Raw genomic sequence first — 55718 nt, 5'->3', positions numbered from 1 at the left:
ACTTCGCCGCCGCCCTGTGGATTGGCATGGATGACCGTGGCGCTCGCCGAAGAGTTCCCCGGAGCGCTGTCGGTGGCTAGCGCGATGCCGGCATCTCCAGGCGTAGTATAACCACCAATCGTAACGGTGCCTGGCCCCGTGAAGCGATCGACCACCGTGCGGCTGGAGCCCCCAACCGTGGTAAAGCCAGACAGCCCGACGCCTGCATCGTAACTGCCGAAAGCGCCCAAGCTCAGCCCGCCACTGAGGCCTAGATTGGCGCCCACGCCGCTGCCACTCACCTGCGGGGAAAAACTCCCCGATCCATTCGTCCCTGTGCCGGTGTCGATTCCAGGCAACTGGAAAAAGCTCGACCCCAGTGTCAGTCCGAAGGCCTTGCTCGGTGCTTCTTGCGCGCTCACGACACTGGTAAAGAGAACGCCCGACAACAACGCCGCGTAATATTTTGCTTTCATGACCCTCGAACCGACCCAACTTATGGTTAACAGACCATGGACCAGTTTGGTTAAACAGTATTTAAGGATGCTTAGACTTGTGAGTCAGCAGCGCACCAAGTCCAGACGCCTGATCGGCAGTCCAGCAAGTTGCCTTATCGCGGTCCTCCACGATCGCCGCCCACGCGGCCCTAAGGAATTCGCCGGCCTGAACGGAGCAGCAGAACCCGGCCCCAATTCGCTGACCGTGCTGGCCGTATCGCCGTTTGCCGGGCTTTGCTCTCCTTCGGCCTCTAGCGGCAAAGGGGAAAAAGTTCCCGAACCAGGCTCTCAGATTTTTGTGACCAGCAAACCGCACAACATGACGCCGTTAACCAAACGGCTTACCGCGCTATTAAGACTCTCTGCGCAATTTGCAGGGACATCTTTATACGAGGTTTATCATGAAGCATGCAGCGATCATCTTGGGCGGAGCGCTTCTGCTGACGGGTACGGCCAACGCCGCCGACCTGTCCTGGAACAGTGGCGCGGCCGCGACGCCGTTCTATTCGTCATCCTCCGCCTTCAACTGGTCCGGCTTTTATGCCGGCGTGAACGGCGGCTACGGCTTTGGCGAAACCACGCAGGAAGCATCCGGCGGCGGCCCCGAGATCGACACCAATACCGATGGCTGGTCGCTCGGCGCCCAGGTCGGCTACAACATGGACATGGGCAGCGGCTTCATCGTCGGTGTGGAAGCGGACGGCCAGTGGTCCTCGATCGGCTATGAAGAAGATATCGGCCCAGGCACCACTTTCGAATCGGGCATCGATGCCTATGGCACGCTGCGTGGCCGCGCCGGCATGGCGCTGGATCGCGTGATGCCATATGTCACCGCCGGTGTCGCCGTCGGCAAGGGCTCGATGAGCACCACGGACGCGGCCAATGTCGTGACCTCGCAGTCCACCACCCATCTGGGCTGGACCGTGGGCGCGGGCCTCGAAGCTGCCGCCACCGACAACCTGACCCTCAAGGCCGAATATCTCTATGTGGACCTGGGCACCCAGACCTATTCCGGCCTGCCCGGCGGCTCGGTCGACTCCACGCAGCGCTTCAGCGTGGTGCGCGCCGGCATGAACTACAAGTTCTAGTCCAGCGGCAATGTCCCAACCATGACCATCAGGACCGGAACGGCAGGCTGGGTGTTCGAGCCTTGGCGCGGCACGTTCTATCCTGATGGTTTGGTGCAGAAGCGGGAGCTTGCCTATAGCAGCTCCCGGCTCGGCACCATCGAGATCAATGCGACCTTCCGGGCCAACCAGAACCCCGCGAGCTTTGCCAAATGGGCCGCCGAAACCCGCGATGGGTTCGTGTTTGCGGTCAAGGGCCCCCAACTCGTCACCCATATCCGCCGCCTCAAGAACTGCCGGCCGGAACTCGCCAATTTCTTGGCCTCAGGTCCCCTGGCACTCGGCCCCAAGCTCGGCCCCTTTGTCTGGCAGCTGCCCCCCAACCTGGCGCTGGACCTCGGCGTGCTGGAAGGCTTCCTCGCTCTCCTGCCCCGCACGGCGGACGACTACCTTGCCCTCGCCGCGCAAGCCGATGAGCGCCTCAAAACCCCGCCCTTCCTTGATGCCACCGGGGTGAGCGCCATCCGCCACGCCATCGAAGCGCGCCACCCCAGCTGGGATGACCCTGCCGCCCGCGATCTGCTCGCGCAACACAACACCGCCCTCGTGATCAGCGACACCGTCCAGCAGCCCGCCCGCGTCCTCACCGCCGATTTTGCTTATTGCCGCCTGCAGGGCCCTGCCCGCCCCGATGCCGCCGGCTACACTCCCGACGACATCGCCGATTGGGCCAGCCAGATCCGCGATTGGGACGCCGCGGGTCACGATGTTTTTGCCCTTTTTGTGCATGAGGACAAGCTGCACGCCCCCGCCAATGCCATCGCCCTGCGCCAGGCCCTCGGGATCAGCCTGCCCGGCGATTAGCATCAAATCGCCGTTCCGCTCTGGTTTTTACCGGCTTGTGCGGCTATCCCACCCGCACCCACAAGCGTCACTCCGGAACCCGCCCATGGCCGCCTCGCTTCGCTCTCCGCTCGACAAGATCAGTGCGGCCCTTGCTTTTGCGCTCGGCCTGCTGGCGATTACGCTCGCCTGGGCGTCCGAGCTGATCGGCGGTCTCGTGCCATGCGATCTCTGCCTTGAGCAGCGCCTCGCCTATTATTTCGGCCTGCCTATCCTGTTCCTGGTGCTGCTGTTCTGGAACCGCATGCCGCTGGCGCTCTGGTACCTCGCCATGGCCGTGGCCACCGCCATCTTCGCCTGGGGCGCCTATATGGGCATCTACCATGCCGGGGTGGAATGGGGTTTCTGGCCCGGCCCCACCGCCTGCACCGGGGTAGGCGCCGGCGTGAGCTTTGATGCGCTGAGCGATCTCAACGCCGCCCATGTCGTGGGCTGCGACGTCGTGCAGTTCCGCTTCCTTGGCCTGTCACTGGCGGGCATGAATGCCTTGGTCAGCCTGGCTATTGTCGCGCTGCTGCTGGTCTCGATTGTCGCCCAGCGGCGCAACAATCCGCGCCTCGCCTAGGGCTCGAGCTCGATATCCCAGTAGAGATAGTCGAGCCAGCTCTGGTGCAAATGGTTGGGCGGGAACGCCCGGCCATTATTGTGCAGGTCATAGACCGTGGGCGGATAAGGCGACTGGCGCGGGAACATCTTGATTTCCGAAGGCATCCGATTGGCCTTGCGCAGATTGCAGGGCGCGCAGGCCGCAACCACATTTTCCCAGGTGGTCTGCCCGCCTTTGGAGCGCGGGATCACATGATCAAAGGTCAGATCATCCTTGCAGCCGCAATATTGGCACTGGAAGTGATCGCGCAAAAACACGTTGAAGCGCGTAAAGGCGGGATGGCGCGCCGGCTTCACATAATCCTTGAGCGACACCACGCTGGGCAGTCGCATCTCGAAGCTCGGTGAATGCACCACCATGTCGTAGTGCGAGACGATATTGACGCGCTCCAGGCACACCGCCTTGATGGCGTCCTGCCAGGACCATAGCGACAGGGGATAGTAACTGAGCGGCCGGAAGTCGGCGTTCAGAACCAGGGCGGGACAGGCCTCAGGCGACACGTGGATCGTCACTTGAGTCTCCCGAAACGGGAATCGAAGGAGTCCATATCCTCCTTATACTAAGCCCTTTGTATCAGTCCTGTGAAGGCTGCTCGTGCAGAACTGCGTTCCCGTTGTTTTGATTGATCCTGCGGATGAATTGATCAACAAACGCCACCCCGTCGGGCGCAATACCATGCGCTACCCCGGGCGAGACATGGTAGTGCACCTCGATCCCGGCTTCCTTAAGCTTCCGCGCGGCTTCGGCGCTGAAGCGCGGCTCCACCACCCCGTCGCGATCCCCATGCACGAGGCATACCGGCGGCGTGCCCAGCTTGCCCTCGCCAAATCCCGGCGGCGGCGCCAAGGCTCCGGCAATGGCGACAATGCCCATCAGCCGCTCGGGAATGGACAGCCCGGCATGCAGCGCCACCATCGCCCCCTGGCTGAAGCCGGCCAGCAGCGTGTTCTCGGGCGCAATCCCGGTTTCGTCCCATAGCTCGCGCAAATAGCGCACCATCGTTTCGCGCGCCTCGGTCGCCCCGCTCCAGCTCACCTCGCCCCCTCCGAAGTAGATGGGGAACCACTGGTAACCCGGCGAGCCCGGGCAGGGCTGGGGCGCATTGGGCGCAATGAACAGCGCCTCGGGCAAGCCATCCTGCCAATAAGGGGCCAGCCCGATCAGGTCGGCCCCATCCGAGCCATAGCCATGCAGCAACACGACCAGCTGGCGGGGTGCCGCCCCGCTCTTGGGGGGCACACTGGGGCCGGTGAGAATACTCAAAGCGCAATTCCTTCCTTGTCGCGGATCGCCGCGAAATACCGCCAGAACAACAGCGCCGCCGCCGAGCGATGCGGCGCCCAGCCTGAAGCAATGGCTTCCATCTGCTTGATGGTGGGCCGCACCTCAAGCTCGAGCCCCCAATGCACCGCCTTGAGCAGCGCCAGGTCCCCCGCAGGAAACACATCGGGATGGCCCGCGCAGAACATCAGGTAAACCTGCGCCGTCCAGGGGCCGATCCCCTTATGTGCCGTGAGATAATCCACCGCCGCCTCGGCGGGCAATGTTTCGAGATGGGAAAAATCGAGCGTCCCCGCCACCACCGCTTCGGCGATCACCCGCACGGTGCGATATTTGCCGCCCGAAAAGCCGGTGGCCCGCACCTCCGCTTCACTGAGGGTGAGATAAGCGCGAGGATCATGCGCCCCCCGCAGTTGGGCAAAGCGGCTCCAGATTGCATTGGCGCTGGCGACGGACAATTGCTGGCCACAGATCACCCGCGCAATGCCGGCAAATCCCGCCTCCGTGATCCGCGGCCGCACAATGCCCGCGCGCTCGCGCACCGGGGCCAGGCGCGGATCGAGCCGCACCAGGGCGTCCAGATGGGCGTCCACCGCCGCTTGCGTATCGAGGCGCGGTGACGTCAGCGCGTCGTTCATGTATTGTGCCGTCGTGTCGAAGTCACCCAACCGTCCCCTGCTGCGTTTTGCCCCTAGCCCTAACGGGCTCTTGCATCTGGGCCACGCCTTTTCCGCCCTTTACACCTGGGCTGCGGCTGCCGCCTTGCGCGGCACCGTCCTTTTACGGATCGAAGACATCGACTTCGAGCGGTGTAAACCCGAATTTACCGACGCCATCTTTCGCGACCTGCACTGGCTGGGCCTCGATTGGCCCACGCCCGTCATGCAGCAATCCACGCGGCTTGAGCATTATGCCGCCGCCGGCGAGCGCCTGCGTGACCTCGATCTGCTGTATCCCTGCTTTTGCTCGCGCAGCGAGATCGCCGCCAAAGCGAGCGGCACCGATCCCGACGGCGCCCCGCTTTACCCCGGCACCTGCCGCCACTTGAGCGCCGCCGAACAGATCGAGCGGCTCGAGCGCGGCGATCCCGTGCAGTTCCGCCTGCGCAATGATCGCGCCCGCGCCATGACCGGCCCGCTGACCTTTACCCTTGTCAGCCCGCTTATCACCGATCGCCCCCAGATCCGCTATGCGCGGCCCGAACGCTGGGCCGATGTGGTGCTCCAGCGCAAGGGCACCCCCACCAGCTATCACCTGAGCGTCGTCGTCGATGACGCGGCCCAGGGGATCACCCATGTGACGCGTGGTCGCGACATGGAAGCCTCGACCGATATCCATGTTCTCCTGCAGTTCCTTCTCGGCCTGCCCTCGCCCATCTACAATTTCCACCGCCTGATCCTTGACGGAGAGGGCAACAAGCTCAGCAAATCGCGGAACTCGCAATCCCTGGCGGCGCTGCGGCAGGCCGGCTGGAGCCCCGACGATGTCAGGCGCGAACTCGGCTTTGCGCCGCGCCAGCTCAATTGAGGCTCAAGCGCATGAGCCAGCTTGGATGCCGGGAAAGCACCCCGGCTGTTCACCTGCAGCAAGATTTGTGGCATCCAGGCCCCGCTTGCCGCTGCCGTTTGCATCCCGTCAGCGGCTCGCCCATTTAGGGATCATCATCCCCGGCAGGAACTCATGGAAAACCTTCTCAATATTGTCACTGCCCTGGTCATGCTGTTTGTGGTCGGGGTGCTCCTGCTGGGCTTTTGGAACATGCTCAAGGGCGGCTCGGGCAATACCAGCCAGCGCCTGATGCGCCTGCGCGTGATTGGCCAGGCGGTCGCATTGCTGCTGCTGCTGGCCGCATTGTTCTTCTTTGGCGGATCGAGGGGCTGAACCATGGTCAAACTGAATTCCATCTATACCCGCACCGGCGATGACGGCAGCACCGGCCTCGTGCGCGGGCCGCGCCGTCCCAAATATGATTTGCGGGTTGAGGCTTATGGCACGGTCGATGAAGCCAACAGCTTTATCGGCCTCGCGCGGCTGCAAACCGGCTCCATGCCCAAGATCGACACCATGCTCGCCCGCATCCAGAACGATCTCTTCGATGTCGGCTCGGATCTCGCCACCCCCGGGCAAGACGCGCCCGATGCCGAGCACCCCTCCCTGCGCATCACTGCCGCCCAGACCACTTGGATCGAAAAGCAGATCGACAGCTACAATGCCGATCTCGCCCCCCTCAAAAGCTTTGTCCTCCCCGGCGGTACGCCCTTGTCCGCGGCCTTTCACGTGGCACGTACGGTGACTCGCCGTGCCGAGCGGCTGGTGGTGGAACTGGCCGCGGCCGAGCCCGACACCAATCCCGAAGCTGTTCGCTACCTCAATCGCCTGTCAGACCTGTTCTTTGTGCTGGCGCGGGTTGCCAACAACCAAGGCGCCAAGGACGTGCTCTGGGTGCCGGGCGGTTACGGGGACGCCCGCAGGGGCAGCTGAACGGGGGCGGATCGGCATGTTCCTGCCCCTGCATGACACCAACCCGATCCGCCACATTGCCTTTCCCTGGGTCACTTATGGCCTGATGGCGTTCACCGCCCTTGTTTTTGCAGCCCAGTCGCTTCTGCCGCCGATCGGATTTCTCCAGGCCGCGATCCAATGGGGCATGATCCCGGTGGTGGTGCGCGACATCTATCCCCAGCCCCTCCCCTGGCTGCCCGATTGGGCGACGCTCTTTACCTATGCCTTCCTGCATGCCGACTGGCTGCATCTGGGCACCAATATGCTGTTTCTCTGGGTGTTCGGCGACAACATCGAAGATGCCCTGGGGCATTTCCGGTTCGTGTTGTTTTACCTCGGCTGCGCTGCTGGCGCGGCGCTCCTCCACCTGCTGCTCGATCCCAACAGCACCACGCCGCTGATCGGCGCTTCGGGCGCCGTCGCCGGGGTGATGGGGGCGTATTGCCTGCTTTATCCCCATGCCCGGGTTTATGTGCTGGCGCGCATCGTCATTCCCATTCCGCTGCCGGTGCCGGCCTTCTGGATGCTGGGTGTCTGGATTGCCGTCCAGATCTTCAATGTGGTGATGGGCTCGCTGGAGCCCGTGTCATGGTGGGCCCATCTTGGTGGCTTTGCCACCGGCATGGTGCTGGCTGCCATCGGCAAGCGCTCGCAGGTGGCGCTGCTCGGGGGCCGCTAGCGTTTTGTTTACCCGCGCCTCTCTATGATCCCCGCCTTCGAACCGGAGCGCGCGATGAACACCGATCTTGCCATGCAGATGGTCACCACCCGCGCCGCCGCCACTCAGCAAAGCGTGCAACTGGCCGTGCTCAAGAAATCCCATGAGATGGAAGCCAGCCTCATCAACATGGTCGCCCAAGCCGTGCAGGCCGCGCCACCACCCGGTCAGGGCCTCGTGATCGACAAGCGCGCCTGAAACGTCAGGCGCCAAGCCCGAGCAGCGCTTCCACCACCCCGTGCCCGTCCGGCGTATTCCATTCCGCCGGCCCCTGCAGCACGCCCAGTTCGCACCCGTTCTCGTCCAGCACCAGCGTCACCGGCAGCCCTACCGCGACCGCTTCGCGCTTGAGCCGCTCGAACGCGGCGAAAGTCGGATCCGCGAACAGCGGAAGATTGGCGAACTGCCCTTCGGCCAAAAACGCGCGCGCCTTGCCGAGCCCATCCTCGCCGATATCGAGATTGATCGGCAGCACCGCAAACTCGTCGGAATTATATTTGCTCGCCACCGCATCGAGTGCCGGCATTTCTTCCCGGCACGGCACGCACCAGCTGGCCCAGAAATTGACCAGCAATTTCTTGCCCTTGAAGCTCGTAATGCTCATCGGCGCGCCCGCATCGTCCTGGAAGGCAAGCGTCGAATAGCCCCGCCCTTCCCCCGTGCCATTCAGCGCAGCGAGTTCCCCCACTGCGGCAAAGTCGATCGCCTCGGCCGCCTCGGCTTGCACCGGGCATTCGCGTGCCTGCCCGGCATTGCCCAGCCACGCCCACGCCGTTATAGAAAGCGCCACCACACCAACTCCAAGTCCCAGCAGCAACCGGAACCGATGGCGAGCTTCGGGGCGGGCGGGGCTGGATTGAGTCATGGGATCTCCGGAGAGCAGCAATGAGCAACAAGATGTGGGGCGGCCGGTTTGCATCGGGCCCCGACGCCATCATGGAAGAAATCAACGCCTCGATCGGCTTCGATCAGCGTCTTTTCCCCCAGGATATTGCCGGCTCGATAGCCCATGCCCGCATGCTTGCTGCAACCGGCATTCTGACGCAGGCCGATGCCGACAGCATCACGGCCGGTTTAACCGAGGTGCTGGGCGAGATCGAGAACGGCACCTTCACGTTCTCGCGTTCGCTGGAAGACATCCACATGAATGTGGAATCGCGCTTGCGCGAAAAAATCGGCGATGCCGCCGGGCGCCTTCACACCGCCCGCTCGCGCAATGACCAGGTCGCCACCGATTTCCGCCTTTATGTGCGCGACACCATCGATACGCTCCTCGTCCAGATCCGCGGCCTGCAGCTTGCCCTCGTCACCAAGGCCGAGGACGAAGCCGAAACCATCATGCCCGGCTTTACCCATCTGCAAAACGCCCAGCCGGTGACCTTTGGCCACCATCTCCTGGCCTATGTGGAAATGCTCGGGCGCGATGCCGGCCGGCTCGAAGACGCCCGCAAGCGCCTCAATGAAAACCCACTAGGCTCGGCGGCGCTGGCCGGCACGCCTTATCCCATCGACCGGGACATGACCGCGCAGGCGCTCGGCTTTGATCGCCCCACCGCCAATTCGCTCGATGCCGTGTCCGACCGCGATTTCATCCTCGAAACCCTCGCGGCCGCCGCGATCTGCGCCATGCACCTTTCCCGCTTTGCCGAGGAACTGGTGATCTGGAGCTCGGCCCAGTTCGGCTTCATCAAGCTGTCCGACAAATGGACCACCGGCTCGTCCATCATGCCGCAAAAGCGCAACCCCGATGCCGCCGAACTGGTGCGCGCCAAGGTCGGGCGCATCATCGGCGCCCTGTCCAGCCTTCTCGTTGTCATGAAGGGCCTGCCGCTGGCCTATTCCAAGGACATGCAGGAAGACAAGGAAGTCGCCTTCGACGCCCTCGATGCCCTCTCGCTGTCCCTCGCCGCCATGACCGGCATGGTGGGCGATCTCACCGCCAATCGCGAGCGCATGCACGCGTCGGCCAGCGCCGGCTTTTCCACCGCGACCGACGTCGCCGACTGGCTGGTGCGTCAGGCCAATATCCCCTTCCGCGACGCCCACCACATCACCGGCCAGATTGTCGCCCTCGCCGAAGCCAAGGGCTGCGGCCTTGAAGGCCTCACCATCGAGGACTTCAAATCGGTCGACGAGCGCATGGATAGCCGCATCCACAAGGTCGTGACCGTTGAAGCCTCCGTTGCCGCCCGCAGCAGCTATGGCGGCACCGCGCCAGGCAATGTGGTAACGCAAGCCGCCCGCTGGAAAACCCTCCTCACCGGCCAGCCCGCCGAGCCGCGGGCCCTTGCCAAGAAGAAGGCGCATGGCGGCCATGGCGATGGCGGGGTTGAATAGCAGGGTAAACTGAACCAGTCTTTTACCATCTGAGCCGTTTTCCCGGTCTTGCCCCATCATGATGGGCGAGCCGGGGAAACCGGCAGGTGAAAGGACCTGGAATGCCCCAAAAACTCCGGCAGATGCGCCTGACCGAGCGCCATGTCGGTTATCTGCAGCCCCCTGAAGTCACCGACATCCTGCCGCCCCCGCCCGAGGGCATGTGGGAAGCCACCCCGGAAGACCACCGCGCCACCCTCGAGCGTCTCCTTGCCGAGCGCGAGGACACCGACGAAATCTGGTTCTTTGCCTATGGCTCGCTGATCTGGCGCCCGGCCTGCGACTTCGTGGAAATGCGCAAGGGCCTGGTGCGCGGCTGGCACCGGTCCTTTTGCCTCGGCTGGAACAATCGCCATCGCGGCAGCCCGGAAAATCCCGGCCTCATGCTGGCGCTCGATCGCGGCGGCTCATGCAATGGCGTGCTGTATCGCCTGCCCCCCGATGCGGTTGAGGCCAATCTCATCAAGTTGCTCGAGCGCGAAATGGCCTGGCTGCCCTCCGCCTTCCCGCCCCGCTGGGTGCGCGCCAAGAGCGGCGAGCGTACGATCACTGCGCTGACCTTTTGCATCGATCGCCATTCCGGCCGCTATGTCAGCGGCCTCTCGGACGAGGCCATTGCCGATGTGCTGGCGCGCGCCGTCGGCACCCGCGGCTCCATGGCCGAATATCTCTTTGCCACCGTCCGGCACCTCGAGGACATGGGCATCCACGACCCCCATCTCTGGCGCCTGCAACACCTCGTCGCCGACCGGATCGAAGCGGTGTACGAAAGCAACGGCTAGGCGCCTTTAGCCCTCGAGCGCCAGCAGCTCCTGCACGCTCTGGCGGCGCCGGATGACACGCAGCGCCCCATCATCGAGCAGCATTTCCGGGGCGAGCGGACGCGTATTGTAGTTCGACGACATGCTCGCGCCATAAGCGCCCGTATCCCGGATGATCGCAAAGTCCCCCACCGATGGCAGGGCCATGTCGCGGAACTCCACATAGCCGCCATCGGACTGGGTGAAGACATCCCCTGATTCGCAAAGCGGCCCAGCCACCGCCGCCGCCCCCGCTTCCCCGGTGACGAGGCTGCCGTCGCGCCTGACAAAAACGATGTCGTGGTGGCTGCCATACATTGCCGGCCGCGCCAGGTCGCTGAACCCCGCATCGATCAGCACGAAATGGTTGTTGGCGACCTTTTTCACGGCCCGCACTTCGGCAACCAGCACCCCGGCATTGGCGACCAGAAACCGCCCCGGCTCCAGTTCCAGCCGCAGCTTGCTGCCGGTGATGGCCTCGGCTTGCTCGCGCGCCTTGTCCCAGGACGCGTAATATTCGGCGATATCGATCTCCGGCTCCCCGGCACGATAGGGCACGGACAACCCGCCGCCGGCGGAAATCGCCTGCAGCGGCCGGTTGGCGCGGCGCACCGCATCGACCATGCTGTCGCACACCCGGTGCAGATGCTGGTAGTCGACCCCCGAGCCGATATGCATGTGCAAGCCCACGAGCTTGAGCTCATATTGGTCGACCAGCCGCAGGCAGGCTTCGAGTTCGTCATGCCAGATGCCATGCTTGCTCGACGGCCCGCCGGTATTGGTCTTGCGGCTATGGCCGTGCCCGAACCCAGGATTGAGGCGCAACCAGATAGGGTGCCCGGGGCTGGCCTCCCCCACCTGCGCGATCATGTCGGGCGAGCCGCAATTGACCGGAATGCGCAGCTCGATCACCCGCGCCAAGGTGGCGGCATCAATGATATCGGCGGTGAAGACGATTTCCTCGGCTTGGGTGCCCGGCTCAAAGCCTGCATGCAGCGCCCGCTCGATCTCGCCGAGCGAAACGGCATCCACCATCACGCCCTCGCTGCGCAGCAGGCGCAGGATATGGGTATTGCTGTTGGCCTTCTGGGCAAACCGGATGGTGTCGAATGCCCGCAACTGGGCAACCCGCTGCCGGATCATCTCGGCCTCATAGAGCCAGACCGGGGTGCCCACCTCCTCAGCCGAACGGATGGCAGCCGCGATCAGCTGGGGCGGCAAAGTGTCAGGTCTGGTCACGTGAGGTCTTCCATCTGGCGGGATGGAGCCTGTCTAAACCACGAATGCAGCGCGCGAAAGGGCCCGCCTGCCTTGTCGCTAGCCCACGATCCCGCGGCGGGCGATGCTGACCACTTCCACCGGCTTGCCCGCCAGCGCGTCATCGACCTTGGCCAACAGATCGGCCAGCGAAAACGGCTTGGTAATCACGTCATAGATCAGCGCGTCGAGCCCATGGGCCCGTTCGCGTTGATCGGCAAAGCCGGTCATCAAGACGATGATGACCTGCGGATATTGCGCCGCCACCTGCAGCGCCAGCGCGATCCCGTCCATGATCGGCATCTTGATGTCGGACAAAAGGAGGTCGAACCGCCCCCCTTCTTCTTCCATCGTCTCGATCGCCAAACCCCCATCTTCGGCCGCGACCACGTCATGCCCCTTGATCTCGAGGGCACTAACCACAAAAGCGCGCACCGAAGGATCGTCTTCAGCAACCAGGATTCGGGCCATCAATGCTGCTCCACTTCATGTGCCGGCTCGGCGGCTGCTGCCGGCTCGGCGGCCGCCGCCACCGGGCGCGCATCGTCGCCATCGGCCCGGCCGCTGGCAAAGCTCAGCCGGACGCGCTCCGCTTCTGCCGGCGGCACGGTTAACAAGGTTTCCACCAGCGTTTGCTCGCCGGCCTTGAGCATGGGCGCATTTGCCGCCACGCTCCACTCATAAATGCCCGCGCCCGCCCCATTCAGCAGGGTAACCACCAAAGGCGGCACCGGGACCGCGCGATCGCTGGTGCCGGCAATCTGGGCTGAAACCAGCAACACTTCCTTGCCCCCTTGCAGGGTGCGCAGGGTTTTGACCTCACCAAATTCGAGACCAACCACATTCACCGGCAGCCCGGCGGCGCTATAAACCCCGGCGAGCGACGGATAGCGCTTGACGATTTCGACGCGCCCCCAAACGGCAAACACCGCCAGCCCTGCCAGCGTCAGCACGCCCAGCACCCGCACCGCCCGACGCAGCCGGGCCAGGGGCAATTGCGCGTTGACCGCACTTTGCCGCTGGGTGAAATCGCGCTGCCTTTGCCGGATCACGGCGGGATCCACCGCGCCCACCGGCTCCGACCCCGGCCACTTCCGCCGCTTGGCGCCAGCGGGCATGGGGCTCGCCTCGCGCTCTTCGGCTTCTATGGCCTCGTCGAGCCCGTCTTCGGTCAGGGGGTCGATCGCCACCGGTTCGGGCTCGGGGGACGGCGCCTGGAGCGGCACCTGCCGCCAGGCCTGCTGGCACTGGGCGCACTGCACCTTGCGGCCGGTCGAGCCAATGGCCTCGTAGGTCACCTGGTATTTGGTCTGGCAATGGGGACAGGTGATGATCATGCGGCCGTGATTCTACGGGCAGGACGCCCGCCCCCAACCTAGAAGACGGGGGTTAAGAACCCTCAAACCTTCCACAGGCCCGCCTCCCTTCACATTTGCGCCGCTTTCCTGCCGGCAAAACCCTCCTCGTCTGCGCCATCATGGGGTTAGCCCTGTTATGGTGCGCTAACAGCTGATTCGGCGCGCGCGCCAAAGCCACAGCATTTTTGAACGGTGGGAGCCTGCCGACTTGATCGAGTTTTCCGATGTTGGACTGCGCTACGGCAATGGTCCGGAAATCCTCAAGGACCTCACCTTTTCCATCGAGCCGGGCTCGTTCCATTTCCTGACCGGCCCTTCGGGCGCGGGCAAGACCTCGTTGCTGCGCCTGCTGCTGTTGTCGCTCAAGCCCTCGCGTGGCCGCGTTACCATGTTCGATCAGGACGTGTCAGACTTGACGCAGGATCGCCTGCTGCAGATGCGCCGCCATATCGGCATCGTCTTTCAGGAGTTCCGGCTGCTCGACCACCTCACCACCTATGAAAATGTCGCGCTCCCCCTGCGCGTCCTGGGTCAGGCCGAAAGCGAATACCGGCCCAATGTCACCGAACTGCTCGAATGGGTGGGGCTGGGCGAGCGCATGGACGCGCCCCCCTCGCTCCTCTCGGGTGGTGAAAAGCAGCGGGCCGCCATTGCCCGCGCCGTGATCGCCCGCCCCAAGGTCCTCCTCGCCGACGAGCCCACCGGCAATGTCGATCCCGAGCTCTCGAGCCGGCTGGTGCACCTGTTTGCCGAGCTCAACCGCACCCTTGGTACCACCATTATCCTGGCGACCCACGAACTGCCCCTGCTCGACCAGTTCCCTTATCCCCGCATGCTGCTCTCCAAGGGTGAGTTGGTGATCCATGATTGAGCGCGTCCTGGCCTTCCTGCCCCGCCGCGTTCGTGTCGGTGCCGCCCCCATTGTGCCCGAACGCAGCGTCGCCGGCCGCACGCTGCTGCTCCTCATCACCATCATGAGCTTTTTGTCCGCCGTCACCCTGGGCGGCGTGGTGCTCGTGCAAAAATCGGCCATCGCCTGGTCATCCGATGTGGGCCGCGAAGTCACCATCCAGATCCGCCCGGTCGAGGGCGAGGTGATGGAAAGCAATCTGCGCACCGCCGTATCCCTCGCCCAGGCCACGCCAGGCGTATCCAGCGCCCGCGCCCTCACGCTTGAGGAAAGCCAGAAGCTGCTCGAGCCCTGGCTCGGCGCCGGCCTTGACCTGACCGCCATCGAAGTGCCGCGCCTCGTTGTCGTGCAGCTGGCCGACCCCGTCGATGCCGATGTCGAAAAGCTCGCCCGCGACTTGCAGGCGATCAAGGGCGCGAGCCTTGATACCCATGCCGCTTGGCGCCAGCAGCTCAACACCATGGCCGGCACGATCGTTTTTTCCGGCCTGATGATCCTGACGCTGATCGGCGTTGCCACCGTGCTCGCCATCATCTTTGCCACCCGCGGCGCTATGGCAACCAATCGCGAAATCGTCGATGTGCTCCATTATATTGGCGCCTCCAACCGTTTCATCGCCGGCGAATTCCAGGGGCGTTTTTTGTCCATCGGCCTGCAGGGCGGCCTTTTGGGTGCCGTCGCCGCAGTGCTGTTTTTCCTGCTGATCGGCACCGCGGCGGGCAATATGATGTCCAACCAGGCCAGCGCGCAGTTCGGCGTTTTGTTCGGGCGCTTTGCCCTGGGCTGGGACGGCATCATCTTCATCATGCTCGTCGTGCCCGTTATTGCCGCGCTGACCGCGGTCACTTCGCGCCACACAGTGCGGCGCTATCTGAGCCAAACCTCCTGATCCCCGCCGCCGCTGCCTAGCGCAGCGGCCGGGATGGACTAGGGGCAATGGAGGCCCCTTTCGCATGGTTATCATCCAGGCACTTCGTTCGGCGCTGTTCTACCTGCTGTTTATCGGGCAAACCGTCCTCGTCGCCATCAGCATCGGCACCATCGCGCTGTTCAACGGGCTCAAGCGCACCCCCGCTGGCTGGGCGCTCGCCAAATACTGGTGCCGCTCCAATCTCGCCATGCTGCGCTGGATCGTCGGGGTCAAAACCGAGGTCACGGGCGCCGAACACATTCCGGCCGGCGGCTGCATCATCGCCGCCAAGCACCAGAGCGACTGGGATGTGTTTGCCATTTTCCCCTATACCGGCCGGCCCGCTTATATCGTCAAGAAGGAGCTGATGCGCATCCCCTTCTTCGGTTGGGCTGCCCGCTCGCTCGATTGCATTGAAGTCGATCGCAAGCGCGGCGCCGAAGCTATTCCTCTGATGATGGCGCAGGCCCACGCCGCTGTCGGCCGCGGCTGCCGCATCGTCATCTTCCCCGAAGGCACGCGCCGCGCTCCCCTCGATCCCGCGCAATATCGCCAGGGCGTCGTACGGCTCTACAACGAGCTCAAGGTTCCGGTGGTACCCGTGGCGCTCAATTCAGGCCTGTTCTGGCCGCGCAACAGCTTCCTGATCTGGCCCGGCACTGCCCAGGCCCGTTTTCTGCCGCCCATTGAAGCGGGACTACCGCCCGCTGAATTCATGGAGCGACTCAAAATAGCCATCGAGACCGATTCAGATGAACTGATTCTCACGGCGGTCGATCAAGGACTGTCCCGTCCGATCGATCCAGAACTGCGCCGCCGCGTCAATGCGCGCAAACCGGAAAAATCCTGAAGGAACCCCAGATATGGGGCCTTTCAGCGTGACAGGACTATATCTAGAACCGATGTTGCGAGAGCATTGACTTGACTAAAGTTTTGTTCTAATTTTGTTCTTGTCGCAGCTAAGGACATCGTCCACATGGCCCCGTCCGCCGAAATCACTGTTCTGGGTGCAGGCTTTGGCCGCGCCACTTACTGGCAAGGCCGCTCGGGCCGGGTTTACGACCTGCTGAGCGAAAATCTCGAGCATTTTTCGGTGGCCGACGACGACCTGTTTTTGGTCGCCAAGGGCGGTCACGCCCTTTGGGTTGGCTCCAGCGAAGACCTCGTCAATGACCCGATGAGCCGTACGCGGTTCCGCCTCGCGCTCGATTGTGCCGATCGCGCCTTCCGCGTGCGCAGCTCGGGCGCCGCAAATGAACGGCTCAGCACGGTTTGGGACCTCGAAGGCGCCGCTCCGCTCCAGACCCGCTCGGCCGCTTAACTCTGCTCCGGCGCGTCCTCGCGCGCCAGCAATTCGGCCAGCGCCATCACCTGCCGGTCCTTGATCCCCAGTTCCGCCAGATGCCGGGCAGTATTGAGCACGTAATCGATATTGCGCCCGGATATTCCTGAACTGCGCCGTACCATTTCGAGCTGCCGCTCCAGTGGCAGCCTGCCGGCATATTGCGCATGCCGCTCATCCACCACAAATGCCAGCGCCTGCACCACGCGGCCATCCTCGAGCCGCACCGGCCGGAACACGTCGCGATAAACGCTGGTGACCTGTTCGCGCTCATGCAGATAGGCGCGCACACCGGCCCAGTCCGCCTGCGCAACCTCAAACACCATGCCCCGGCACGAACCACCCCGCGCCAGCCCGAACACCAGTCCCGGCTGTTCGGGCGTGCCGCGATGGTGAAAAGAGTAAATCGACAGCGCCCGATGCGCGCCCCCCAACAGCCCGCCCTGGCTAGACACAAACGGGAAACCCGGGTTCCAGATCAGCGAGCCATAGCCAAAAACCCATTGGGTCGGGGAAGCATTGTCCATGCCCATCCGATTGCACCCGCCTTGCGGCGCAGTCAACGCCCCTCGCGCAAAACCGAGAACTTCGCTTGGGCCTTTACCGGACCGGAGCTAGAAAGGCTCCTATGAGCAAGCGAATCAAAATTCTTCTGGTGGTTGTGGTCGCCGTTCTCCTGATCTGGAGCGTCGCCTGGTACATTATTGCCGGCCAGGTGCGCACCCAGGTCGCCGCCCTCGCCCAGGCCGATGGGGTCACGAGCCCGCGCGTCGTTTGCGAAAACCTCAACGTCACCGGCTACCCTTTCCGCTTCGATGTGGATTGCAGCCCCGCCCGCATCACGATCGAGGATGTGAGCGCCGATATCGCCGGCATTCGCGCCAGTGTCCTCGTTTATCGCCCCACCCATGTCCTCGCCTCCGCGCTTGGCCCCCTCAGCGTCAGCGATGCCTTTACCGGCTCGCGCAATGCGTTGGATTGGTCAGACCTCGAAGCGAGCCTGCGGCTCGATGACTGGCGCATTTCGCGCCTCTCGGTCTCGGCCCATGACCTGGTTTGGACCAATCCCCTCATGGGTGAAGCGCCGGTCGCCACCGCTACGCTCAGCGAACTGCACCTGCTCGACATTCCCGAGCAGCACGATCCCGATCGCCATCTGGCCTCGCTCGCCGGTTATGCCCGCACGCAGAACCTCGTCTACCCCGCCCTCACCCTTACCGACACCAACAGCGAAATCCGGCTGGAGCTGACGGGCCTGCCCGATGATGTCCGGATCTGGAACGATCCGCTGCTCTTGCGCACCATGCAGGCGGTGGACGCAACCTTGCGCATCGTGTCGGCCCGCGCCACGGACGGCGCCTCGACCCTGACGGCGGAAGGCGAAATCCAGCTCGATCCGCAGGGCCAGCTCGAAGGCCAGATCAGCATCAATTCCACTGGTGTCGCCGAACGGGTCGGCCCCTATCTGCAGGAGCCCATCCGCACCCTCGTCCTCGGCACCCCGGCGGCCGATGGCAGCCACACCAATATTCTCAGTTTCCGTGCCGGCGGCGTGTTCTCGGGCCTGATACCGATCGGGGCCGTGCCGCCCCTCTTCTGATCAGGCCTTCTCGTCGCCCTCTGCCGCTGGCGGCGCCTCATGGGGCCGCCCGAAATCGGGCGCAGCCGTTTCCTGCCCTGCCGAAATGATCGAGCGCCGGATGGCGCGGGTGCGCGTGAACATGGCTTCGAGCGCCGGCCCGTCCCCGGTGCGCACCGCCCGCTGCAACACGGCCAGATCCTCGAGAAAGCGCCCCAGCATTTCCAGCACGCCATCGCGATTGGTCAAGAACACGTCGCGCCACATCACCGGATCGGAAGCGGCAATGCGGGTGAAGTCGCGGAAACCGGAGGCCGAGAACTTGATCACTTCCGATTGGGTATCGGCTTCGAGGTCCGCGACTGTCCCCACGATATTGTAGGCGATGAGATGCGGCACGTGGCTGGTGATCGCCAGCACCATGTCATGATGCGCCGCATCCATGCACTCGACCTGGCTGCCCATGGCGCGCCAGAATGCCGAGAGTTTTTCCACGGCGGCCGGGCCCACTTCGGGCCCCGGCGTCAATACGCACCAGCGCCCGGCAAAGAGCTCGGGGAACCCCGCCGAGGGGCCGGAATGCTCGGTGCCGGCAATCGGGTGCCCCGGGATCAGCTGCACCCCTTCGGGCACGAGGGGCTGAAGCACCTTGACCACATGTTCCTTGACCGAGCCGACATCGGAAAGAATAGCGCCGGGCGCCAGCGCCGGCGCAATCGCCTCCATCACGCTTTTGTAGGCGCCGACCGGCGTGCAAAGGATTACGAGATCGGCGTCGCGCACCGCTTCGGCGGGATCGAGCGTATAGCTGTCGCCCAGACCGAGCGCTTCGGCTTCTGCCAGGGTCTCAGGCTTGCGGGTGGAAATGGCGATGTGATCGACCAGCCCCTGCCGCCGCGCTGCCAGCGCAATGGACGAGCCGATGAGGCCAATGCCGATCAGGGCGAGTTTCTTGAACTTCACGCTCATTGCGCCGCTCCCGATTTTAGCACTTCGGCCACGTCGCGCATCGCCTGCTCCGAACCAATGGAAATGCGCAGGCCATTCTCGATGCCATAGGAGGCGCCGACCTCGCGTACGATATAGCCGGCCGCCGCCAGCCGCTCGAAACCGCTGGCCGCTTCGGCCGGCGTTTCAAAGAGGACGAGGATGAAATTGGCCTGGCTCGGCACCACCCGCATGGCATTGCCGGTCAGCTGGGCGCTGAGCCACTCGCGCCACTGGGCATTGTGCTCGCGCAGGCGCTGGGTGAACTCCACATCGCGCGTGGCTGCCGCCGCCGCCGCCTGCCCCGGCAGGTTCACATTGAACGGCCCGCGAATGCGGTTGATCGCGTCAATCACATGCTCGGGCCCCACCATCCAGCCGACCCGCACGGCCGCCAGTCCCATCTTGGAGAATGTGCGCACCATCACGACATTTTCGTGTGCCGCCACGAGATCCATCCCGACCGAATAATCCGCCGCCGTCACATATTCCGCATAGGCGCTGTCGATCACGAGCAGGATGTCGGGGCGCAGGCCGGCATGCAGCCGCGCCACCTCGGCTGAATTGAGATAGGTGCCGGTGGGATTGTTGGGATTGGCCAGCCAGACGATCTTGGTGCGCGGCGTAACGGCCGCGAGGATCGCGTCCACATCGGCGCGGTACTCGGGCTCGTCAACAAGGACGATCCGCGCCCCCGCGGCCCGGGTGATGATGGGATAAACCGAAAAGCCATAGCGGTTCATCACCGCCTCGTCGCCCTCACCCAGATAGATTTGCGCCAGCAGATGCAGCAGATCGTCCGAGCCATTGCCGCACACAATGCGCGCGGGGTCGATGCCATGCACGTCCCCCAGCGCTTCGCGCAACAGGCGCGACGAGCCTTCGGGATAGATCTCGGGATGGCTCACCGCCTCGCGCAGCGCTGCCACCGCCTTGGGGCTCGCGCCCAGCGGCGATTCATTGGCGGAAAGCTTGATGGCCTTGCTGCCCGGCGCGCCGGATTTTCCCGGCAGATAAGGCGCAATCTCGAGAATGCCGGCTTGCGGCGTGGGACGGATGGGATCGGGCATGATTTCGTCTTGGCTGAATTGGGCCGGACCATATGCCCTCGGGCCCCAAAGGCAAAGGGGGCATTGCACCCCAGGCCGAACCTGCCCGCTATTGCGAACGGGCCGTGGCGGGATTGAGCACCGGCACCTTGACAAAGCGTTCCTCGCGCTTGCGCCGCGGCACGGCGGGAAACGCCTCCTTGCGCGCCCGCACGCAGATCACCCCCGACATCGCCGGTCCCAAAAGCCGTCCTGCCCCCTCAAAGAACCGGGTGGATTTGAGCACCAGCGAGGATTGAATGGGCGGCAAGAACAGCCCGTCGCGCCACGCTTCAGGCACGAAGCTGTGGTCGCGCAGCAGCTTTTCGAGCTGGCTGCCGGAATAGGGATTGCCCGTGCCAAACGGGGTGGTGTCGCGCTGCGCCCAAATCCCGCGCCGCCGTGGCACGACCAGGATCAATTCGCCATTGGGGGCGGTGATGCGCCAGAGCTCGCGCATCAGCTCTTCGGCATCGGCAATATGCTCGAGCGCATGCACGGCAATGGTCAGATCGATCGCCGCATCGGTCAGCGGCATTTCCAGCGGATCGCACAGCACTGTGCAGCTCGGCCCTTCGCGCGGCCAGGCCGAAGCCCCCTGCCGCGCCGGCATGAAGGCCAGCACGCGCTCGGCCCGCTCCAGCGCAAAGCGCAGATAAGGGGTAGCGAACCCCAGCCCCAGCACCCGCTTGCGCTCCACCTGCCCCGCCAGCGCAACGACATGTTCGCGCACCAGCGTCCGCGAAATGCGGCCAAGCGGGGATTTGTAATATTCGATCAGGCGCACAACATCGCTGGTCATGGGCCCAACTGTGCCAAACCCCGGTGGACTTGTCTAATCGGAGGTTGCCTTCACCAGCGCGGCTTCCTAGCTAAGGGCACCAGCAACAAGGAGCGGCACCATGGGTTTGATTGTCGAGGTATTTCCGGCACGCGACGACAATTACGGCTATCTGGCCCATGACACGGCGACCGGCCGCACTGCCGCCATCGATGCGCCCGAGGCCGGCCCGATCAAGATGGCGCTGGCTCGCCGCGGCTGGACCTTGTCCGATATCTTCATCACCCACCACCATATCGACCATGTGGAAGCCATTCCCGAGCTCAAGGCGGAGTTTCACCCCCGGGTCGTCGGTCCGCGCGCCGAAGCGGGCAAGATCGAAGGGCTCGACGAGCTGGTCGAAGCCGGCGACACGGTAACGCTTGGCGAAACCCGGTTCGACGTTTACGCCGCGCCCGGCCATACGCTCGGGCATATCGTCTTTCACGATGCCAAGAACGGTCACCTGTTCAGCGGCGATGCGCTGTTTTCGCTGGGCGTCGGGCGCATGTTCGAAGGCACGCCCGGGCCGATGTGGGAAGGGGTCAAGGCGCTGCGCGACCTGCCCGCCGACACCCTCGTTTATTGCGGCCATGAATATACCGCGAGCAATGCCCGCTTCGCCCTCTCGATTGACCCCGACAACGAAGCCCTCAAGGCCCGCGCTGCCGAAGTGACGCGCCTGCGCGAAGCGGGCCTGCCCACCATCCCCTCGCGCCTGGGCGACGAGCGGCTGGCCAATCCGTTCCTGCGCGCCGACGAGCCGGTGCTCGCGCGCTTTTATGGGCTCGAAGGCGCCAGCCCCGGCGAAGTCTTTGCGGCCATCCGCAAGGGCAAGGACAACTTCTAAACGGCCCTGGACTTAACCAAGCCGAGGAAAACCTTCCCTCGCCTGTTAAGAATTTGTTTACCTATGCTCCGGGCTCTGCGACTTTATTGCCGCAGGGTCGTTGTCCTTCTTGAGCAGAGGACGACCCCAAGCGGGAGGCGCGCAATGGCACTGGGCGAGGACAGCGACAGCACTTTCGAGATTGCCCCGGGCATGCCGGTCCTGATCGGCCCGCCCGCGCCCCGGCCCTCGCTCGAGCGCACCGCCACCACTGCCGCCTTTGTCAGCCAGCTCCTTGCCGAACGGCACCATCTGCCGCCCCAGCGCTCGCGTCGGCGCGGCTCGGTGGAAGGGGCGCTCCACGCCTATGCCGACAGCGCCCGCATGGCCGTGCGCCGCTTGCCCCAGGGCTACCGCAAGACCCTTGTGGTGTAAAACCGCCGAATCCGCAGGGTTCTGGCGCCCGCCGAGCCCCGCCGAGACTGCGCAGCAGTCTCTGGCGATGCTGGTCTTCCGGTTCCTTACTTCTTGAGCTGGATGGGCCCGACCATGCTTTCGGGCTTCACTTCCGCGTCGAACTCTTCGGGGGTCAACAGCCCCAGCAACACCGCCGACTCCTTGAGGGTCGTGCCGGTCTTGTGCGCGTTCTTGGCGATCTTGGCGGCATTGTCATAGCCGATCTTGCGGTTGAGCGCGGTCACCAGCATCAGCGAATTGTTGAGATGCTCGTTGATGCGCTTGCGATCAGGCTCGATGCCGATGGCGCAATTGTCGTTGAACGAGCGCGCCGCATCGGCCAGCAGCCGCACCGATTGCAGGAAATTGTAGGCGATCACGGGCTTGAACACATTGAGCTCGAAATTGCCCTGCGAGGCGGCAAAGCCGATCGCCGCGTCATTGCCCATCACCTGCACCGCTACCATGGTCATGGCTTCCGACTGCGTCGGATTGACTTTGCCCGGCATGATCGAGGAGCCCGGCTCGTTTTCGGGAATGGTCAGCTCCCCAAGGCCCGACCGGGGGCCGGAAGCCAGCCAGCGCACGTCATTGGCCACCTTCATCAGTGCCGCCGCCAGCTGCTTGAGCGCGCCCGATGTGCCCACAAAGGCGTCGTGCCCGGCCATCACGGCATATTTGTTGGGGGCGGTGACAAAGGGCTGCCCCGTCAGCGACGCGATCTCGCCCGCGACCGTTTCGGCATATTCGGGATGGGCATTGAGCCCGGTGCCCACGGCCGTGCCGCCCAGCGCCAGCTCATAAAGCTGGGGGAGCGTCGCGCGAATGGCCTTGAGCGCGAGGTCGATCTGGGCGACCCAGCCGCTCATCTCCTGCCCCAGGGTCAGCGGGGTGGCATCCTGCAGATGGGTGCGGCCGATCTTGACCACATCCATGAACTCTTCGGACTTGGAGGCCAGCGTATTGCGCAGCACTTCCACTCGCGGAAACAGATAGTTCTCGAGCGCCTCGACCGCCGCGATATGCATCGCCGTCGGATAGGTGTCGTTGCTCGACTGGCTCATATTGACGTGGTCATTGGGGTGCACCGGCTTTTTGGAGCCCATGGTCCCACCCGCCAGCTCGATGCCGCGATTGGAGATCACCTCGTTGACATTCATGTTGCTCTGCGTGCCCGAGCCGGTCTGCCACACCACCAGCGGGAAGTGCTCGTCGAGCTTGCCCGCGATCACCTCGTCAGCGGCCGCGACGATCAGGTCGCGCGTTGCCTCGTCGAGGAGCCCGAGCTTGTGGTTGGCCAGCGCCGCCGCCTTTTTGAGGATACCGAAGGCGACCACGATCTCCTTGGGCATTTTTTCCGCGCCAATATCGAAATTGGCCAGACTGCGTGCCGTCTGCGCGCCGTAATACTTGTCGCCGGGCACATTGATGGTGCCCATGGAATCCGATTCAACGCGCATGCTCATTGGGAAAACTCCGGTGGTCCTTGGTGCCGCCTTCGCGGCCACTGCAAACGAAAAACGGCCGATCCCCGGAGGAATCGGCCGCAAAAACTCTCAGACAAGCCAGCGCAAGGCGCCGCTCGCCGTTACTTCTTGACGTCGAGGATCTGCCGGCCGCGATACATGCCGGTCTTGAGATCAACGTGGTGCGGACGGCGCAGCTCACCCGAGTCCTTGTCTTCGACATAGGCGGGTGCGGCCAGCGCATCGGCCGAACGGCGGAAGCCACGCTTCATCGGCGAGGTCTTTCGTTTTGGCACTGCCATGGCAAAAACTCCAATATTCGATATCGTTGCGCCGCCAGAAGCGGCCCAGAGACGTGTTGCTCTCTGCGGGATTGACGGGCTCTATAAAGCAAGTCCGCGGGCTTGCCTAGCCTTTTTCGCAAGCCCGCTGGCGCATTCCGCGCTCACAACGCCAGCTGCCCGCCCTCCCCCACACAGGCCGCCCGCTCGCCAAATTGTTGCGCCCGCTGCTGCACGATCCCGGCAATGCGCACCATGCCCCGGGAGGGCTTGCCGGGCTGGCGCAGCATGGGGTTGGGCAGTGCCGCGGCGAGCAGTGTCGCCGTGCGCCAATCCAGGTTCTGCGGTGCCCGGCCAAAGGCGCGCTCCGCCCCCGCCGCCACCCCGAACTGCCCTTCGGGCCCCCATTCGGCAATATTGAGATAAATTTCCATGATCCGCTTTTTGGGCAGCACCAGGTCGAGATACAGCGCCAGCGGAATTTCCAGCACTTTGCGCACTGGGTCGGGGTCGTTCCATAAAAACAGGTTCCGCGCCACCTGCATGGACAGGGTGGACGCGCCCCGCGCCGGCTTGCCGTCAAGGAAATTGTCGACTTCGGCCCGCAGCGCGCTCACATCCACGCCCAAGTGCCGGCAGAACTGCCCGTCTTCCGACAGGATCACCGCGGCCTTGAGCCGGTCCGAGATGTCGTCGATCGGCCGCCATTGCCGCACCACCGGCCGCCCGGTGAGATAACGCTCCAGCATCGGCACCGATACGGGATCGATGAACCGATAGGCCGGCGTCAGCAGCAGCGGAATGGCCACGAGCACGGCGAGCGCCGCGCCTCCCAAGCGCAGCACTCGCCGCCAGCCTTTTGCTTTGCGCGCACTTGCCATAAACCCTGCCTTACCCAAGACAGGGCCGTGGGCAAAGCCTTTGCGGCCTGGGCGCGGCTATTTGGCCTTCTGCGCCTTGCCGGCGCGGTAGTAGTAATTGGCGTCCTTGCCGAGCACCACCGAGCGCACCAGCTTGCGAATAGCCTCGCTCTTGCGGAAGGGCGACACCACCGCATTGACCGTGCCGAACACCGCGAGCTTGGCGGCATCGAGCGCCGGCTGCTTGCCGGGCGCCTGTTGCGGCAGGCCGCGACCGCGCAGCATGGAATTGAATATGTAAAGATCGTTGCGGCGCTTCACCTCGGCGGTCTTCCAGGTGATCGCCACCGAAATGGAATAGCTGTCCTTGGTGCGCACCCAGTGCGGCCAGAGATAGGGCACGAACACGCCTTCGCCGGGCTTGAGCGCATTGAGCATTTCCTTGCCCACGAACCGCTCCTCGAATTTGAGGTTGCGGTGCTTGGTGATGCAATGCTCGATCTGGTCCTCGCTCGCAATGGAGCGATCCTCGTTGTCGTAGACGGCAAATTCCTTGTCGCCATGGATCTGCACAAAGAAATTGTCTTCGCTGTCGAGATGGAAGGGCGTCGTCGAATTGGGCGAGGACACGAACAAGAAGCCCTGAATGTCCGAAAAGCCGGCATCGGCAAGGCTCTTGTGCCCCTGCGCTGATGCCACCGACATCAGCGCGTCTTCGAGCAGCGCCTTATAGGTGGGGTGATGCTCGATGCGCTTGAGCACCATCCAGGCGCCTGCGGTTTCGATCTGGCTGATCACTTCCTCGGGGTCGAGCTCCACCAGCGGGGTGGTGGACGGATCCTGGCTCACCGCCGCCTTGCCCGAATTATACTCGATCCGGTCGCGCGGCAGCGCTTTGACGAGTTCGAGGATCGCCGGCAGCGTCAGCCGCGGATCGCCCACAAGGCCATGGGTAATGCGAAAGGGTTTCAGCGGAAACAGCGATTGGAAGGCAGAGTTAGGCGCAGTCAAAAGGCTGGTCATAAGCGTTTTTCCTTGCGGTTTCGAAGAGACAACAGAAGCGATTTGGCCTGCTCGCGCGCGCGACGCCGCGCTTTGATGAGCCGGACAATGGCAGCGGCCACGGGATCGCCCGCGCGGGTCGGGATCAGCAGGTCCCCCACGGCGAGGCGTTCGCGCCAGATATGGTCGATCATCGGATGGCCAGCGGCGGCGGTGGAGTCGACAAAACTGATCTCGGAGTTCTCGGCAAAGCGCCGCGTCATCTCGAGCGTCAGCTGCACGCCCGGCGACACCCGCCCCATGGTTTCGTCATAAGCAATCTTGAAAAACAGCGCTTGGCCCGCGCCCTTGAGCACCAGCCCTGCCGCGATCGTGCGTCCATCGAGCTGCAGTTCCGCCACTTCAAAGCCACCGCGCGCACCCATATCCAGCGCCGCCAGTTCGACAAAGCGCGCATCGCCCTGCGCTTGCGCGAGGCCGGTGCCCTGCTTGCCCTTCCAGCCGCTGGCTTCAAGCGCAAGAAAGCGCTGCACCGCCGGGGCAATGGTGTCGGGCCGGTCGGCAACGGTGAACGCTACCGCGCCTTCATCGTCCAGCCGGTGGCGCAACCGGCGCATTTCCTTGAGCCGCTTGGCCCCCATGCCGCCGCGCAGATAGCTCTCGACGTCGCCCGTCGCTGCATAGGCGGCGCGCTCATGGGCATTGTCGACCTCAGCCGGCGCAATGCCCCGCCGCGCCAAGGCCTCGGCGATCGCGTCCCCCGTCGGTCCTTGCAGCCGGGCGAAAGGCAACACCAGCAGATGGGCGCCCGCCCCTGCCGCACCATCGATCAGCGCCCCGGCGGCTTCCACCGCCCGCTCAGGATCAAGCAGCGGGCTCGACAAAACTGTATAGGGTTGCCGGGCCACCAGCGCCGGCACCGGCAGGCGCAACGCCGCCCAGGCGCTCACCACCGGCAGGAAAGCCAGCATCCGCCCCTGACCGACGCCATCAAACGCCACCAGCGCATCATTGCCCCGCCCGTTCCAGGCATGGCGCGATGCCGCCTGGGCAAAACCAGGATCGAAAAATCCATTGGGCTCAAGGCTGCGGCCGCCAAGCGCCTCCCAGGGCGCGCGCGGCACCTGCGCCACCGGCAGGCGCAGCACATGCTGGGCATGGCTGTGCCGCCGGGCACCGGCGCGCGTGAGCAGTTCGGGCGCCATTGCTCGCCCGCTCACTCCAGCTCTCCCTGGCAGTTAACCATCGCGCCTGCTCACCATCCGCCAAACGGCTTAGTTCCGACGCCCGCCTTTTATCGCAAAAGGGTGAGCGTGACGCGCTTTGGCTGCTTGCTTGGTTAAGCCGATCTTGCGGTAAACCCTTTTAAATCCAATCTTAATTGTAATAATCGGCCCTCAGGCCACCTCCATTGCCCGCCCTGGTCCGGACATGGCGCCGCACTGGCAATTTGCCGCCCGATCCGCCATATAGGGCCCTGCAACAACACTGGGCAGCGAGGCCGAACGTGGACGGCGTGCCGTTTTGGAAAATGAATGCGCTGGGCAACCAGATCATCGTGGCCGATTTGCGCGGCCGCGCCGGCCGCATCACGCCCGAAGCGGCCATTGCCATCAACGCCACGCCCGGCACTCGCTTTGATCAGATCATGGCCCTCCATGATCCCCGCATCCCCGGCACCGCGGCGCTGGTCGACATCATCAATTCCGATGGCTCGCGCGCCCAGGCCTGCGGCAACGGCATGCGCTGCGTCGTCCAGGCGCTCTCCGCCCAGACCGGCACCACGAGTTTCGTGTTCGAAACCGTCGCGGGCCTGCTCACCGGCGACGAACATCCCGATGGCTCGATCACCGTCGATATGGGCACACCCAAGCTCGCCTGGTACGAAATCCCCTTGGCCGAGGAATTTGCCGATACCCGCAAGATCGAGCTGCAGATCGGCCCGATCGATGCGCCCGTGCTCCATTCCCCTTCGGTCGCGTCCATGGGCAATCCGCATGCGACCTTCTGGGTGCACACCGATGTCTGGGGCTTTGCGCTCGACCGCTTCGGCCCCATGCTCGAAAACCACCCCATTTTCCCTGAGCGCTGCAACATCTCCATTGCCCAGGTCCTCGCGCCCGATCGCATCGTGCTGCGCACCTGGGAACGCGGCGCTGGGTTGACCGAAGCCTGCGGTACCGCCGCCTGCGCTGCCGTGGTCAATGGCGCCCGCACCCGCCGCACCGCCCGCAAGGCGACCGTCACCCTGCCCGGCGGCGATCTCGTCATCGAATGGCGCGGGGACGATCATGTGGTGCTGACCGGCCCTGCCGAAACCGAATGGGCCGGCACCCTCGATCCCGCCACCGGCGCCTGGACGCGCAGCGAGGCCGCCGCCTGATGGCAGTTCAAACCCTCACATTTGGCTGCCGCCTCAACGCCTTTGAAGCCGAGGTGATGAAGACCGAAGCGCAAAAGGCCGGGCTCGACAACGCCGTTATCGTCAACACTTGCGCCGTCACCGCCGAAGCCGTCCGCCAGGCCAAGCAGGCCGTGCGCAAGGCGCGGCGCGACAATCCCGAGGCGCGCATCATCGTCACCGGCTGCGCCGCCCAGACCGAAGCGCGCTCGTTCGGCGACATGCCCGAGGTCGATCTCGTGATCGGCAATGCCGACAAGCTCGAGGCCAAAAGCTACGCGCCCATGGTCTTTGGCACCCCGCTCAACGACAAGGTCCAGGTCAACGACATCATGAGCGTGCGGGAAACCGCGGGCCATCTGATCGAGGGCATGGATGGGCGCGCTCGCGCCTTCGTGCAGGTCCAGAACGGGTGCGACCACCGCTGCACCTTCTGCATCATCCCCTTTGGCCGCGGCCCTTCCCGTTCAGTTCCCATGGGCCTCGTCGTCGATCAGTGCAAAAAACTCGTCGCCAATGGCTACAAGGAAGTGGTGCTGACCGGGGTCGACATCACCTCCTATGGCGGCGACCTGCCCGGCACCCCGACGCTGGGCAAGCTGGCCCAGGCGATTTTGCGCCATGTGCCCGACCTGCCGCGCCTGCGCATCTCCTCCATCGATTCCATCGAGGCTGACGAGGCACTATATGACGTGGTCGCGGGCGATCGCCGCCTGATGCCCCATCTGCATCTGTCGCTGCAGTCGGGCGATGACATGATCCTCAAGCGCATGAAGCGCCGCCACAGCCGCGCCGATGCGCTCGCCATCGTCGACAAGCTGCGCAGCCTGCGGCCCGACATGGTGTTTGGCGCCGATATCATCGCGGGCTTCCCCACCGAAGACGACGCCATGTTCGCCAATACGCTGGCCATCGTGGCCGACGCGGGGCTGACTTATCTCCACGTCTTTCCCTATTCCCCGCGCCCCGGCACCCCCGCCGCGCGCATGCCCCAGGTGAGCAAAGCCGTGGCGCGCGAACGCGCGGCCCTCCTGCGCGCCGCCGGCGACCGGCAATGGGCCGAGTTGGCCGCAGCGCGGGTCGGCCAGATCGAGCATGTGCTGGTCGAGCGCGAGGGCCTCGGACGCACCGAGCAGTTCATGCCCATCGCCGTCCCTGGCACGCAACCGGGCGACCTGCTCGCCGTTCGCATCACGGGCACCACGCCCGAAGGTCTGGTTGGCGAGGCGCTGCAGGCCGCTGCCTGAGCGCCAGACGCACTCGCCTGCCCCCGCATCCTGCGCCTGTCGCAGCATGCTGCCGCACAAGAAAAAGCTTGAGGAGCAACAACAATGGCACAAGAAAAACCCGGCTTCTTCAAGCGCCTGTGGGGCGAAATCATCGGCGAGGAACCCAAGCCCGCCCCCGCCGAGCCGATCCCCGCGCCGCCCGAAACCCTGCCCGAGGACGCTCAGCCCACGCCCGAGCCCGAACTCGAGGCCCCAGCACCCGAACCGGTGCCGCCCACGCCCGAGCCGGAAACCGACGAGACCGCGCCCGACGAGCTCCTTCCCGGCCCGCCCGAAACTACACCCGCCTATGTGGAGGAGCTCGAAGAGGAAGCCGAAGCCGCCACCGCTGCCCATCTGGCCGAGGGCGTGCCCGAAGCCGTTCCCGTCATACCCGCGCCCGCCACCGCCGAGCCCGTGCGCTTGGGCTGGTTCCAGCGCCTGTCCACCGGCCTCAAGCGCTCCTCGGACCAGCTCACCACCTCCATCACCGGGGTGTTTACCAAGCGCAAGCTCGATGCCGCCACGCTCGATGAACTCGAAGACGTGCTGATCCAGGCCGATCTGGGCATCGACACCGCCACCGCCATCACCGATACGCTGCGCCGCGACCGCTTCAACCGCGAGGTCAGCGGCGATGATGTGCGCGCCGTGCTCGCCGCCGAAGTGGAAAAGGTCCTCGCCCCCGTCGCCGTGCCCCTCCACATCGATCCCACTCACAAGCCCTTTGTGGTGCTGATGGTGGGCGTCAACGGCTCGGGCAAGACCACCACCATCGGCAAACTCGCACAAAAGTGGACGAGCGAAGGCCGCTCCGTGCTCCTGGCCGCGGGCGACACCTTCCGCGCCGCCGCCATCGAGCAGCTCCAGGTCTGGGGCCAGCGCACCGGCTCGCCCGTCGTGTCGCGCCCCGCAGGCTCGGACGCCTCGGGTCTGGCCTTTGATGCGGTCACGCAAGCCAAGGCTGAAGGGCGCGACATCCTCATCATCGATACCGCCGGGCGCCTGCAGAACCGCGACGAGCTGATGAACGAGCTCGAAAAGATCATCCGCGTGATCAAGAAGGTCGACCCCACCGCCCCGCACGCCACGCTCCTGACGCTCGATGCCACCACCGGCCAGAATGCCCTCAAACAGGCCGAGATCTTTGGCACCCGTGCCGGCATCACCGGCATCGTCATGACCAAGCTCGATGGCACTGCCCGCGGCGGCATTCTCGTCGCCATCGCCAAGCGTTTCGGCCTGCCCGTCCACTTTATCGGCGTGGGCGAAGGGGTCGATGATCTCGAGCCTTTTGCCGCCGCCGATTTCGCGCGCGCCATCGCGGGCCGGGAATAATCCGGCCCTCAGCCTAATTATCACCATGCTTAGGTCCTAGTGATCCCTTGCCGTTTCGGGCAACTCACCCCAGACTGCTGCGCAAGTAACAAGAGTTATGCAACAATGCCCAACCAAGCCGAACCCGAGATCGCCTGGGACGAACTTCGGCCTCAGATGATCAAGCTCGGTCTCGAACTGGGGCCGCTGGTCGTTTTCTTTATCGTCAACAGCCGCGCCGATATCTTTGCCGCCACCGCCTGGTTCATGGGAGCCATGGTCGTTTCGCTCCTTGCCTCCTGGCTGATCCTGCGCAAGATCGCGGTCATGCCACTGGTCACGGGCGTGGTCGTCTTGGTGTTTGGCGGCCTGACGCTCTGGTTGCAGGACGAGACCTTCATCAAGATGAAGCCCACCATCACCAATGGCCTGTTCGCCGCGGTGCTGCTGGGCGGCCTGCTCTTTGGCCAGTCCCTGCTCAAATACGTCTTTGGCGACGTCTACAAGCTGCGCCCCGAAGGCTGGAGCAAGCTGACCCTCAACTGGGGCTTGTTCTTCCTCGTCCTTGCCGTCATCAACGAAGTGCTCTGGCGCAATTTCTCCACCGACTTCTGGGTCACCTTCAAGGTCTGGGGCGTGATGCCACTGACTGTGCTGTTCTCCCTCAGCCAGCTCAGCCTCCTCAACAAATACGCCCCCCCGAGCGAGCCCACGCACGTCCCCCCGGTGGTCGTCGAAACCTGACTTTTGGTCACTGGGCGCCGGTGCTTGGCGTAGCGCCAGCGCCCTCCCCAACCTCGATTGTCACCCCGGCCTCGCGCCGGGGCCCATCCCGAGATCCCGCCCAGGCCGCCAGCTGTGCGAACCCGCACCACCTCAAGCCGAATGCCTCCGCGCGCGGTGATCGAAACCTACAACCCACCCATCCGGCAGATCAGCGCCCATTCCTCGGGCCGCACCTTGGACACCGACAAGCGCGACAGCTTGATCAGCTCGATCTCGGCCAGCTCGGGCGTGCTCTTGATGGTGGCAAGGCTGACCGGCCGCGGCAGCGGCTTGACCGCTTCCACGTCCACGCACTCCCACACCACTTCGCCCTTGGCATTGAGCTCGGCGGTGTCGTCGGGATGGGCGAGCGCGATCACCCGGATGATCCCCACGATCTCCTTGCCGATATTGGAGTGGTAGAAAAACGCCTCGTCCCCGATCTGCATCGCCCGCATATTGTTGCGCGCCGCATAATTGCGCACGCCATGCCAGGCTTCGGGCTCGCCGCGCGCCGTCTTGGCCATCATGTTCTCAAACGAGAACACGTTGGGCTCCGATTTCATCAGCCAATAGGCCACCGGGTCAAGCCTTGGGCGACATATGGTCAAACGCCACGCGCCAGGGCTTGATCTCGTAGCTACCGAAAATCCCCGCCTTGATGAAGGGGTCGGCCATGAACATCGCCGTCGCGGCCTCTAGGCTCTCGGCTTCCACCACCATTAGCGAGCCCTCGGGCTGCCCGGCCTCGTCGAGCAGGGCGCCGGCGAGCCGCAGCGTTTGCCCAAGGCTTTCCAGATGCTCCAGATGCACCGGGCGCGTCGCGAGCCGCTGCTCCATCGTGCCGGGCTTGTCCTTGGCGATCATGGCGTAAAGCATAGTTCAGTCCTCTCGTTTGAGCGGCCGGGACATCAGGCCCGCCACCACATCTTCAATTCCGGCGTGTCGATTGAGCACCTGGTCGACTGCATCCACCAGCGGTGCATCGACGCCCAGCCGGCGCGCCAGCGCTGCCGCGACGGGCGTGGTTGCCACCCCTTCGGCCAGCTTGGCGCCCGCGCCCATGATTTCGGCGACCGTGCGCCCCTGCCCCAGGGCGATGCCGAAGAGGTAATTGCGTGATTGCGGCGAGGTGCAGGTCAGGCACAGATCGCCCAATCCCGCCAAGCCGGTCAGCGTGCGGGTCGAACCGCCCATGCCCACCACCAGCCGCGACATTTCGGCGTAAGCGCGCGCGATCAGCGCCGAACGCGCCGACAACCCCAGCCCCGCGCCCTCGACAGCGCCACAAGCCAGCGCATAAATATTCTTGAGCGCGCCCGCCACCTCGACCCCGATCCGGTCATCGGCCGCATAGGGGCGAAAATGCGGGCCGGCCAGCGCTGCGGACAGCGCCGAGCTGTCCCCCGCATCATCCCCCGCCAGCGTCACCGCGGTCGGGCGCCCCGCCGCCACATCGGCAGCAAAGCTGGGGCCCGACAGCACGAACGGCACCGCCTCGGGCGCCACCTCCAGCAAAACCTCGCTTTGCCGCTGCAGGCTCCCCGCTTCCAGCCCTTTTGCACTCAGCACCACCGGCTTGCCCGCGAGCAGCGCGGGATCCAGCCCGCGCAAGGCGTCGCGGGTCGCCTGCGCCGGCACAGCCATGATCACAAAGTCTGCCGGCTGGGCGGTCATCACTGCCCGCAATCCGGGCAGCAGCGCCTGCTCGCCCAGGTAACGCCCATTGGTGTGGGCGCTGTTGATTTCCTCGGCCTGCGCCGCGTCCCGCACGAGGAGCGTCACGCCACGACCCGCCATGGCGGCGGCCTGCGCCAAGGCCGTGCCCCAGGCGCCGCCCCCGACCACCAGGGCTGTTTCAAGCCGCATCGGGCGTCACCTTCATGTCGGGCAGATCCAGCGGCCAGCGCGGACGCGCTACCGCATCAAGCCCGTCGCGCACGCCCAGCGCAAACCGCTCCGCCCCGGCCCAAGCCACCATCGCCCCGTTATCGGTGCACAGCGCAATCGGCGGCACCACCAGCTGCGCCCCCGCCTTGCGGCAAACCGCGTCCAGTGCCGCGGCGATGCTGCGATTGGCGGCCACGCCCCCCGCTACCACCAGCACCGGCGGGGCACTCGGCAACTCGGCCGCAAACCGCTCCAGCGCCTGTCCCGCCCGCACTGCGACCACCTCGGCCACCGCAGCCTGAAAGCTCGCGGCAATGTCGGCCACATCCTGGTCGCTCAGCGGCGCCAGCGCTTCGGCCTGCAGCCGCACCGCGGTCTTGAGCCCGGAAAAGGAAAAATCGAGCCGCGCTTCGCGCAGCAGTGGCCGGGGAAAGCGGAACCGCTTGGGATCGCCCGCGAGCGCCGTTTGCTCCACCGCCGGGCCGCCGGGATGACCAAGGCTGAGGAGCTTGGCGACCTTGTCGAAGGCCTCCCCCAGCGCATCGTCGATGGTCGTGCCCCAGCGCTCATAATCGCCGACGCCCCGCACCAGCACGAACTGGCTGTGCCCGCCAGACACCAGCAGCATCAGATAAGGAAACTGCACCCCATTGGTCAGCCGCGCCGTCAGCGCATGGGCTTCGAGGTGATTGACCGCCAAAAACGGCTTGCCCAGCGCGGCGGCCAGCGCCTTGCCGGTGGTCAGCCCCACCAGCACGCCCCCGATCAGGCCCGGCCCGGCCGTTGCCGCAATGGCATCCACCTCATCGAGCGCTATTCCCGCCTCGCGGCAGGCCTGCGCAATGATGTGGTCGAGATAGGTCACATGCGCCCGCGCCGCCAGTTCGGGCACGACCCCGCCAAAGGCTGCATGTTCATCCAGTTGCGAGCGCACGACATTGGAACGAATGACGCCCTTGCCGGATTGCTCGCGCACAACCACGGCTGCGGCGGTTTCGTCGCAGCTGGTCTCTATGCCCAATATGGTCGCTTGCGCTTGCCCGGTCACGTTGAACTGGTCTACTCCCTCGGGAGCTTCTGCCTACTATAGGACGCCAAGAAATTGCAATCGTCCCAGTTCTTCCTCCGGATCGGTACCCGCGGCTCCCCGCTGGCGCTCACCCAGGCGCGTCTGGTGCGCAGCCGGCTGTGCGCGCTGCACCATATTCCCGAGGAGGAGATCGCCATCGAAGTCATCTCCACCGCCGGTGACCGCACCCAGGCCACCAATCGCAGCCTGCTCGATATCGGTGGCAAGGGGCTTTTTACCAAGGAGATCGACGACGCCATGCTCGATGGCCGCGTCGATATCGGCGTGCATTCCTCCAAGGATGTGGCGACGCGCCTGCCCCCGGGCATCCGCATCGCCGCCTTCCTCGAGCGCGAGGATGTGCGCGACGCCTTCATCTCGGTCCATTATGCCGGCATCGATGCCCTGCCCGAAGGCGCCAAATTCGGCACCTCCTCCATTCGCCGCGCCGCCCAGGTGCTGCGCCAGCGTCCCGATCTCGACATTGTCCCCTTCCGCGGCAATGTCGGCACCCGGCTCGAAAAGCTCACCAATGGCATCGCCGATGCCACCATGCTGGCCCTTGCCGGCCTCAACCGCCTGGGCGAAACCCATCGCGCCACCGCGCTGCTTGACCCCGATATCTACATGCCCGCCCCCGCCCAGGGCGCCATTGGCGTTGCCGTGCGCAGCGACGATGCGCGCGCGGCCGAGCTCGTTGCCCCACTCGATCACCTCACCACCCACCGCGCCGTCGAGGCCGAACGCGCCATGCTCGCCGTGCTCGATGGCTCCTGCCGCACACCTGTTGGCGCGCGCACCGTCTGGGATGGGACCACCTTGACCCTCAAGGGCCAGATCCTCAGCCTTGATGGCGCCATGGCCTTTGACAGCGCCGCCACCGGCACCGATACGGCCGAGCTTGGCCGCGCCGTGGGCGAAGACCTGGTGGGCCAAGCCGGCACCGAATGGCTCGCGCAATGGGCGCGCTCATGACCACCATGCTCGTCACCCGCCCCGAGCCCGATGCGCAGTCCACCCTGCTGCGGCTCGAAGCCCTCGGCATAACCGGGCTCGTCGCGCCGCTGATGACCCGGCTGACCCTTGATTCCAGCCTGCCGCCGCAGGATGGCTTTGCCGCCATGGCCGTCACCTCGGCCAATGCCCTGCGTGCCCTCGACGATCGGGGTGCCCTCGAGCACTATATTCACCTGCCCGTTTTTGCCGTGGGCGACCGCACCGCCTGGGAAGCCCGCCAGATGGGCTGCACCGACGTGGTCAGTGCTGATGGCACCGCAACTGAGCTGGTCAATGCCCTGGTGCGCGCGCGCCTCGATGGTCCGGTGTTTTATCCCGCGGGCAAGCATATGAGCCACGACCTCGGCAAGTCCCTGGCCCCGTTCGGGCTCATGGTGGTGACCACCCGCGTTTATGACATGGTCGCGGTGGATGCCCTGCCCGAGCCGGTGATCAGGCAGCTTGCCGATGGCAGCATCGATGCGACGCTGCTTTATTCCCGGCGCACCGCCGAAATCTTCGTTGAGCTGCTCGAAGGCAAGCTCGACCACAAGGAGCGCAGCGCCTCCACCATGCTGTGTCTTTCGGAAGCCGTGGCCGAGCCCTTGATCTCGGCCCATTTCAACCGCATCGGGCTGGCTGATCATCCGAGTGAAGAAGCCATGATGGCCCTGGCCCTGGCTTTCACCCGCGAGCAAACTGCGCCATGATCGGACAACCACAGGGAGCCTGCTGATGGCCGACGATACCGACCCCAAGAACGGCACTGCCAAACCGGCCGATCCCGCAGCCAAGGATGCCGGCTCCCCCAACGCTGCGCCCCAGGACAGCAAGCCGGCCGAAACCCGCACCGGGCCTGTGAAGCCGCCCGTGCTCGACCTCAAGGCGCGCCCCGGCGACAGCGACAGCGGCAAGGCTGAGCGGCCCCAACCCGGCCCGACGCCCAAATCCTCGTCCAAGTCCTCGCCCTTGGGCTCGTCCCGCGACGCGGCTCCTGCCCCCACAACGGCCGGGTCGGGTTCCCGCACCGGCGCCACGGCCGGCGCTGTTGTTGGCGGGGGCCTGCTGGGCCTTGCCGCCGCTTATGGCCTCGCCTTTGCCGGCCTCTGGCCCACCCCCGATCTGCCCACGCCCCCGCCGGCGCCCGAGGATCCGCGTCTCGCCCAGTTCGCCAGCGCCATTCCCGAACTCGAAACCGTCACCCAAACCACCCAGGCTGAGTTGGAAGCGCTCCACAGCCGCATTGCCGAACTGGAAACGGCCGAGCCGGCCGCCCCCGCGCCCGCTGCGGCACCGGTGAACCTGAGCGGCATCGAAACCCAGATCGCCGCCCTCCAAACCCGGATCGACGAACTCGACGCCCGCCCCGCCGCTCCCGCCACTAGCCCCGGAACGCCTGCTGCACCCCCTGGCGCTGCAGTCCCGGCCGATCCGGCCGCCCTCGAGGCGCTCCGCACCGACCTTGCTGGTCTCGCCGGTCGGGTGGACCAGCTCAGCACCCTGCCCCAGCAGGTCGAGCAACTCAGTGCCCTTCCCGCTCAGGTCGAACAGCTCAGCGCCCTTCCGGCGCAGGTTGCCCAGCTCGAAACGCTCCCCGCCCAGGTTGAACAGCTCAACGGCCTGCCCCCGCGCGTCGATGAACTGGCGGCGCGCCTCGGCACCACCGAAGCCAATCTGCGCAATCTCGACACCGCCGTCGCGCAAACTACTGCGACCCTCGCCGGCCAGCCCGAGGATATCGGCGCCGTGCTGCAGCTGCCCCTGATCCTTTCGGGCCTCGAAGCCGCCTTCAGCACCGGCCGCCCCTATGAGGCCGAGCTGGGCGCCCTGCGCGCCGCGCTGCCGGGCGTCTCGGTGCCGCTCCCCATCGCCAATGGCGCCGCCGCCGGCATTGCCCGCCCCGATCAGGTGGCGCAGCGCTTCAACGAGGTTTTGCCCGCCATTCTCGCCGGCCGCCCCGCCGACCCGCAAGCCGGCTGGGCTGAAGGCGCGCTGGATTGGCTGCGCTCCGCCGTCGCCATCCGTCCGGTGGGCGAGCGTGAAGGCGATGACCCCGAAGCCGTCGTCACGCGCCTTGAAGCGGCGATCGCCCGGCGCGATTGGGCCGCCGCCGAGGCGCTCTTTGCCCAACTGCCCGAGCCGATGCGCGCCGCCGCGGGCGACGTGCCAACCCTGGTTGCAACCGAAGCAGAAGCGGCCCGCTTCCTTGATACCCTGCGCGCCCAGGCGCTGAGTGGCGAGGCCGCATCATGATCCGCCTTGCGTCCTGGATTGTCGCGAGCCTCCTCATCACCGCCGGCATCGCCTGGCTGATCGCCTTGCCCGGCACGCTGACCCTTGAAGTCGCGGGCTATCGCATGCAGCCCCAGCTGGGCGCCGCGATCTTCATGCTGCTGCTGGTCGCGGTCATCATCATCGTGATCTGGTCGATCGTCAGTCGCGTCCTGGCCACCCCCGGCTCCCTCGCCCGCCGGGGTCGCGAACGCCGCAAGGAGCAGGGTGTCGACGCTCTGTCGGACGCCTTCATCGCCCTGCAGTCCGGTGATCCCGCTCGCGCCCGCTCCCTGGCGCGCGAAGCCCAGGCGCGCCTGCCCGGCAATGCCGCCGCCCAGTTGCTCGAGGCGCGCGCCGATCTCGCGCTCGGGGACATGTCCGCCGCCCGCGAGCATTACCGTGCCCTCATCGCCAGCGAAAAAACCGCCGTGGCGGCCCTGACCGGCCTTTACGACCAGGCCCGGGCCCAGAACCGCTCGGACGCCGCCCTCACCTTTGCCCGCAAAACCCTTGCCCTCGCGCCCGCCAGCGGCTGGGCGGCCTCCGCCGTGTTCGATGATCTCACCCGCAATGGCCAATGGGCGGAAGCCGTGGCCATGGTCAATGCCGAGCCTGTCGCCAACAGGGAGGAACGCGCCGTCAAGCGCCGCCGGCAGGCCGTGATCGAAACCGCCCGCGCCCGCGAAGCGGAAAACACCGATCCGCTCGTCGCGCTCGACCATGCGCTGACCGCCCTCAAGCTCCTGCCCGATTTCGTGCCCGCCGCCCTCATTGCCGCGCGCATCCACATCAATCGCGGCGAAACGCGCAAGGCCATGAGCCTTCTCCGCCGCATCTGGCGCGCCACCGGCCACCCCGATGCTGCCGCCCTTTACGCCAATGCCCAGCCCGGCGCTTCGGCGCTGGAGCGCCTCAAGCGTGTGCGCGAACTGATCGAAACTCCGCCGGCGACGCGCGCCGCCGCAATGGTGCTGGCCCGCGCCGCCATTGATGCCTATGACTGGCCCCTGGCGCGCAATGCCCTTGCCCCCTTCAACGGCCCCGAAGCCACCCAGGGCGTGTGCACCCTCATGGCCGAAATCGAGGAAGGCCAGAATGGCGATCAGGGCAAGGCGCGCGAATGGCTCGCCCGCGCCGTGCGCGCCCCCCGCGACCCGGTCTGGACCGCCGATGGCATCACCTCCGACGAGTGGGAGCCCATTTCCCCCGTTTCGGGGCGCCTCGACGCCTTTGAATGGAAAGTCCCCGTCACCGCCGTGCACCGCCCCACGCTCGAAACCACCCCCGCCGCTCAACTGCCGGCCACCACCGAGCCCCTCCCCCTGCCCCTGCCCCAACCCGCGAGCCAGTAAGCGACCGCCACCGTCCCGCCCAGATCGGGGCTGAGGATGGCCTCCCGGCGCCGCCCCGATCCGGCGTCAGTCGGGGCTTGAGGGGCCCGCCCCATGGGAGCATCGGGCTTATGAGTGCATCGCGGCGTCAGTTCCTTGGGGGCGCCGGTGCCCTTGCCACGCTTCCCTGGCTATTCGGCCCCGCCCGCGCAGCCGCGCCGCCCGCTCCCGCGACCCTGTCTTTCCTCGCTCTGGGGGATTGGGGCCAGCCCCGCGCCCTCGCCGATGCCACCACCGTCGCCGCCCAACTGGCGCAGGAAGCCAGAACCCGCGCCGCCGCCTTCATCATTTCCACCGGCGACAATTTCTATGATCGCGGCGTCGCCGACACCGCCGATCCGCTCTGGCAGGCGGCCTTTGAAACCATCTATGCCGATCCGGCCCTCCAGGTGCCCTGGTATGTGGTGCTCGGCAATCACGATTACGGCGGCCAGCCCGATGCCGAGCTCGCCTATGCCCTGCGCAGCGACCGCTGGACCCTGCCCGCCCGCTATTATGTCGAGCAATACCGCCTCATCGACGGCACTGGCGCCGATTTCTTTTTCCTCGACACCACGGGCCTTGTGAACCTCAACTTCGCCAATCGCTGGTTTTTCACCGGCGCCGCCGCCCGCGCCCAGCTCGATTGGCTCGATACGATGCTGGGCGCCAGCACCGCCCGCTGGAAGATCGTGGTCGGGCACCATCCCGTATTTTCCCACGGCGCCCATGGCGATAGCCCTGCCCTCGTCGAAGGCGTCCTCCCCATCCTGCAACGCCACCGCGTCCAAATCTATCTCAACGGCCACGACCACAATCTGGAACACGCCGAACGCGACGGCATCCATTTCCTCACCAGCGGCGGCGGCGCCGAACAGCGCCCCGTCACCCCCGTCGAGCCCCCAGGCTTTGCCGCCGCATCCCTCGGCTTTCTATCCGCAACCCTCGCCCCCGACCGCCTCGAGATCACCTTCATCGACCAAACCGGCACCCCCCTCCACCAAGCCACCATCCCCGCCTGATTCTTTGGTCACTGCAAAGCAACCCTCGACCCTCGCTCTTCGCCTGGGGGCCTTGCTCGAGCGGCTGTCCGGGATGGTATCCGCCCTGCCTCCGCACCATCCAAAAACTCCCTTTTCCACCAGAGCCGCAGGCGAAACCCTCCCCCTTGTGGGGAGGGATCAAGGGAGGGGGTTCCCTCAACACCCCACGAGGGCCGCCGCCTCCGCCACAGGGCCTTACTGAAGCAAAACGCGACGAAAGCCCCGATCCCCACCCTCCCCCTCGCGGGGAGGGCCGGGGAGGGGGGCCGTTTGGCCCCGAGCCATCCCCCAGCCCCACCGTCCCCTCCTGAGAGAAGCAGGAAGCAAGAAGTCCCCCCGTCCACCCCGCCCCGCTGCTGCAACGCCGCAACACGGCCGCGCACAGATCCTGCCCGCCCCCCACGCAGCAACCCTTGCAAACCCCCGCGCCCCCTGCTATCTCCGCCTGCGTTGCCGCTTTAGCTCAGTTGGTAGAGCACATCATTCGTAATGATGGGGTCAGGTGTTCGAGTCACCTAAGCGGCACCACTTTTCCCCCCTGATGTTCTGGCTGCCGTCCATATCGGCATGCTTTGCGTGAGCGCCACGAGGCCGCCTGCCCCGGCCACGCGCCCCCTCAGGTCACAACCACAATCTTGCCGCCCGCGCGGTTTTCTTCCATGCAGCGATGCGCGGCGGCGATCCCTTTGAGCGTGAACCGGGGTCCGAGCGGCAGCAGCAGTCGCCCGGCCGCCACGTCCTCAGCCATCTCGTTGAGCGGCATTTCCAGAAACTCCTCCACCCGGCCGGCATAGGTCGACAGACCCACCAGGTGGGGAATGTCGATCATCGGCTCGAAATTGGGCAGCGTCCAGGCGTCGCCCACCATGCCGGTTGAGCACACAATGCCCCCTTCGGCAGCGCAGGCCAGCGAATCGCGCAGCGTTGTCGTGCCCACCAGCTCGAGCACCTTGTGCACGCCCTCGGGCCAACGGGCGCGAATGGCCGGGGCGATCTCGCCGTCATCGATCATCACATGGTGGGCCCCGAAGCGCTCGAGCAGGTCGCGCCGGTCCTCGCGCCTTGTGGTGGCGATCACCTCCGCTCCGAACCGCGCGGCAAGGCTCGCGGCGGTGAGCCCCACCGACGTGGTGCCGCCGCGGATCAACAGCCGTTCGCCTTGCTGCAGGCGCAGCCCCTTGAACAACGCGCCCCAGGCCGTTTGCCCCATTTCGGGCAGCGCCCCCAGCACTTCCCAGGGCAAGTGGATCTCGACCCGCCGCACCTGGCGGGCCGGAACAACGCAATATTGCGCATAGCCGCCATCGAACTGCCGCCCCATGCCACCCATGACGGTAGCGACGCGCTCCCCAACGCGCAAATCGCCGCCGGGAGCCTCGGCCACTTCCCCCACCGCTTCGATCCCCAAAATGCGGGGGAAGGAAACGCCCGGCGAATGGCCCTGCCTTGTGTAAAGCTCGGACCGGTTGACGCCAAAGGCGCGGACGCGGATCAAAACCTCGCCGTCCTTGGCTTGGGGGATCGGTCGCTCCTCGATCCTCAACACCTCGGCCCCGCCCGGCGCCCGCACCACCGCCGCCCGCATCACCCCTGCCGCCACTTTGCTGCTCCCCCAACGGTCCTCGCCGTCGCCGCAAGGGGAAGCCGCGCACCGCATCGGGTCAAGCACCCAGCCGCGAAAGCACCGTTCGCCGGCTGTTTACGGCCAGACGCCTACAAAAACCGATACACCGACGTCCCGATGATCACCGCTCCCACGCCCACCATCAACGGGCGCAGTGGCAGGCGTTTGACGAGGAGGGCGCCGATCGGCGCCGCCAGCACGCCGCCAATGATGAGGCCGATAGCGGCGTTGAACTGGGTCCAGCCCAGAGTCAAAACAAAGGTGAGCGAGATCGTCACCGTCACCAAAAATTCCGACAGGCTGGTGGAGCCGATGACCTTTTTGATCATGCCCCCGCCCCACCAGCGACGAGGTGACGATCGGCCCCCAGCCGCCCCCGCCCATGGCGTCGAGCAGCCCGCCCCCCAGCCCGATCCCGGGCACCAGCTTGTCGCTCACCTGGCGCGGCTGGAATTGACGGAACGCCTTGTAGAGAATGTAGAACCCAAAGCCGATCAGATAGATCGACACCAGCGGCTCCATGAAACTCGCATCGATGCTGGACAGCAGATAGGCGCCGATCGCACCGCCGATCATGCCCGCCGGCGCCAGCCAGGCCACCAGTTTCCAGTCCACATTGCGATGATAGGCATGCGAGGCGCCCGAAGCGGCGGTGGTGAAGATTTCGGTCACATGCGTCAGCGCGCTTGCCGCTGCCGGCGGCAGGCCGATAGACAGCAGGGCCGTGGTGCAGATCACGCCAAAGGCCATGCCCAGCGCCCCGTCAACAATCTGGGCGCAAAAACCTATCACGATGAAGATCAGCAGTTCCTGGCTCATGGCTTTGCCCCCTTAGCCCTCCGAAACGCCTAGCGCAGCACGATCCAGGTTGGCGCATGGTCGCTCGCCTTGTCCCAGCCGCGCACGTTCCGATCGACGCCGGCGTCTTCCAGCCGGTCGGCCAGGGCTGGCGCCACCAGCAGATGGTCGAGCCGCAAGCCGGCATCGCGCTCATAGGCGTTGCGGAAATAATCCCAGAACGTATAGATCCGCTCGCCGGGATGCATGGTGCGCAGGGCATCGGTCCAGCCCTGCTCGAGCAGGCCCTGATAGGCGGCGCGCACTTCGGGGCGAAACAGCGCGTCCTTGGTCCAGCGCTCGGGCTTGTACACATCGAGCTCCGTCGGCATCACATTATAGTCCCCCGCCAGCACGGCGGGGATATCGGCTGCGATCAGCTCGCCTGCATGTCGGGAAAAGCGCTTGAACCAGCGCAATTTATAGTCCCATTTCGGCCCCGGCGCCGGATTGCCATTGGGCAGGTAAAGGCAGCCCACCAGCACGCCATTGACCGCCCCCTCGATGTAACGGCTGTGCTGATCTTCGGCATCGGCCACGAGTCCGCGCCGGGTTTCCACCGGCTCGGTACCCCGCGCCAGCAGCGCCACCCCGTTCCAGCTTTTTTGGCCCAGCCAGATGGCGCCATAGCCTGCCTGTTCGATTTCCTTGCGGGGGAACCGCTCATCTGGCGCCTTGAGTTCTTGCAGGCACACCACATCGGGCGCCGCTTCCTCGAGCCAGCGCAGCAGCACGGCAAGCCGTCCATTGATGCCGTTGACGTTGAAGGTCGCGATCTTCACCCGCCGGCACTGTCCGGAAATGGCGAGCGCTCCGGCGGCATGGTAGGCCCAGGCTCCGGATTGTCATTGGGATTGGTTGGATCGGGCACCGGCAGGTCCCCTTCTTTGGGCGCATCATCGATCGGGCGCGGAAAGATCGGCGGCACCGGCCCCGGATCAGGCGCGGTCGGGCTGGGATCGATGGGTGGAAAACTCATGACCTTGGCTCCGTGCTTGGGCGTGCTCACCCAATGGAGCCGAGCTCCACTTTGTTCCCGCGATTGACCCGTTCATAGTCCGTTCATCTTTGTGGCGGGACCGCGGCAGGAAGGTTTGCAACGCTATCGTGCTGCCGCATTTTCCATGTTCTAAACCCGCCCATCCCAAGCGCTTGCGATATACCTCGCCCCTCTGGCATGACATTGTTAAGTATAGTGCCGACGCGCCGCGCCCTTCCGACGAGCCCCCTTTCATGCCCTTCCGCTTCGTCCACACCGCCGATATTCACCTCGATTCACCCCTCCGTTCCCTGGCATTACGCAATGCCGATCTAGGGCAACTGGTCGGCGACGCGACCCGGCAAGCGCTTGTTTCCATTGTCGATCTTTGCCTTGCCGAAGCGGTCGACGCCCTCGTGATCGCGGGCGATCTTTATGACGGCGACCAGACCTCGATGAAGACCGCCCGCTTCATCGCGACCCAACTTGGCCGCCTGCACGAAGCCGGCATCGCCGTCTTCATCGTCCGCGGCAACCACGACGCACTGTCCAAGATCACCCAGGAACTGATCCTGCCCGACAGCGTCAAGATCTTCGGCAGCCGCGCCGAAACAATCACCCTGCGCCGCGGCGCCCTCGATATCTCCTTGCATGGACTGAGCTTTTCGCGTCCGCACGCCCCGGAAAGCCTGCTACCCAAATTCCGCGCCCCCTCCCCCGACGCCGCCCATATCGGCATCATGCACACCAGCCTCGCCGGCGCGCCGGGCCACGACAACTACGCCCCCTGCAGCCTCGCCGACCTGCAGGAATGGGGCTTTGATTACTGGGCCTTAGGCCATGTCCACGCCCGCGCCCATCACCCCGGCGACCGCCATGTCATCATGCCCGGAATGCCCCAGGGCCGCGACATCAACGAGGCCGGCCCTAAAACCGTATCGCTGGTGACCATCGCCGATGATCGCTCGGTAACCGTCGAGGAAAGGCTGACCAGCATTGCCCAGTTCGAGCGGCTCGCGGTTGATCTTTCGGGCCAGCAATCCTGGCGCGAAGTCATCGACGCGCTTGAAAGCAGCGTCGCCGCCTTACGCGCCGCCACCGCAGCGCCCCATCTGGTGCTGCGCCTCAAGCTGGCGGGTGAAACGCCCCTGAGCTGGCGCATGCGCCGCGATCGCGACTTGCTCCTCACCGAAATTGAGCAGCGCCTGGAGGGACCTGGTCAAACCTGGATCGAAAAGATCGAGCTGGCCACCACCTCCCCAAACACAGCCGAAATCCGTCCTTCGGCCGATCCGGTGCTCGAACTGGGTGACCTCATGCGCACCCAAAGCATCGGCCAGCACAGCGTGCGCGAAACCCTCCGGCAACTGGTCAAGGATGTGCGCGACAGCTTGCCGCCCGAAGCGCGGCGCTTTGCCGGCGATGACGAAGCAGGTTTCGAAGCCTTTATCGACCAGGTGCTGAGCGAAGGCAGCGAGGACGTGGTCGCCCGTTTGCGTCAAAGCGAAGCCGGGGCCGATTAATGCGCCTGCGCCGCCTCGACCTGCTTCGCTATGGCAAGTTCACCGATTTTTCGCTGGATTTCGGCGCCCATGAGCCCGGAACGCCCGACCTGCACATTATCTATGGGCTCAATGAAGCGGGGAAATCCACCTCGCTTTCGGCCTATCTCGACCTGCTGTTCGGCATCGAGGAGCGCAGCCGCTACAATTTTCTCCACCCCTATCCGTCCATGGAAATTGGCGGGGTTTTGGAGTTCAACGACGAAAACCATGCGCTGCGTCGCGTCAAGGGCCGCACCAATTCGCTGCGCGATGGACGCGGCCAGCCCGCCAATGAGGCGCTGCTGAGCACGCCACTGGCAGGCCTTACCCGCGACGCCTATCGCATGATGTTCTCGCTCGATGATCAAACCCTTGAAGATGGCGGCAATGCCATTCTGGAAAGCCGGGGCGATCTAGGAGAGCTGCTATTTTCGGCGAGCACGGGCCTTGCCGATATCGGCCGCATTCTTGAAGGCCTCAAGGCGGAAGCGGACGGGATTTACCGCAAAAGCGCCAGCTCCACCCAGATTGCCGTCCACAAGCGCCAAATTGCCGAGCTGAAAACGAAGCGGGACCAGATTGATGTGCAGGCTTCCGCCCACAATGCCCTCGTCGCCGATCTGGACCGGGCGACCAGGGCATACGAGGAGATCAGCAGTGAACTTGGGCGCGCCCGGGCTGAGCATGAAGCTCTAAGCCGCATCGCACGCGCATTCCCCCTCGCCCAGGATCACGCTCGCCTGACCGAGACGCTCGCCAAGTTGGAGGATCTTCCCCGCCCGCCCGCCCATTGGGGCCAGGAACTGCCAGGCCTGATGCACGATGAAACCCGGCTTCAAACGCGCAATGCCGAACTGGAAGGCCGCGCCAAGCGCCTTCGTGCCGAGATCGACGCCATTGCAGTGGACGGGGCGGTGCTGGCTCTCGCCGAGCCCATCGAGGCACTTGACGATGCCGCGGCCCGCTTTCGCACCGCCGAAGACGACTTGCCCAAGCGGCGCCAGACCTTGCTGGAGCAACAGGCCCGCATCTCCGCCATTACCCGCTCACTTGGGCGGGCGGACCAAGCCGACGCCCGCGCCCTCCTCATCCCGGCGCCAGTCGCCGGAACCCTGCGCGACCTGATCGAGCAGCGCTCCGGCATCGACGCGCTGCTCGCGACGGCCGAGCAGGAAGTCACCGCAGCTCAACTCGCCTTCGAGGCGGCCGAGCAGGAGCAACAAACCTTGCTTGCCAAGCGGCCAAGCTTAGATCCATCGACTGTAGCCAATCTGCAAGCCGGCATCGCCGCCGCGCGCCAAAGCGACCTTAGCGCCCGTGAGCGGATCCATGCCCGAGAGCTCCCGCGGCTGCAACGGGAGTTCGATGGCGCGATGGCTGCCTTGCTGCCCTGGTCCGGCACTGCTGCTGATCTGGCTGGCCTCACATTGCCAACAGTCGCGCAAATCAGCCGGTGGCGGAGCGTCATCAGCGAAGCGGAGGCACGCGCAACAAGGCACCGGGAGAACCAGCGCGAACTGCTGGCGCGCCAAACTGAACAGCTTAATCGCATCAAGCATTTGCGGGCTGCCGGAGCGATCGACGATACCGAGGCTGCAAACCTGCGGGCCGAACGCGATGCCGCCTGGGGCCGCCATCTGGAGCAACTCGACCGCGCTAGCGCTCTGCAATTTGCGGCTACCATGACGGCCGCCGACCAAATGACTGACGCCCGCATCGCCAACGCGCAAGCTACGGTGGAAATGCGCAGCCTTTCGGCTGAACTCACTTCCACCGAGGCGCGCCTAGCCCAGGAAGAAGCACAACTGGAGGAAGCGGCAACAGAACTCGAAACGCTGCGCTCGGCCCTCCGCGCCAGCCTGCCCGCTGACCTGGATCAACTCGCCGACACCGCCACACGCCAATTGCTGGACGACATCGACAACTGGCGCACGGGGGTGGAACGCGCTCGCGCTGCGCTGGCGACGCTGGACGGCGCAACCGCCGCGCTCAGCGACACGCGCGCTGAACTTACCCGTGAACGGGACGAGCTTGCCCAAGCGCTGACCGCCACTGGCGCCGACACAAGCGCGTTGAGTGTGCCCGCGCTGCTGCAAAGCGCCGAGAACGCTTTGAACGCCGTCGCCTCCGCTCAGGCGGCAAGCGAAAGCGCGGACAAACTGCTGCGTGAGCGTGAGCGCGAACTGCTGGCGCGCCGCCGCGTTCGAGACGCAGCTTTGGGCAAGCAAGCAGACTGGCAGAACCGCTGGGACCGAACGGTGGAAGAAACCTGGTTTGCCGACCAGGCCCCCAGCACCGGCGCAGTGCGGGCAATTCTGGACGCCTTGGCGGAGCTTGGTGCAGAACTGCGCCACCGAGAGGAAACCGAGCATCGTATCGCTGCCATGGAGCGCGATCAGGCTGCCTTTCGCGAGCGAGTGGCGGAACTGCACAACGAGCTGAAGGAGACGTTCGAGCCTGCACAGGCCCCGCAACTGGCTGGAGCCCTTGCCCAAAGGAGCCGCCAAGCCCGCCAGAGCCTGCAACGCCGCATGGAAAAGGCTGGCGAACTCGAAGCGCTGCAGGCCGAGTTGGGGTCCCTGGCGCAAGAGCTGCGGGTCTGCGAGGCCAAGAAAGGCGAACTGCTCGAGTTCTTTGCCGCGGAGGACCTGGCCGGGGTAGCGGCAGCCCTGGCGCAGTGCGCCGAGCGCGACCGGCTCGAACATGAGCAAGCCAAGCTTGCAGCCCGCATTGTCGGCGAGATGAACGTGTCGAGCCTTGAAACGGCATTGAACAGGCTTGCCGATATTGACCGTACGGCGCTGGACGAAACGGCGGCGGTGCTTGCCGCCAGGCTTGAGGATTTGGACGAGCGGCGGCGGATGCTGTTCGCCGAAAGATCAATGGCGCAGGAACGACTCGCTGCGGTTGGCGGCGATGACGCGGTTGCCCGGATCGAAGCGGAACGGCGCACCTTGTTGCTCCAGATCGAGGAGCTCGCCTTGCGCTTTGTGCGCCTCCGCGCGGGAGGGCTTGTGGCCGAGCACGCCTTGCATGCCTACCGCGAACAGCATCGCTCTTCCATGATGCAACGCGCGTCCCAGGCATTCCAGCTGATTACCCGCAACGAATATACGGGCCTCACCACCCGCGCTGAAAAGGACGGGGAAGCGCTCATTGGGCTCGCGCGCGGCGGCGGCTCCAAGCTCGCCACCGATATGTCCAAAGGCACGCGGTTCCAGCTGTACTTGGCCTTGCGCCTTGCAGGATATGCCGAGTTCGCTGCCGTGCGCCCTTCTGTACCGTTCATCGCCGACGACATCATGGAAACCTTTGACGAGCCGCGCTCGGAAGAAGTGTTTCGGCTCTTTGGCCAAATGGCCACTGTGGGGCAGGTGATCTATCTGACCCACCACCGCCACCTCTGCGACATTGCCCAGCAAGTGGTTCCGGGTGTGCGCATCCACCAGATCGCTTCCTGAGGTCTCAACCGGGCGCTCGGCGCCTTCCGAGTGCCCCGCCGCCCTCTTGTGTAAGAAACTTACAACCATCCTCGGCTCTTAGGGCAGATTCGTCATTGCCACCGCATGAACAGGTGGCCCTTCGCGGCGGTTGCTTGACGACGAAAGTAGGTTTGTTACAGATTGCTGCATCCCGGCCGTTTCGGCCAAGCGCACCAGCGCTCCAACCTGCCATTCCTGTCGAGGTCCGCCGATGAGCTACAAAGCCATCTATACCTATGCCTGGGACCTCCAGGAGGCTGGTGTTCCCACGGCCGTTGACGAATTCCGGCGGCTGGGGCTCGACACCGTAACAGTGGCCGGCAGTTATCATGCCGGCAAGTTCCTGCGGCCGCGTGGCACCAGGGGCAAGGTTTATTTTCCCGAGGATGGTACAGTTTATTTCCATGCCGATCCGGCACGCTATGGCACAATTCAGCCGCTGGCCAACTCCCTGCTCGCCGAGGGCGATGTTCTTGGTGAACTGACGCGCTCAGATATGGCTACCAATGTGTGGCTGGTGCTGTTGCACAATACGCGGCTGGGGATGGCCCACCCGGAAAGTGTCGTGCGCAACGCCTTTGGCGATCCCTATTTCTACAATCTCTGCCCATCAGCTCCGGACGCACGCGCCTATGCTGTTGCTCTCGCGACTGACGTGACCGAGCGCTATTCCGTATCGGGCATTTCCCTCGAAGCACCCGGCTGGACGACTTATGCCCATGGCTTTCACCACGAATTTGCCCTCCTGAAGTCCAATGCCTGGCTCGAAAACCTGCTCGGGCTTTGCTTTTGTGAGCATTGCCTCGCCAGTGCGGAACGAGCCGGCATCGATGCGCGCCGGCTCAAGGCTCAAATTGCCAGCGACATCGAGGCTTATCTGGAAAGCGGCATCGATTATCCCGCCGACATGGCGGAAGCCTTCTGGCGAGCCGACCTGGCGGGAGACTTTGAGCTCCAGAGCTTTCTTGATTTCCGTTGCGGCGTCGTAACCTCCTTGGTCGGTGAAATTCGGGACGCCGTCAGAGCCGATGCAACGGTTTCGGTGATCCCCTCCGTTGCCCGGCCGACCGCCGGCGCCTGGTACGAGGGCAGCGATTTGCCCGCGCTGGCGCAAACGGCTGGAATCATCGAGGCGTGCTTTTATGAAGCATCGGCCGAGCGGGTTTCCGCCGACCTTTTCGATCTCCAGCGACGCCTCAGGGGCGCGGGCAAGCTGCGCGGCATCCTGCGCCCTTCCTATCCCGACCTTGCGAGCAAAACCGAATTCCTCGGCGCTGTGCAGGCGCTCCGCGCCGGGGGCGTCGAAGAAGTCGCCTTCTACAACTGGGGTTTCCTGCGCCAAGACAATTTGGCGTGGATTGGTGACGCGATGCGCGAACTTGGCTGAGCGGACCGGAACCGACCTGCGGCAAACTCCCTTTGGGGGGTCCGCACGCTTGAGACATTGCCTGGAACCACACGCCCTCCCCCGTGCGCGAGTTTAGCCCGGCTGTGTGCACCACAAGGGCCCGGTTCTCACAGCTCCCCTTCGTCTGAGCCGCCGAGTTGGGCAATGCGCCGGGCCATGCGGGCGCTGGGAGCGACCAGCTTTACCGAGCCGCTGGGCGAGCCGAACAGCGCCTGCCGCTCTTCTTCGGTGGACATGAAGAACGGGTATCGCTCCAACAGCGGCGGATAAATCACCGGCACATCGGCCACCATCAGCACCATCGGGAAGCGCAGCCCGTGATAATACCGAGCCTCGCCCCACTGCGTGGAGTTGAACACCCTTCGGTAAAAGGCGGAGTGTTCGGGCCTCACCGAGGACAGGCAATAGCGAGCGCCATAATGGCGCGCGGCCATCACCCCGATCCTCAGGGCCAGAAAGGGCAAGGCCGGATAAGCTAGAGTCGCTTCGTGATCGGCGGTGAACCGGCCGGGATCCACCATGTGCACCCCGTCCGCGATCAACGGATCGAGGAGGTCAGGAAATACCGATTGTGATGGCGAAACCGGGGTGTCTCGGCTCAGATGATGGACGCGGATGGAACTCACCAGCCGCCCGTCGATAAGCACCCCGAAACAGGAAACATTGGGCAGTTCGTCGAACTCGTCGCGCACCACCTGCTGGCTGTTGAACGGGATGAATTCCTCCCGCCGATAGGCCTCGTAACGAAGCCGATACACTGGATCAAGCTGATCCTCTACGCTCACCCGCCGGTACTCGACCCTGTCCAAGAGATCGACAAGCGCTTCCGCAAAACGGGAAGTGCCCCCAGCAACGGGTGTGACTACCGCACTCATCACATCACCCCTTACACCCGACACAAGTTAATCACTTGTTAGTCATGTTGAAAACAGGGGAACTGCGGGGTTTGGCGGCGTTTCTGGCGAGGGAAATTTTGTGCCGCCGGCAAAAACGCCGGAGGGGCGGGCGTTTACCGAGAATTAACCGTTTTAACGATTTTCGCAGGGAAGCTTTGCGCCATGCGCATGCGGCCGATCAACTCGGCAATCTCGCGCCGCGGGAGCGGCGCGCCAAACAGGAAGCCCTGGATTTGATCCACGCAAGTATGCTGGGAAACCAGTTCCAACTGGTCCTCGGTTTCCACCCCTTCGGCAGTGATCACCAGATTGTTGTCCTTGCCCAATTGGGCCACATTGGACAGGAGCTTGAGTGCCCGCGCATCGGCGGCGATGTTCATGACGAAGCTGCGATCGATCTTAAGCTTGGTGAACGGCAGCGCCTGCAGATAGCTTAGCGACGAATAGCCGGTGCCGAAATCATCAAGCGCAATGCCGATTCCCTTGGTCGCCAATCCACTCAGGATCTTGGTGGCCGCGTCCCGCTCCTCGATCAGCGCGGTTTCGGTTACCTCGACTTCCAGCCGGTGCGGTGCCAGGCCGGAACTGCGCAGCGCCTCCTCGACCATGTCGCCGACATCAGCATTGCGGAAATCGCGAGCCGAGATGTTCACCGAAACGCTGACATCTTCGGGCCAGGAGCGGCATTCGCGCGTAGCGGTCGTCAGCACCCAGCGGCTGATATCGGAGATCAAGCCGGTTTCTTCGGCCATTGGGATAAAAATGGCTGGGGAAATGGGTCCGAGTTCGGGATGGTGCCAGCGCGCCAGCGCTTCGCAGCTGACCACGCGCTGGGTCTTGATATCAACGATCGGCTGGAACACCAGGGACAGCGCGTCCGTATCAAGGGCATGGCGCAGATCGGTCTTGAGGCGCTGGCGATACCGGTAATCCACGTCCATTTCTTCCTGGAAGCACTGCACCTGCGACTTGCCCGATCCCTTGGCCTTGTAGAGCGCAAGATCGGCCTTGGTCATCAGTGAATCCAGCCCCTCGGCCATGGCGTCCTCAACCACGAGGCCGACGCTGACATTGACCGCGATGACCTGGCCCATGATGTTGAATGGCGGCTTGAACACGGCAACGATGGCTTCGGCATCGCGCGCTGCCTCTGCCTGGGTGACATCGCCGCGATAAACCAGGAACTCATCCCCGCCAAAGCGGCCGACAAGGCAATCCACCCCCATCAAGGTGTCGAGGCGGTGGGACACCTCCACCAGCAGGCGGTCCCCGATCAGGTGACCCATCGTATCGTTCACATGCTTGAAGTCGTCGATGTCCACGATCATCAGCACGATCTCGCCAAAGGCGCGCGTGGTGCGGCGCTGCACCAGATCGGCTTCCACCAGTTCGGCGAAGTGCCCCCGGTTCGGCAAACCGGTAAGGCTGTCGAAATGCGCCATGAAGTTGATCCGCTCGGCCGCCTCCACGCGCGCGGTGATGTTTTCGAACAGCAGCACCTTTTGTTCGCGCCGTGAACTGACCGTAACTTCGATGAACTCACCGGTTTCGAGCTTCAGGACGGTCTTGCCACTACCCCGGGCAACGCAGTCGAGCAGATTCTGCGCATCCGGGTGCGACAGGGTATCGTGGGCTTCGGCCTGCGCGATGCTGTCGGAAAAGCACCGGCCGCCCCATTCTCCCGGCACCAGCGCCTGGAAGATCTTTTCGGCATAATCATTAGTGACCGAGATAAAGCCCCGGCTATCAAGCATGCACAGGCCATGCTGCATCGTATCGAGTGCGGTATCGAGCTCAATGGCGAGGCGGGAGGCCTCAACCCGCTGGTGAACCGCGCTAAGGAGGATCAAGCGGACATCGCGCGCCAATACGCGCATGCTGAGCAGCATGGGCAGCATCAGGACGCCAAGAACCTGGTGGTAGATATCCCCCCCGAGCAGCAACCCGGCGCACATCAGGGTGCAGGCAATAACCAGTTGCAGGGTGAGGAGCCGGTCCAGCCCGAAATTGCGCGTGACAATGCCCACCATGCAACCAGTGGTAGTGACCATGCTGATGATCTCCGCGACGGGATCATCAACAAAGACGAAGCTGAAGAAACACCAGGAGCCATAAACAAGCGCGGCGAAAGCGCCCCAGAGCGTAGCGCGCACTTCCCACTGATAGGCCGCGTCGACATCCTCTGGACCGATATCGGCCTGCTTGAACTGCGTCATGTCGATAAATCGAAAGACGGCGATCAACAGGAAAATGACGGTGATGCCCCAAAGCAGCGGAGATCCGGTTTTCAGCGCGGTCGTGGCCGCGCCGACAGCGCTGGCCAGCGTGCCGTAAATCATCGCGCGCCTGTCCTTATAGACAGACTTGACGGTCGATACGTAATCGAGCGCCGGCATTGATTTATGCGCGGGGGTGAACACACCTGTCTCCGGTTCGTGATCGGCCAATCAAACCTTATCGAGGTTAAGGAGGGCTTGAGATCGTGTCCTCAATACGTAAATTACCGAGAGCGATACCGGAAAGCCGCTTGCGAGCTTTTTCAGGAACGACCCGCCTAGTGAAAATTGCGTCCGCTGGGCAAGGCCGCATGGGCGTGGCGGCGGGCTGTATCTTCGTGGCGCAACTGGTCTCGTTCCGGTCCCCGGCTGCCCGGGGTGCCGGTGCGCCCTTCGTCCGCACGCGCCAACACGGCATCGCCCAAGGGATGACCATCGGCAATGTCCAAGAGGGTTGGTGTCAGGTCCGTCAGCTGCCGCGCCACGATATGGATCACGAGGCCCTCCCGCTGCAGCTCGCCTTTGACCGCCAGCATGCGTGCCCCCAGCACGACGCGCCGATTGGCTTCAAACACCTTCGGCCACACGATCACATTGGCCACCCCGGTTTCATCCTCGAGGGTCGCAAAGATCACCCCCTGCGCAGTGCCGGGCCGCTGGCGCACCAGCACGAGGCCCGCAACTTCCACTTGCCGCCCGGGAGCGAGCCCGAGCAAGGCGCTGGCCTTGACCACGCCGCGCCGCTCCAGCTGCGGGCGGGCAAAATGCAGCGGGTGGCCTTTCAGCGAAAAGCTGAGATGGCGGTAATCATGGATCACCTCCTCGCCCGGGGGCATAGGCGGCAGCTCGGCATCGGCTTCCCCTTCCCCGTAGGATGGCGCAAGGGGGGCGGCGGCAAACAGGGGCAGGGTTTCGGCGCCGGCCGTTGCCGTTAGTCCCTTGACCGCCCAAGCCGCATCGCGACGCGACAAGCCCAACGAACCAAAGGCATCCGCCTGCGCCAGGATCTCAAGGCTCGCCACCGGCAGCCCGGTGCGCAGCCACAGATCGCGCACGGAATCATAGCCGCGCCCGCGGCGCGCGACGAGGCGGTTGGCGTGGTCCTCCTTTAGGCCCTTGATCGCCGACAGCCCTAGCCGGATGGCATGGGTGGAGCGGATATCGCCCGCCATTTCGGCATGTTGCACCCACAAATGCTCGGCCGCCGGGCGGCTATTGCCTTCCAGCACATGTTCGAGGTCGGAGCGGTTGATATCGACGGGCCGCACTTCCACCCCATGCTCGACCGCATCGCGGATGATCTGGGATGGCGCGTAAAAGCCCATAGGCTGGCTGTTGAGTAGCGCACAGGCAAACACATCGGGATAATGGCATTTGAGCCAGCAGGACGCATAAACCAGCAGCGCAAACGAAGCCGCATGGCTTTCGGGAAAGCCATATTCGGCAAAGCCCTGGATCTGGGCAAAGCAGCCTTTGGCAAAGTCGAGCTGGTAGCCATTGGCCAGCATGCCGGCGATGAACTCTTCGCCGAACTGGGCGATCTGGCCGGTCCGCCGCCAAGCCGCCATGGCGCGGCGCAGCTGATCGGCCTTGCCGGCCGAAAAGCCCGCACCCACCACCGCGATCTGCATTGCCTGTTCCTGAAACAGGGGAATGCCCAGCGTACGCCCGAGCACGGCCTTCAGCTCCGGGCTGGGATAGGTCACCTCCTCATTGCCCAGCCTTCGGCGCAAATAGGGATGCACCATGCCGCCCTGGATGGGGCCGGGGCGCACAATGGCCACCTCGATCACGAGGTCATAGAATTGTTTCGGGCGCATGCGCGGCAGCATGGACATTTGCGCCCGGCTTTCGATCTGGAAGACCCCGATCGTATCGGCGCGATGGGTCATGGCATAAACCCGCGCCTTCTTGGATTGATCGGGATCGGTTTCTTCGGCCAGAAGGTCCACCAGCCGGATCTCCTGGTCGTAGTGGCGGTGCATCAGCTCAAAGGCGCGCCGCAGGCAGGACAACATGCCGAGCGCCAGAATATCGACCTTGAGGATGCCCAGCGCGTCGATATCGTCCTTGTTCCACTCGATGATGGTGCGGCTTTCCATGGCCGATTTGCTGATCGGCACGAGGCTTTCCAGCGAGTCCCGGGTGATGACGAACCCACCCACATGCTGGCTCAAATGGCGCGGAAAGCCATGCAGAACCTTGGTGACCTCGAACAATTGGGCGAGCACGGGATCATCGGGATGCATGCCGATCCGCTCGACTTCGCGCAGATCGAAAGGGGCACCCCAGCCCCATTGCATCTGGTTGAGCGCGGCCACCGTATCCTCGGCCACCCCGAACACCTTGGCGGCTTCGCGCATGGCGCTCTTGGAGCGATAGGAGATCACATTGGCGGTGAGGC

Annotated in this window: 56 protein-coding genes, 1 tRNA gene and 1 pseudogene (2 of these 58 cut by a window edge); 30 read left to right on the top strand and 28 right to left on the bottom strand. The window is 64.7% G+C overall.

Annotated elements, in window-relative coordinates; genetic code table 11:
* Positions 1–455, bottom strand: partial view of a hypothetical protein gene (locus tag AC3YMN_RS08795; protein WP_489889714.1) — the start only. Its footprint begins 895 nt before the window's first position; the window shows 455 of its 1350 coding nt (coding positions 1–455); its start codon is at positions 453–455; its stop codon lies off the left edge, out of view.
* Positions 456–877: 422 nt separating this feature from the next.
* On the opposite strand from AC3YMN_RS08795, the gene AC3YMN_RS08790 reads away from it, so the two are divergent.
* The 3 genes from AC3YMN_RS08790 (at position 878) to AC3YMN_RS08780 (ending at position 3011) form a co-directional block, all read left to right on the top strand.
* Positions 878–1564: an outer membrane protein gene (locus tag AC3YMN_RS08790; protein WP_127754657.1), complete on the top strand. Its 687-nt coding sequence runs from the start codon at positions 878–880 to the stop codon at positions 1562–1564.
* A gap of 21 nt (positions 1565–1585) precedes the next feature.
* Positions 1586–2407, top strand: coding sequence for a DUF72 domain-containing protein (locus AC3YMN_RS08785; protein WP_489889713.1), 822 nt, complete (start codon positions 1586–1588; stop codon positions 2405–2407).
* A gap of 85 nt (positions 2408–2492) precedes the next feature.
* Positions 2493–3011: a disulfide bond formation protein B gene (locus AC3YMN_RS08780; protein WP_172125581.1), complete on the top strand. Its 519-nt coding sequence runs from the start codon at positions 2493–2495 to the stop codon at positions 3009–3011.
* Here the strand turns inward: AC3YMN_RS08780 and AC3YMN_RS08775 are convergent.
* From AC3YMN_RS08775 to AC3YMN_RS08765, 3 genes are all read right to left on the bottom strand, one after another.
* On the bottom strand, positions 3008–3565 hold the full coding sequence (locus AC3YMN_RS08775; protein ID WP_172125579.1) for an HNH endonuclease: 558 nt from the start codon (positions 3563–3565) through the stop codon (positions 3008–3010). The two genes, AC3YMN_RS08780 and AC3YMN_RS08775, sit on opposite strands and share 4 nt — an antisense overlap.
* 61 nt (positions 3566–3626) lie before the next feature.
* Positions 3627–4316: an alpha/beta hydrolase gene (locus AC3YMN_RS08770; protein ID WP_489889712.1), complete on the bottom strand. Its 690-nt coding sequence runs from the start codon at positions 4314–4316 to the stop codon at positions 3627–3629.
* Positions 4313–5002 (bottom strand): DNA-3-methyladenine glycosylase family protein, encoded by a 690-nt coding sequence (locus AC3YMN_RS08765; RefSeq protein ID WP_489889711.1) that lies wholly within the window; start codon positions 5000–5002, stop codon positions 4313–4315. The genes AC3YMN_RS08770 and AC3YMN_RS08765 overlap by 4 nt, the downstream gene beginning before the upstream one ends.
* Here AC3YMN_RS08765 and gluQRS point away from each other — a divergent pair.
* The 5 genes from gluQRS (at position 4986) to AC3YMN_RS08740 (ending at position 7752) form a co-directional block, all read left to right on the top strand.
* Positions 4986–5861 carry a tRNA glutamyl-Q(34) synthetase GluQRS gene (gene gluQRS, locus AC3YMN_RS08760; protein ID WP_489889710.1) on the top strand — a complete coding sequence of 292 codons (876 nt, stop codon included), beginning with the start codon at positions 4986–4988 and terminating at the stop codon, positions 5859–5861. The two genes, AC3YMN_RS08765 and gluQRS, sit on opposite strands and share 17 nt — an antisense overlap.
* Before the next feature lie 153 nt (positions 5862–6014).
* Positions 6015–6215, top strand: a complete 201-nt coding sequence (locus AC3YMN_RS08755) for a twin transmembrane helix small protein (protein ID WP_127754664.1) — start codon at positions 6015–6017, stop codon at positions 6213–6215.
* Positions 6216–6218: 3 nt separating this feature from the next.
* Positions 6219–6815, top strand: coding sequence for a cob(I)yrinic acid a,c-diamide adenosyltransferase (locus AC3YMN_RS08750; RefSeq protein WP_127754665.1), 597 nt, complete (start codon positions 6219–6221; stop codon positions 6813–6815).
* Between the two features lie 16 nt (positions 6816–6831).
* Positions 6832–7515, top strand: coding sequence for a rhomboid family intramembrane serine protease (locus tag AC3YMN_RS08745; protein ID WP_127754666.1), 684 nt, complete (start codon positions 6832–6834; stop codon positions 7513–7515).
* 54 nt (positions 7516–7569) lie between these two features.
* Entirely contained in the window at positions 7570–7752 is a 183-nt protein-coding gene (locus AC3YMN_RS08740; protein WP_172125573.1) for a putative motility protein, read from the top strand.
* Positions 7753–7756: 4 nt separating this feature from the next.
* On the opposite strand, the gene AC3YMN_RS08735 is transcribed toward AC3YMN_RS08740, so the two are convergent.
* The gene (locus AC3YMN_RS08735; protein ID WP_489889709.1) at positions 7757–8419 is read right to left on the bottom strand and encodes a TlpA disulfide reductase family protein; all 663 of its coding nucleotides are present in this window, start codon (positions 8417–8419) and stop codon (positions 7757–7759) included.
* Positions 8420–8439: 20 nt separating this feature from the next.
* Between AC3YMN_RS08735 and argH the strand changes: the two genes are divergently transcribed.
* Both argH and AC3YMN_RS08725 read left to right on the top strand, forming a co-directional pair.
* Positions 8440–9891, top strand: coding sequence for an argininosuccinate lyase (gene argH / locus AC3YMN_RS08730; protein WP_489889708.1), 1452 nt, complete (start codon positions 8440–8442; stop codon positions 9889–9891).
* Positions 9892–9992: 101 nt separating this feature from the next.
* Positions 9993–10712 (top strand): gamma-glutamylcyclotransferase, encoded by a 720-nt coding sequence (locus AC3YMN_RS08725; RefSeq protein ID WP_489889707.1) that lies wholly within the window; start codon positions 9993–9995, stop codon positions 10710–10712.
* A 6-nt stretch (positions 10713–10718) separates the two neighbouring features.
* Here AC3YMN_RS08725 and lysA read toward each other — a convergent pair whose 3' ends face one another.
* The 3 genes from lysA to AC3YMN_RS08710 form a co-directional block, all read right to left on the bottom strand.
* On the bottom strand, positions 10719–11969 hold the full coding sequence (gene lysA, locus AC3YMN_RS08720) for a diaminopimelate decarboxylase (protein ID WP_489889706.1): 1251 nt from the start codon (positions 11967–11969) through the stop codon (positions 10719–10721).
* A 78-nt stretch (positions 11970–12047) separates the two neighbouring features.
* The gene (locus AC3YMN_RS08715; protein WP_127754672.1) at positions 12048–12458 is read right to left on the bottom strand and encodes a response regulator; all 411 of its coding nucleotides are present in this window, start codon (positions 12456–12458) and stop codon (positions 12048–12050) included.
* Positions 12458–13324, bottom strand: coding sequence for a zinc-ribbon domain-containing protein (locus AC3YMN_RS08710; protein ID WP_489889705.1), 867 nt, complete (start codon positions 13322–13324; stop codon positions 12458–12460). The genes AC3YMN_RS08715 and AC3YMN_RS08710 overlap by 1 nt, the downstream gene beginning before the upstream one ends.
* Positions 13325–13553: 229 nt before the next feature.
* Here AC3YMN_RS08710 and ftsE point away from each other — a divergent pair, with 229 nt between their 5' ends.
* From ftsE to AC3YMN_RS08690, 4 genes are all read left to right on the top strand, one after another.
* Entirely contained in the window at positions 13554–14216 is a 663-nt protein-coding gene (ftsE, locus tag AC3YMN_RS08705; protein WP_127754674.1) for a cell division ATP-binding protein FtsE, read from the top strand.
* Complete coding sequence (locus tag AC3YMN_RS08700) at positions 14209–15144, top strand: cell division protein FtsX (protein ID WP_127754675.1); 936 nt, start codon at positions 14209–14211, stop codon at positions 15142–15144. The genes ftsE and AC3YMN_RS08700 overlap by 8 nt, the downstream gene beginning before the upstream one ends.
* 64 nt (positions 15145–15208) lie before the next feature.
* A complete protein-coding gene (locus AC3YMN_RS08695) occupies positions 15209–16015 on the top strand; it encodes a lysophospholipid acyltransferase family protein (protein WP_172125562.1) in 807 nt (268 codons plus the stop codon).
* 126 nt (positions 16016–16141) lie between these two features.
* Positions 16142–16486 carry a hypothetical protein gene (locus tag AC3YMN_RS08690; protein WP_127754677.1) on the top strand — a complete coding sequence of 115 codons (345 nt, stop codon included), beginning with the start codon at positions 16142–16144 and terminating at the stop codon, positions 16484–16486.
* On the opposite strand, the gene AC3YMN_RS08685 is transcribed toward AC3YMN_RS08690, so the two are convergent.
* A complete protein-coding gene (locus tag AC3YMN_RS08685) occupies positions 16483–17034 on the bottom strand; it encodes a gamma-glutamylcyclotransferase (RefSeq protein ID WP_248307141.1) in 552 nt (183 codons plus the stop codon). The genes AC3YMN_RS08690 and AC3YMN_RS08685 overlap by 4 nt on opposite strands.
* A 101-nt stretch (positions 17035–17135) precedes the next feature.
* Here AC3YMN_RS08685 and AC3YMN_RS08680 point away from each other — a divergent pair, with 101 nt between their 5' ends.
* Positions 17136–18107: a DUF2125 domain-containing protein gene (locus tag AC3YMN_RS08680; RefSeq protein WP_489889704.1), complete on the top strand. Its 972-nt coding sequence runs from the start codon at positions 17136–17138 to the stop codon at positions 18105–18107.
* On the opposite strand, the gene AC3YMN_RS08675 is transcribed toward AC3YMN_RS08680, so the two are convergent.
* The 3 genes from AC3YMN_RS08675 to AC3YMN_RS08665 all read right to left on the bottom strand — a co-directional run bounded on the left by AC3YMN_RS08675 (position 18108) and on the right by AC3YMN_RS08665 (position 20963).
* Complete coding sequence (locus AC3YMN_RS08675) at positions 18108–19055, bottom strand: prephenate/arogenate dehydrogenase family protein (protein ID WP_489889703.1); 948 nt, start codon at positions 19053–19055, stop codon at positions 18108–18110. It lies immediately after the preceding gene.
* Positions 19052–20143, bottom strand: coding sequence for a histidinol-phosphate transaminase (hisC, locus tag AC3YMN_RS08670; protein WP_489889702.1), 1092 nt, complete (start codon positions 20141–20143; stop codon positions 19052–19054). Before hisC ends, AC3YMN_RS08675 begins: the two co-directional genes overlap by 4 nt.
* A gap of 88 nt (positions 20144–20231) precedes the next feature.
* On the bottom strand, positions 20232–20963 hold the full coding sequence (locus AC3YMN_RS08665; protein ID WP_489889701.1) for a class I SAM-dependent methyltransferase: 732 nt from the start codon (positions 20961–20963) through the stop codon (positions 20232–20234).
* Between the two features lie 100 nt (positions 20964–21063).
* Between AC3YMN_RS08665 and gloB the strand changes: the two genes are divergently transcribed.
* Both gloB and AC3YMN_RS08655 read left to right on the top strand, forming a co-directional pair.
* Positions 21064–21831: a hydroxyacylglutathione hydrolase gene (gloB, locus tag AC3YMN_RS08660; protein ID WP_489889700.1), complete on the top strand. Its 768-nt coding sequence runs from the start codon at positions 21064–21066 to the stop codon at positions 21829–21831.
* A 144-nt stretch (positions 21832–21975) separates the two neighbouring features.
* Entirely contained in the window at positions 21976–22245 is a 270-nt protein-coding gene (locus AC3YMN_RS08655; protein WP_127754684.1) for a hypothetical protein, read from the top strand.
* 86 nt (positions 22246–22331) lie between these two features.
* On the opposite strand, the gene fumC is transcribed toward AC3YMN_RS08655, so the two are convergent.
* From fumC to AC3YMN_RS08630, 5 genes are all read right to left on the bottom strand, one after another.
* On the bottom strand, positions 22332–23732 hold the full coding sequence (gene fumC / locus AC3YMN_RS08650) for a class II fumarate hydratase (protein ID WP_489889699.1): 1401 nt from the start codon (positions 23730–23732) through the stop codon (positions 22332–22334).
* Positions 23733–23854: 122 nt separating this feature from the next.
* The gene (gene rpmF, locus AC3YMN_RS08645) at positions 23855–24034 is read right to left on the bottom strand and encodes a 50S ribosomal protein L32 (RefSeq protein WP_127754686.1); all 180 of its coding nucleotides are present in this window, start codon (positions 24032–24034) and stop codon (positions 23855–23857) included.
* Between the two features lie 143 nt (positions 24035–24177).
* Positions 24178–24858, bottom strand: coding sequence for a transglycosylase domain-containing protein (locus AC3YMN_RS08640; protein ID WP_489889698.1), 681 nt, complete (start codon positions 24856–24858; stop codon positions 24178–24180).
* A 93-nt stretch (positions 24859–24951) separates the two neighbouring features.
* A complete protein-coding gene (locus AC3YMN_RS08635) occupies positions 24952–25896 on the bottom strand; it encodes a cupin-like domain-containing protein (RefSeq protein WP_489889697.1) in 945 nt (314 codons plus the stop codon).
* Positions 25893–27095 carry a GNAT family N-acetyltransferase gene (locus AC3YMN_RS08630; RefSeq protein ID WP_489889696.1) on the bottom strand — a complete coding sequence of 401 codons (1203 nt, stop codon included), beginning with the start codon at positions 27093–27095 and terminating at the stop codon, positions 25893–25895. The genes AC3YMN_RS08635 and AC3YMN_RS08630 overlap by 4 nt, the downstream gene beginning before the upstream one ends.
* A gap of 311 nt (positions 27096–27406) precedes the next feature.
* On the opposite strand from AC3YMN_RS08630, the gene dapF reads away from it, so the two are divergent.
* The 4 genes from dapF to AC3YMN_RS08610 all read left to right on the top strand — a co-directional run bounded on the left by dapF (position 27407) and on the right by AC3YMN_RS08610 (position 31605).
* Positions 27407–28258, top strand: a complete 852-nt coding sequence (dapF, locus tag AC3YMN_RS08625) for a diaminopimelate epimerase (protein WP_489889807.1) — start codon at positions 27407–27409, stop codon at positions 28256–28258.
* Positions 28258–29523, top strand: a complete 1266-nt coding sequence (gene mtaB / locus AC3YMN_RS08620) for a tRNA (N(6)-L-threonylcarbamoyladenosine(37)-C(2))-methylthiotransferase MtaB (RefSeq protein ID WP_489889695.1) — start codon at positions 28258–28260, stop codon at positions 29521–29523. The genes dapF and mtaB overlap by 1 nt, the downstream gene beginning before the upstream one ends.
* 84 nt (positions 29524–29607) lie before the next feature.
* Positions 29608–30882 (top strand): signal recognition particle-docking protein FtsY, encoded by a 1275-nt coding sequence (gene ftsY / locus AC3YMN_RS08615; RefSeq protein WP_489889694.1) that lies wholly within the window; start codon positions 29608–29610, stop codon positions 30880–30882.
* A gap of 105 nt (positions 30883–30987) precedes the next feature.
* Positions 30988–31605, top strand: coding sequence for a septation protein A (locus AC3YMN_RS08610; RefSeq protein ID WP_489889693.1), 618 nt, complete (start codon positions 30988–30990; stop codon positions 31603–31605).
* A gap of 167 nt (positions 31606–31772) precedes the next feature.
* Here the strand turns inward: AC3YMN_RS08610 and AC3YMN_RS08605 are convergent, their stop codons facing one another.
* From AC3YMN_RS08605 to tsaD, 4 genes are read right to left on the bottom strand one after another with little or no spacing between them, the layout of a single operon-like run.
* Positions 31773–32207, bottom strand: coding sequence for an EVE domain-containing protein (locus AC3YMN_RS08605; protein ID WP_489889692.1), 435 nt, complete (start codon positions 32205–32207; stop codon positions 31773–31775).
* Positions 32208–32211: 4 nt separating this feature from the next.
* Positions 32212–32505, bottom strand: coding sequence for a YciI family protein (locus AC3YMN_RS08600; RefSeq protein ID WP_127754694.1), 294 nt, complete (start codon positions 32503–32505; stop codon positions 32212–32214).
* 3 nt (positions 32506–32508) lie between these two features.
* The gene (locus AC3YMN_RS08595; RefSeq protein WP_489889691.1) at positions 32509–33495 is read right to left on the bottom strand and encodes an NAD(P)H-dependent glycerol-3-phosphate dehydrogenase; all 987 of its coding nucleotides are present in this window, start codon (positions 33493–33495) and stop codon (positions 32509–32511) included.
* A complete protein-coding gene (tsaD, locus tag AC3YMN_RS08590) occupies positions 33485–34540 on the bottom strand; it encodes a tRNA (adenosine(37)-N6)-threonylcarbamoyltransferase complex transferase subunit TsaD (protein WP_172125721.1) in 1056 nt (351 codons plus the stop codon). The genes AC3YMN_RS08595 and tsaD overlap by 11 nt, the downstream gene beginning before the upstream one ends.
* Positions 34541–34618: 78 nt before the next feature.
* On the opposite strand from tsaD, the gene hemC reads away from it, so the two are divergent.
* The 6 genes from hemC (at position 34619) to AC3YMN_RS08560 (ending at position 40796) form a co-directional block, all read left to right on the top strand.
* Entirely contained in the window at positions 34619–35560 is a 942-nt protein-coding gene (gene hemC / locus AC3YMN_RS08585) for a hydroxymethylbilane synthase (protein ID WP_489889690.1), read from the top strand.
* Entirely contained in the window at positions 35557–36291 is a 735-nt protein-coding gene (locus tag AC3YMN_RS08580; RefSeq protein ID WP_164854905.1) for a uroporphyrinogen-III synthase, read from the top strand. The genes hemC and AC3YMN_RS08580 overlap by 4 nt, the downstream gene beginning before the upstream one ends.
* Before the next feature lie 25 nt (positions 36292–36316).
* Positions 36317–37834 carry a COG4223 family protein gene (locus AC3YMN_RS08575; RefSeq protein ID WP_489889689.1) on the top strand — a complete coding sequence of 506 codons (1518 nt, stop codon included), beginning with the start codon at positions 36317–36319 and terminating at the stop codon, positions 37832–37834.
* Positions 37831–39207: a heme biosynthesis protein HemY gene (locus tag AC3YMN_RS08570; RefSeq protein ID WP_489889688.1), complete on the top strand. Its 1377-nt coding sequence runs from the start codon at positions 37831–37833 to the stop codon at positions 39205–39207. The genes AC3YMN_RS08575 and AC3YMN_RS08570 overlap by 4 nt, the downstream gene beginning before the upstream one ends.
* A 110-nt stretch (positions 39208–39317) precedes the next feature.
* Positions 39318–40247: a purple acid phosphatase family protein gene (locus AC3YMN_RS08565; protein WP_489889687.1), complete on the top strand. Its 930-nt coding sequence runs from the start codon at positions 39318–39320 to the stop codon at positions 40245–40247.
* A gap of 473 nt (positions 40248–40720) precedes the next feature.
* Positions 40721–40796 (top strand) — tRNA-Thr (locus tag AC3YMN_RS08560).
* An 88-nt stretch (positions 40797–40884) separates the two neighbouring features.
* Here AC3YMN_RS08560 and AC3YMN_RS08555 read toward each other — a convergent pair.
* The 4 genes and pseudogenes from AC3YMN_RS08555 to AC3YMN_RS08540 all read right to left on the bottom strand — a co-directional run bounded on the left by AC3YMN_RS08555 (position 40885) and on the right by AC3YMN_RS08540 (position 43708).
* Positions 40885–41868, bottom strand: coding sequence for a zinc-binding alcohol dehydrogenase family protein (locus AC3YMN_RS08555; protein WP_489889686.1), 984 nt, complete (start codon positions 41866–41868; stop codon positions 40885–40887).
* Positions 41869–41981: 113 nt separating this feature from the next.
* Positions 41982–42711, bottom strand: a pseudogene (locus AC3YMN_RS08550) (sulfite exporter TauE/SafE family protein).
* 29 nt (positions 42712–42740) lie between these two features.
* Positions 42741–43511 carry an exodeoxyribonuclease III gene (gene xth, locus AC3YMN_RS08545; protein WP_489889685.1) on the bottom strand — a complete coding sequence of 257 codons (771 nt, stop codon included), beginning with the start codon at positions 43509–43511 and terminating at the stop codon, positions 42741–42743.
* Positions 43508–43708 (bottom strand): hypothetical protein, encoded by a 201-nt coding sequence (locus AC3YMN_RS08540; protein ID WP_172121518.1) that lies wholly within the window; start codon positions 43706–43708, stop codon positions 43508–43510. Before AC3YMN_RS08540 ends, xth begins: the two co-directional genes overlap by 4 nt.
* A 254-nt stretch (positions 43709–43962) precedes the next feature.
* Here AC3YMN_RS08540 and AC3YMN_RS08535 point away from each other — a divergent pair, with 254 nt between their 5' ends.
* The 3 genes from AC3YMN_RS08535 to AC3YMN_RS08525 all read left to right on the top strand — a co-directional run bounded on the left by AC3YMN_RS08535 (position 43963) and on the right by AC3YMN_RS08525 (position 50121).
* Positions 43963–45231: a metallophosphoesterase family protein gene (locus AC3YMN_RS08535; protein WP_489889684.1), complete on the top strand. Its 1269-nt coding sequence runs from the start codon at positions 43963–43965 to the stop codon at positions 45229–45231.
* Complete coding sequence (locus AC3YMN_RS08530; RefSeq protein WP_489889683.1) at positions 45231–48713, top strand: ATP-binding protein; 3483 nt, start codon at positions 45231–45233, stop codon at positions 48711–48713. The genes AC3YMN_RS08535 and AC3YMN_RS08530 overlap by 1 nt, the downstream gene beginning before the upstream one ends.
* Before the next feature lie 232 nt (positions 48714–48945).
* Positions 48946–50121 (top strand): hypothetical protein, encoded by a 1176-nt coding sequence (locus AC3YMN_RS08525; protein WP_489889682.1) that lies wholly within the window; start codon positions 48946–48948, stop codon positions 50119–50121.
* Positions 50122–50249: 128 nt separating this feature from the next.
* Here AC3YMN_RS08525 and AC3YMN_RS08520 read toward each other — a convergent pair whose 3' ends face one another.
* From AC3YMN_RS08520 to AC3YMN_RS08510, 3 genes are all read right to left on the bottom strand, one after another.
* Entirely contained in the window at positions 50250–51017 is a 768-nt protein-coding gene (locus tag AC3YMN_RS08520) for an N-acyl amino acid synthase FeeM domain-containing protein (RefSeq protein ID WP_172121522.1), read from the bottom strand.
* Between the two features lie 134 nt (positions 51018–51151).
* Entirely contained in the window at positions 51152–53458 is a 2307-nt protein-coding gene (locus AC3YMN_RS08515; RefSeq protein WP_489889681.1) for a putative bifunctional diguanylate cyclase/phosphodiesterase, read from the bottom strand.
* A gap of 134 nt (positions 53459–53592) precedes the next feature.
* A protein-coding gene (locus tag AC3YMN_RS08510; RefSeq protein ID WP_489889680.1) for an error-prone DNA polymerase crosses the window boundary here: on the bottom strand, positions 53593–55718 show its 3' portion. 1297 nt of this gene lie beyond the right edge of the window; 2126 of the gene's 3423 nt are visible here — the last part of the coding sequence; its start codon lies beyond the right edge, outside the window; it ends in the stop codon at positions 53593–53595.

It is taken from the genome of Devosia sp. Z11_6, from assembly GCF_058133665.1.
The sequence above is the reverse complement of the archived record's forward strand: the minus strand, read 5'-3'. Positions and strand labels throughout refer to the sequence as shown.

Bases quoted from the DNA above. Each gene is read 5' to 3' on its own strand.
- AC3YMN_RS08790 (WP_127754657.1), top strand. From the start codon at position 878: ATGAAGCATGCAGCGATCATCTTGGGCGGAGCGCTTCTGCTGACGGGT.
- AC3YMN_RS08785 (WP_489889713.1), top strand. From the start codon at position 1,586: ATGACCATCAGGACCGGAACGGCAGGCTGGGTGTTCGAGCCTTGGCGC.
- AC3YMN_RS08780 (WP_172125581.1), top strand. From the start codon at position 2,493: ATGGCCGCCTCGCTTCGCTCTCCGCTCGACAAGATCAGTGCGGCCCTT.
- AC3YMN_RS08755 (WP_127754664.1), top strand. From the start codon at position 6,015: ATGGAAAACCTTCTCAATATTGTCACTGCCCTGGTCATGCTGTTTGTG.
- AC3YMN_RS08750 (WP_127754665.1), top strand. From the start codon at position 6,219: ATGGTCAAACTGAATTCCATCTATACCCGCACCGGCGATGACGGCAGC.
- AC3YMN_RS08745 (WP_127754666.1), top strand. From the start codon at position 6,832: ATGTTCCTGCCCCTGCATGACACCAACCCGATCCGCCACATTGCCTTT.
- AC3YMN_RS08740 (WP_172125573.1), top strand. From the start codon at position 7,570: ATGAACACCGATCTTGCCATGCAGATGGTCACCACCCGCGCCGCCGCC.
- AC3YMN_RS08735 (WP_489889709.1), bottom strand. From the start codon at position 8,419: ATGACTCAATCCAGCCCCGCCCGCCCCGAAGCTCGCCATCGGTTCCGG.
- argH (WP_489889708.1), top strand. From the start codon at position 8,440: ATGAGCAACAAGATGTGGGGCGGCCGGTTTGCATCGGGCCCCGACGCC.
- AC3YMN_RS08725 (WP_489889707.1), top strand. From the start codon at position 9,993: ATGCCCCAAAAACTCCGGCAGATGCGCCTGACCGAGCGCCATGTCGGT.
- AC3YMN_RS08715 (WP_127754672.1), bottom strand. From the start codon at position 12,458: ATGGCCCGAATCCTGGTTGCTGAAGACGATCCTTCGGTGCGCGCTTTT.
- AC3YMN_RS08710 (WP_489889705.1), bottom strand. From the start codon at position 13,324: ATGATCATCACCTGTCCCCATTGCCAGACCAAATACCAGGTGACCTAC.
- AC3YMN_RS08700 (WP_127754675.1), top strand. From the start codon at position 14,209: ATGATTGAGCGCGTCCTGGCCTTCCTGCCCCGCCGCGTTCGTGTCGGT.
- AC3YMN_RS08695 (WP_172125562.1), top strand. From the start codon at position 15,209: ATGGTTATCATCCAGGCACTTCGTTCGGCGCTGTTCTACCTGCTGTTT.
- AC3YMN_RS08690 (WP_127754677.1), top strand. From the start codon at position 16,142: ATGGCCCCGTCCGCCGAAATCACTGTTCTGGGTGCAGGCTTTGGCCGC.
- AC3YMN_RS08685 (WP_248307141.1), bottom strand. From the start codon at position 17,034: ATGGACAATGCTTCCCCGACCCAATGGGTTTTTGGCTATGGCTCGCTG.
- AC3YMN_RS08680 (WP_489889704.1), top strand. From the start codon at position 17,136: ATGAGCAAGCGAATCAAAATTCTTCTGGTGGTTGTGGTCGCCGTTCTC.
- AC3YMN_RS08675 (WP_489889703.1), bottom strand. From the start codon at position 19,055: ATGAGCGTGAAGTTCAAGAAACTCGCCCTGATCGGCATTGGCCTCATC.
- hisC (WP_489889702.1), bottom strand. From the start codon at position 20,143: ATGCCCGATCCCATCCGTCCCACGCCGCAAGCCGGCATTCTCGAGATT.
- AC3YMN_RS08665 (WP_489889701.1), bottom strand. From the start codon at position 20,963: ATGACCAGCGATGTTGTGCGCCTGATCGAATATTACAAATCCCCGCTT.
- gloB (WP_489889700.1), top strand. From the start codon at position 21,064: ATGGGTTTGATTGTCGAGGTATTTCCGGCACGCGACGACAATTACGGC.
- AC3YMN_RS08655 (WP_127754684.1), top strand. From the start codon at position 21,976: ATGGCACTGGGCGAGGACAGCGACAGCACTTTCGAGATTGCCCCGGGC.
- fumC (WP_489889699.1), bottom strand. From the start codon at position 23,732: ATGAGCATGCGCGTTGAATCGGATTCCATGGGCACCATCAATGTGCCC.
- rpmF (WP_127754686.1), bottom strand. From the start codon at position 24,034: ATGGCAGTGCCAAAACGAAAGACCTCGCCGATGAAGCGTGGCTTCCGC.
- AC3YMN_RS08635 (WP_489889697.1), bottom strand. From the start codon at position 25,896: ATGACCAGCCTTTTGACTGCGCCTAACTCTGCCTTCCAATCGCTGTTT.
- dapF (WP_489889807.1), top strand. From the start codon at position 27,407: ATGAATGCGCTGGGCAACCAGATCATCGTGGCCGATTTGCGCGGCCGC.
- mtaB (WP_489889695.1), top strand. From the start codon at position 28,258: ATGGCAGTTCAAACCCTCACATTTGGCTGCCGCCTCAACGCCTTTGAA.
- ftsY (WP_489889694.1), top strand. From the start codon at position 29,608: ATGGCACAAGAAAAACCCGGCTTCTTCAAGCGCCTGTGGGGCGAAATC.
- AC3YMN_RS08610 (WP_489889693.1), top strand. From the start codon at position 30,988: ATGCCCAACCAAGCCGAACCCGAGATCGCCTGGGACGAACTTCGGCCT.
- AC3YMN_RS08600 (WP_127754694.1), bottom strand. From the start codon at position 32,505: ATGCTTTACGCCATGATCGCCAAGGACAAGCCCGGCACGATGGAGCAG.
- AC3YMN_RS08595 (WP_489889691.1), bottom strand. From the start codon at position 33,495: ATGCGGCTTGAAACAGCCCTGGTGGTCGGGGGCGGCGCCTGGGGCACG.
- AC3YMN_RS08580 (WP_164854905.1), top strand. From the start codon at position 35,557: ATGACCACCATGCTCGTCACCCGCCCCGAGCCCGATGCGCAGTCCACC.
- AC3YMN_RS08575 (WP_489889689.1), top strand. From the start codon at position 36,317: ATGGCCGACGATACCGACCCCAAGAACGGCACTGCCAAACCGGCCGAT.
- AC3YMN_RS08570 (WP_489889688.1), top strand. From the start codon at position 37,831: ATGATCCGCCTTGCGTCCTGGATTGTCGCGAGCCTCCTCATCACCGCC.
- AC3YMN_RS08565 (WP_489889687.1), top strand. From the start codon at position 39,318: ATGAGTGCATCGCGGCGTCAGTTCCTTGGGGGCGCCGGTGCCCTTGCC.
- AC3YMN_RS08540 (WP_172121518.1), bottom strand. From the start codon at position 43,708: ATGAGTTTTCCACCCATCGATCCCAGCCCGACCGCGCCTGATCCGGGG.
- AC3YMN_RS08535 (WP_489889684.1), top strand. From the start codon at position 43,963: ATGCCCTTCCGCTTCGTCCACACCGCCGATATTCACCTCGATTCACCC.
- AC3YMN_RS08530 (WP_489889683.1), top strand. From the start codon at position 45,231: ATGCGCCTGCGCCGCCTCGACCTGCTTCGCTATGGCAAGTTCACCGAT.
- AC3YMN_RS08525 (WP_489889682.1), top strand. From the start codon at position 48,946: ATGAGCTACAAAGCCATCTATACCTATGCCTGGGACCTCCAGGAGGCT.
- AC3YMN_RS08520 (WP_172121522.1), bottom strand. From the start codon at position 51,017: ATGAGTGCGGTAGTCACACCCGTTGCTGGGGGCACTTCCCGTTTTGCG.